Below are 55,890 nucleotides of genomic sequence, written 5' to 3'. Positions count from 1 at the left end.
GGCGCGATGTGACGGACCGCATCTACATCACGCTCGGCATGAGTGCCTTCATCCTGCTGATTCCCATGGCGATCACGTCTTTCAACGGGATGCAGCGCTTGCTGGGGTCGCGGCGCTGGCAGGGTCTGCACCGGCTCGTCTATCCCCTGGCCATCTTGGCGGTGCTGCATCACGGCTTCATGGTGAAAGGCTTCCAGCTCGCCCCGTGGATCCATGGCGGCATTCTCGCCGCCTTGCTCGTCTATCGCCTGGTTGGAATGAAGGCCCGAAAGAGGCCGCAACCGAGCGCCAGCAAATCCTGACGCTTGATCACCAGCAAGCCCAGGCAGGACAGCCAGACCAGGCAAGCGGCCACAAACAATCCTCCACCATCCGAGTTCGGATCAATGCCGAGCGGCGTGAAGAGGTGGAAGCTGATTGCCCCGGTCATGATCGCCAGACCCAGAGCACTACCGGCGACCTGAAGGCGCCGAAAAGCGGGTATAAATCCAATCAATAGGAGTGCAGAAGCAACAAGTTCGGCAGAACCGATCACGTATTGGCTGAACAGGCCGGTATGATCAAACAGGCCCGGCGCGCCAAGGCTCGTCGCCCAGCCATCGAGCCGACCGAAGATTTCCTGCGTCTCCGGTGCGTCGGTGAATTTATAGCGCAGCGAGTCGAGAAAGATCGCCGAGACAAAGAGCGGCAATCCAAAGCGAACGATGCGCGATAGCCAGATCATCATGTTGTGTATCTCCCGAGCCGACGCCCCGGGGCGTCATCCAACAATCCTCGACGCAGGTGCGCCATCGATTGGCCGTGCGATATGGTCTATCAGCTTCACAAGCGAGTCACCCTTTAGCGATCAATCCGGAGCGCCTCATGTCACTTCACATCACCGACGCCTTCGACAGCGGCAATATTGAGGTTCTCGACGCCGCAGATCCGGGCCGGATCCGGCTGGAAATCCGCAAGGACAAGGACTCGGATTTCTATCAATGGTTCCATTTCCGCGTCACCGGCGCGATGGGCGAACAGCTCACCATGGCGATCGAGAATGCCGGCGGTGCAGCCTATCTGGAAGGCTGGCCCGGCTATCAGGCCTGTGCCTCCTATGACCGCGAAACCTGGTTCCGGATCGACACCGACTATGCGGAGGGGGTGCTGACCCTGCACCATGTCCCGGAAGCCGACACGGTCTGGTTTGCCTATTTCGCGCCCTTCTCCATGGAACGTCATCAGGACCTGATCGCCTGGGCTCAATTACACCACGCCGTTGAACTGGAAGTCCTTGGCGAGACGCTGGACGGACAGACCATGGACTTGCTGACGGTTGGCGAGGCCGACAGTGCTACCCGAACGATATGGGTCACGGCGCGCCAGCATCCCGGTGAGACGATGGCAGAATGGTGGATGGAGGGTTTTCTCGGTCGTTTGCTCGATGATGATGATCCGGTCGCCCGCAAGCTGCGCGAGCACGCCGTCTTTCACATTGTCCCGAACATGAATCCCGACGGTTCCAAGCGCGGTCATCTGCGCACCAATGCCAAGGGCGTCAATCTGAACCGCGAATGGGACAAGGCCACGCCGGAGAATTCACCGGAAGTCTTCCATGTCCTCGGCCGCATGCGCGAGACGGGCATTGATCTCGCCCTCGACGTCCATGGCGATGAGGCCCTGCCCTATAATTTCATCGCCGGTGGCGAGGGCGCGCCGAATTTCGATGCGCGCGGCCAAGACTTGCTGGATGGCTACAAGGACGCGCTCTGCCTCGCCAGCCCGGATTTCCAGACCGAGCATGGCTATGATGTGGATGCGCCGGGCACGGCCAATCTCTCGGTCTGCACCAATTATCTGGCCAATGAATTCAAATGCCTGGCGATGACTCTGGAGATGCCGTTCAAGGACAATGCGGACCTGCCCGATCCGGAATTCGGCTGGTCGCCCGAGCGCTGCCGCAAGCTGGGCGCCGCCAATCTGGACGCCATGCTGGCCACGGTCGGCGAGCTCTAGACGATGACCATCTATGTCGATGCCGACGCCTGCCCTGTGAAGGATGAGATCATCCGCGTGGGTGAGCGACATCAGACCGAGATGCTGTTTGTCTGCGATGGCGGTCTGCGGCGCCCCAATTCTCAATGGGCTCGGCTGGTCATTGTTGAAGGCAAGCTGGACGCAGCCGATGACTGGATCGCCGACCATATCGGACCGGGCGATGTCTTCGTGACAGCTGATATCCCGCTGGCCGATCGCTGTATCAAGGCTGGCGCGATCGGGATTGATCCACGCGGGAAACTCTGGACCGAGGACAATATCGGCGCCTCATTGGCGACCCGGAACCTGATGACCGATTTGCGCGAGACCGGGACGGTGACCACGGGCGCAAAACCCTTTGGACCCAAGGACCGGTCCGCCTTTTTGGATGGCATGGAACGCGTCATGCGTGCCGCAGCGGCGCGATAGCCGTGTATCGTCGGTTATGCGCACACTTTTGCGTGGGAACGTCTTGACCTGCACGTCAAGGCCCTCAGGATAGCGTCCGATAGCCAAACCTGCCTTGTGAGGCAGATGGGGAGAAATGATCATGAAACGATTGATGGCGGGCGTCGCATCCGGCGCCCTTCTGGCCGTCTTGGCCGGGTGCAGTGCACCGACCGAAACACCGGCAGGCGGCAGTGAGACCGCAGCCGCGAACTCGTCCAGCGATGCGGCGGTGACGGTCGCCGATGCTGAACGCTTCCTGGCTGATGCCGAAAGCGAGCTGCGTGAATTCAGCGAGTTCGGCGCCCGCACAGCCTGGGTACAGAATAATTTCATCACCTATGACACCAACTGGCTGCTGGAGCGGATGTCGACCCAGGGCACGGAGATGGCGGTCCGCCTGGCAACAGAAACCGCGCGCTACAACGAGCTCGACCTGTCGACCGAGATGGCGCGCAAGATGAATGTCCTGCGAGCCGGCATCACCCTGCCCGCCCCGTCCGACAGTGCTGCGGCCGCGCGCCTGTCGGAACTGACGACGCGCATGGGGTCCGCCTATTCCACCGGTCTCATGGAAATCGACGGCGAAATGGTCGATCACAATGAGCTGGAAAACATCATGCGGACCAGCCGTGATCCGGAATTCCTGTCCCATGTCTGGGCCGGCTGGCGCGACAGCTATGATCCCGAGCAGATGTCGGCCGATTATGCCGAGATGGTCGAAATTGCCAATGCCGGCGCTCGCGATCTGGGTTTCTCCGACCTCGCCGAGATGTGGCTGTCGAATTACGACATGCCGGCGGCCGAGATGGAAGCGGAAGTCGAACGCCTCTGGGGCCAGGTCGAGCCGCTCTACGAACAGCTTCACTGCTATGTGCGTGACGACCTCAACGACCTCTATGGCGATGAGGTCCAGGCGGCTGAAGGGCCGATCCGGGCTGACCTGCTGGGCAATATGTGGGCCCAGTCCTGGGCCTCGCTCAGCGACGTTGCCTCTGTCAGCGATGCCGGCCCGGCCTATGATTTGACCCAGCTCCTGGTCGATGCGGACTATGATCCGATCCGGATGACCGAGACGGCCGAGACCTTCTTCACCTCTCTGGGCATGGAAGAACTGCCCGACACGTTCTGGGATCGCTCCTTGATCGTCCAGCCACGCGATCGCCAGGTGGCGTGCCACGCGTCGGCCTGGAATCTGGATAGTGAGGAAGACCTCCGGATCAAAATGTGTACCCGCGTGAACGCCGATGATTTCGTCACCGTGCACCACGAGCTGGGCCACAACTTCTACCAGCGCGCTTATAATGATCAGGACTTCCTCTTCCAGGGCGGCGCCCATGATGGTTTCCATGAAGCCATCGGGGATTTCATCGCCCTGTCGGTCACGCCGGACTACCTGGTCCAGATCGGCCTGCTCGATCCCGCCGACGTGCCGGACGCCTCGGCGGACCTCGGCCTGTTGATGGATACGGCGCTCGACAAGATTGCCTTCCTGCCTTTCGCCGTGATGATGGATCAGTGGCGCTGGCGCGTGCTGCGCGGTGAGATCCAGCCGGAAAACTATAATGAAGCCTGGTGGGAATTGCGCGAGAGCTATCAGGGCATTGTGCCGCCGGTCGAGCGTGGCGACGGTGCTTTCGACCCGGGCTCGAAATACCACATCGCCAATAATGTCCCCTATCTACGCTATTTCCTGAGCTTCATCATGCAGTTCCAGTTCCACGAAGCGGCCTGTGAAATGGCCGGTTGGGAAGGCCCGCTGCATCGCTGCTCGATCTACGGCAATGAAGAGGTCGGTGCCCGCTTCAACGCGATGATGGAAATGGGTGCAAGCCAGCCCTGGCCGGACGCGCTGGAAGCCTTCACCGGCACGCGTGAGATGGATGGCTCGGCCATCATCGCCTACTTCCAGCCGCTGATGACGCATCTGGAAGAGCAAAACGCCACCCGCGACTGCGGCTGGTAAACGACGTGTCATAACGCAGACAAGGCGGCTCCATACGGGGCCGCCTTTTTTGTGTCCGCGCTAGCCGCCAAGGAAGACCCGTTCGACGGTCCACCACAAGGCCATCAGGGCGATGGCGCCCGAGGCGAACCGGACCAGCCATGGATACCAGGAAGCATCGGCGAAGCGGTGCAGTATCAGCCAGCAGGCTGCGACAATCGTCAGCTGCCCGGCCTCGACGCCGACATTGAAGCTCAGCAGCGAGGGCAGGATCTGATCCTGCGGAATGCCGTAATCGGTCAGCACCCCGGCGAAACCCAGCCCATGAAAAAGGCCGAAAGCGAAGACAATGGCCGGACGCCAGCGCGTCATGTCCTTGAAGACGAGGTTCTCGATCGCCACGAAGGCAATGGACAGGGCGATGATCGGCTCGACGATCGACGCATCCAGGCTGACATAGCCGAGAACCGCCAGGCCCAGCGTGATCGTGTGGGCCAGCGTGAAAGCGGATATTTGCCAGACCAACGGTTTCATCCGGGTCGAGGCAAAGAAAAGCGCCAGCACGAAGAGGATATGATCCAGGCCGCGCGGCAAGATGTGGATATAGCCCTGTTGCAGATAGAGCCCGATCACATCCCAGACTGTCTGTTCGCTCGCGGCTTCCATCGCTATCTCCCCCCTGAAGACCCGCGGCAAGCTAGGCAAGCAGACGACCGGCATCAAGCGTCGCACGCGGTTGCCAGCCCGCTGCCTTAGCCCCTACACCTCTCGCAACGACGACGGTGCCGGCGAGTCGTTCGGGCTCGCGGCCGGAGAACGGGGAGTATCGGTATGAGCGAGACATTTTCGTCCCGGGTGGACGTGTCCGGCGAGGACATTCACTGGGACTTCAAGGACGAGATGTCCTATGGCGGCTATCTCGCCCTCGACACCCTGCTTGCCGCACAAAGGCCGATCACCGACGAACATGATGAAATGCTCTTTGTGGTCATCCATCATGTCGCTGAGTTGTGGATGAAGCTGGTTCTGCACGAGACCGAGGCCGCGCTGGCCGATCTGTGCCGTGATGATGCCGGCCCGGCGCTCAAGAAATTCGCCCGCGTCAGCCGCATCCAGGAGCAATTGATCCAGGCCTGGGACGTGCTCGCCACCATGACCCCGGCCGACTACCTGGCTTTCCGGGACAAGCTGGGCGCCTCCTCCGGATTTCAGTCCTTCCAGTATCGCACGCTGGAATTCCGGCTGGGCAACAAGAATGCGACCCTCGCCCGGGTCCACGCCGACAATCCACCCGCTCGCGCGATGGTGGAAGGCGCACTCAATGCGCCCAGCCTGTGGGATGAGACCCTGCGCTGGCTCAGCCGCAAGGGCTATGACATTCCTGCGGACAAGCTCGAGCGGGACTGGTCGGAACCGTATGAGGCCAGCGAGGCGGTCGAGGCAATCTGGCGCGCAATCTATCGCGACAGCGACACGCATTGGGAGGCGTATGAGCTGGGCGAGAAGCTGGTCGACCTGGAACACAAATTCCAGCAATGGCGCTTCAACCACATGAAAACCGTCGAGCGCATCATCGGCTATCGCCGCGGCACGGGCGGCACAGGTGGCGTGTCCTATCTGATCAAAGCGCTCGATCTGCGCTTCTTCCCGGAAATCTGGACCGTCCGGACCTCGCTCTGATCGCCATGGCCAAGCTCTGGGACATTTCACAAACCCTGCGGTCCGGACTGCCGGTCTGGCCCGGCGACACAGCATTCGCCTGTGACGCGGTCTGGACGATCGGGCCGGATTGCCCGGTCAAGGTTTCCCGTCTGACCCTGTCCACCCACAGCGGCGCCCATGCTGATGCGCCCAGTCATTATGACCCGGACGGGGATGATATGGCCGCCGCCGATATCGACGTCTATGTCGGCCTCTGCCGATTGATCACGGCACAGGGGAGTGGCTCCCACGTGCATCCGGGTGATTTGGACTGGGAAAAGATCGGCGCGTCAGAGCGCGTTCTGATCCGCACCTATTCAAAATTCCCACACGAGACCTGGGACAGTGATTTCCGCGCCCTTCATGCCGACACCATCCATGCGCTCGCCGCCGCCGGGTGCCGGCTGGTCGGGGTGGATTCCGCATCGCTTGATCCGGAGACGTCCAAAACCATGGATGCCCATCATGCCGTGCAAAGGCATGGCCTGCGCATCCTGGAAGGTCTGGTCTTCGACGATGTGCCTGACGGCGCTTATGAATTGATCGCCCTGCCCCTGAAGATTGCGGGCGCCGATGCCGCGCCCGTCCGGGCTGTTCTGAGAGAGCTGACATGAAAACACGTGATGCGATAAAGGCCCTCGATGCGGCCGACCCGCTGGCCGGCTTCAAATCACGCTTCGATCTGCCGGATGGCGTTATCTATCTGGACGGCAATTCGCTCGGCGCGCGGCCTGCCAGCGTGCCGGCCCGCATGGAGGACGTTCTCCGTCAGGAATGGGGTGAGGATCTCATCCGCTCCTGGAACACGCATGACTGGATCAATGCCCCGCGCCGACTGGGTGCCAAGATCGCCCGACTGATTGGCGCAGACGCCGATGAAGTGCTGGCGGGCGAATCCACCTCTGTGAATATTTTCAAAGCCTTGTGCGCGTGCCTTCAACTCAAACCCGGGCGTTCCGTCATTCTGTCGGAGACCGGCAATTTCCCGACCGATGCCTATATGATGGAAGGTCTCGCGACCCTTTCAGGCGGTCGCATCCGCCAGCGTCTGGTCGAAACCTCCGAGATTGCGGAGGCGCTCGACGACGATGTTGCGGCCCTGCTCCTGACCCACACGAATTACAAATCGGGCCGCCTGCACGACATGAAGGCTCTCACCCACCTCGCCCAGGCCCGGGGTATTCCGGTGATCTGGGACCTCAGCCATTCGGCCGGCGCCCTGCCGGTTGAACTCAATGATTGTGGCGCCGACTTCGCCGTGGGCTGCGGCTATAAATATCTCAATGGCGGCCCCGGTGCGCCAGCCTTCCTTTTCGTCGCCAAGCGTCACCAGGAGGTGGTGTCTCCCATCCTGTCCGGATGGCTCGGCCATGCCCGGCCCTTTGCCTTCGAAGACCAGTACGAACCAGCCCCCGGGATTGACCGGTTTCAGTGCGGGACGCCGGCCATTCTCGGCCTGGCCGCGCTGGAATGCGGCCTCGACATCATGCTGGAAGCAGACATGGACGCGATCCGGACCAAGTCCCGGGCGCTGGGCGGTCTCTTCATCGAACAGGTTGAGGAGCGGCTGGACGGGTTCGAGCTGCGAAGCCCGCGCGACGCGCAGCAGCGTGGCTCGCAAGTCTCCTTTGCCCATGAACACGGCTACCCGATCATGCAAGCCCTGATCGCGCGGGGCGTGATCGGGGATTTCCGGGCGCCGGATATCCTGCGCTTCGGCTTCACACCGCTTTATGTCGGTTTCGAAGACGTGGCCCGGGCTGTGGATCATCTGGTCGAGGTGATGACGGCGGAGGAGTGGCGTGAGCCGCGCTTCAACCAACGTGCCGCTGTGACCTGAGCCGCGCGCGATTTCGCACTGGCGAACGCCCGCCGAGCCTGTCACACAGGCGGTTCAACCGGCCAATACTTGCCGATAGTGTCACACCCGCCTGGCCGCCCGGATGGCGGCAGTTTGAGCCCGAGGAGTTTTCCATGCGCCAGTTCTACGTCTTCATCAAATGCGAGCTCGGCCACACCTATGATGTTGCCGCCAAACTGGTCGACAATCTCGACGAGGCGCCCATGGTGCATTCCATCTCCGGCGCTTTTGACCTGCTGGCCCGCTTCACGCTCCAGGACGAAGCCGATATCGGCCGTTTCGTGAACCAGAAGGTTCAGACGATCGAGGGCATCAAGGACACGCAGACCATCATCTGCTTCAATGCTTTCACACGTGACCAGGGCCTCGGCGACGACTAGTCGAACCACGACGCCCCACGGCCACCCTCCATCATCGCAACTCAGCGAGTATCGCCATGCATTTCGGTGTTTTCGACCTCTTCAAGATCGGTGTCGGGCCCTCTAGCTCGCATACTGTCGGGCCGATGAAGGCCGGCAAGGTTTTTGTCGAGCGCGTCATGGCCGAACAGGCAGAGCGTCCGATCGCACGCCTGCAGACAGAGCTGTACGGCTCACTGGCCCTGACCGGCCTGGGTCATGGCACGGATACGGCTGTCCTGCTTGGACTGGAGGGCCAGGATCCGGCAAGGATCAATCCCGACACCATCCCGGATCGCCTCGCCCGCATTCGGTCCGAGCAGACGCTGCGCTTGAGCGATGGCCGGGAAATCCCGTTCGAAGAGCGCAAGGACCTGGATTTCCGCGGTGATATTCGCCTTCCCTTTCACTCCAACGCACTGAAGTTTCGCGCTCTGGACGAAGCCGGCGAGATCATTCGCGAGGAAATCTGGTACTCAATCGGCGGCGGTTTCGTGATCGATGAACACGAGGCGGGGCGCAATTCCGCTGCCGACGTGAAGGAAGGCGAGCCCTATCCTTTCAACTCGGCGGCCGAGCTGCTGGAGATTGGTGAACGCACCGGCCTGTCCATCTATCGCATCATGCTGGCCAATGAGCGCACCTTCCTGCCCGATGATACGATCCGGGCGGGGATTGAAGGTCTGTGGCGGGCGATGGAGGACTGTATTGATCGCGGCCTCAAACAGGACGGCACCCTGCCCGGCGGCCTCAATGTGAAACGCCGCGCGCCCAAGATGAATCGCGACTTGATCGCCGAACCGGTGGATCCCAAGAAGGACCCACTGGCCGCGATGGACTGGATCAATCTGTGGGCGATGGCGGTGAATGAAGAGAATGCCGCCGGTGGCCGCGTCGTCACCGCGCCGACCAATGGCGCGGCTGGCATCATCCCTGCCGTCGCCCGCTATTTCGACAAATACCATCGTGACCAGGATGATGAAGAAGCCCTCCAGCGCTTTTTCCTGACAGCCGCCGCGATCGGTTCGCTTTACAAGAAAAACGCGTCGATCTCCGGTGCGGAGGCCGGCTGTCAGGGCGAGGTTGGCGTCGCCTGTTCCATGGCCGCCGCGGCACTCGCCGCTGCCATGGGCGCCAATAATGCCCAGATCGAGGACGCCGCCGAGATCGGCATGGAGCATAATCTCGGTCTGACATGCGACCCGGTTGGCGGGCTGGTGCAAATCCCCTGTATCGAACGCAATGCCATTGGCGCCATCAAGGCCATCGACGCCGCCCGTCTCGCCCTCAAGGCGACCTCGGCCGACATGAAAGTCTCGCTCGACCAGGTCATCGAGACCATGCGTCAGACCGGTGTCGACATGCAGGAGAAATACAAGGAAACCAGCCAGGGCGGCCTGGCCGTGAACGTGGTCGCCTGCTGATCAGGCGTCCTCGCCCAGCTCGCTGACTGTGCGGCCTTCCGACAGGGTTTCCGCCCCCGAGACGACAACGCGCTGACCGATCTCCACCTCGCCATCAATCGCGATATAGCCATCAGTACGCACGCCGGGCGCGACCGCGACCTGGTGGGCAATGTCCTCGTCATCGACGACAAAGACGAAGTTTCCATTGGCCCGCAAAATGACCGCGTCATAGGGCGCGGCGAGCTGTGTGCGAGGCGTTTCGGTGGGCAGGGCTACCCGGGCAGCCGAGCCGATAATCCAGTCTGACCCCTCCAGGTCTATGCGGACCTCAAAGGTCCGCGAAACAGCATCGCCAACCGGGATGATCGCCCGGATCGGCGCGCGAACGGACGTGCTGTCGGACAAGGACAGCGTGACATCCATTCCGACCCGAAGATAGGGCGCGACGGCAACCGGGACCTGAGCCACGGCTTCCTTGTGCTCGATATCAACCAGGCGGGCGATATCGCGCCCGGGTGCCGACAATTCCCCGACCTGGATCAGGCGTTCGGCCACACGCCCGGAGAACGGCGCGCGGATTTGTGTGCGCTCCAGGACCAGCTCGGCCCGGTCGAGTGCAGAGCGGGACTCGCGGGCATCCTGGACGGCCAGATCCCGCGCTAGCTCAACCTCGCGCAAACGCGTGGCCGGCACGGTGCCATTTTCTGCCAATTGTTGATAACGCGCCGCCTCGGCATTTTGATAGCTGGCATTGGCGGCGGCACGAGCGTGACGCGCGCGGGCCGATTCCAGTTCGATGCGCGCCTGGCGATCATCCATCTGCGCGATCAGCCCGCCTTCCTCCACCTCGTCACCGGGTTCCGCGATAAAGGTGATCCGGCCGGACGCTTCCGCGGCGATCTGGGCATCATTGCGCGACATCACGCTCCCCGGCGTGTTGATGGTCCGCGCCATGTCCAGTGACACGATCTCGGAGGTTCGAACCACGGCAGGTGGCGGCGCCTGTTGGGCCAGCGCGGCGGGGCTGGCGAGCGCCAGGATCAGCAGCGCGAGCGTCAGTTTGAGAGTTTGAGCCAGCATGAGGGGTCTCCGCGGGTCAGCCTATTCGGCCGGTTGGACTTGGGAATCGGCTTGCGTCAGGTGCGCCTTGGCGCCCTCGCCGAGCCTGAGCAGGCAGGGGATCAGGATCAGGGTGAAGACCAGGCTGATACTCATCCCGCCCACAATCGCCGCGGCAAGACCGCGATAGATCGCACTGCCCACCCCGGGGACAAGCAGCAGCGGGAGCATGCCCAGCAAACTGGTCATGGTCGACATGAAGATGGGTCGCAACCGCATGCGCAACGCCGCCTCCACAGCATCGCGTCGGCCCAGCCCCTCACGTTCACCCTGGCGGGTCTGATCGACCAGAAGGATCGCATTATTGATCACAAGGCCGAGCAGGATGACGAAGCCCATCATGGTCAAAAGGTCGAGGGGCTGTGTCACGAAGAGATTCAGGATCTGCAACATAGCCACACCGCCCACACCGGCCAGCGGTATCGAGACCAGCACCAGCACGGCATCCCACAATGAACGGAACATCCCGGCGAGGATCAGGAAGAGGATGACCATCGCCATACCCATATTCATCAGCATGGTGTTGATGGCCCGGTCCAGACTGTCGGCGCTGCCGCCGTAAACAACTGTTCCATCTGCCGGCAGTTCGGCGCGAATGACCGGTTCAACCTCTTCCTGAACGACCGAGAGGATTTCCTCGAGCGAAACGCCATCCGGCTGGTTGATATTGATCGTCACCGTGCGACGCCGGTTGAGGCGTTGAATGCCCCCGACGCCAACCTCTTCTCGCACCTCCACGAGATCGCCCAGCGGCACAATGGCGCCGCTCGGCGTCGCGATCGGCAGACCGGCCAGCTGGTCGGGCGTATCCCACCCTTGCGAACGCAGGATAATGTTCATTCGGCTCTCGCCGTCGAAATACTCGCCAATGAACTGGCCATCCCCGAGCATGGCAATCATGCCGGCCACATTCCGTCGGGCCCAGCCCGCTTCCTGGATACGCCGGTCATTGGGTACCAGTGTCAGCCGAGGCTGTGTCGATTGTGGCGGCGGGTTGGCATTGATGTTAACGCCCGGAAAGCGCTCTCGCAGCATTTGCAAACCCGCCTGTGTTGCGCGGGCGCGCGCCTCCGCATCCGATGACTGGATATTGACCTGGATATTTCCACCCTGGGAGAACCCGCCAAACAGGCTGCCCTGCTGGGCAAAGCCAATCACATCGGGGATGCCGGTGATGATCTCCTCCCGCACAATGCGCTCGAGCTCACCGACCCGGGACTGGTCTTCCACGCGGATACCGGCCGTTGCACCGCCGCCGCCCGGAAAGGTCCCGAAATAGTAATTCCGCAAGGCCGGCTCGCGCTCGCCCGACATATAGGGCGCGAGGCGCTCGATCACGGTCGCAGCGACCTCCTCCTCGACCCAGTCGAGATTGGAGCCGGGTGGAAACATGAAAAAGGCATCGACCGCATCACGGCGAACCGGTGGCAGATAATCCATGTCCGGGCGTTGGAACCAGGTGAAGACCATAGGAAGGACGATGAGCGCGGTGACCATCCCGATCCGACGGCGCGGACTGTCACTGACCATGAGCACAAAATCGGCAACCCGGTTGAGAATGGGCTGTGCGGTGACAGTCTTGCGGTCCCTCACCCAGTGCTTCACCGCAACAGGAAGAACGGTGACGGCGACGATCATCGATATGGCGACGCCGACCGCGATCGTCACGGCGAGATCGGCGAATATCTGCCCTTCCGCACTACGCGTGAAGATGATGGGCAGGAAGATCGCGACGGTCGTCGTCGTCGAAGCAAGCAAAGCACCCCAGACCTGCTGCGCACCCTTGTCGGAGGCGGTATCCGCGTCTTCGCCCGCCTCCCTTCGCCGAATGATGTTCTCCAGCACAATGATCGCCGCATCCATGACCATGCCCGTGGCAAAGGCCAGCCCCGCCAGCGAGATCACATTGAGCGAGCGGCCGAGCAGGAAGAGGACGATCAGGGTTGAAAGCAACGAAACCGGGATGGCGAGCGAGATGATCAACGTCGCCCGGGCCCGGCGCAGGAAGAGCCAGAGACCAAAGATAGCCAGCACGACGCCAAGCAGCAGATTAGTTCGCAAAAGATCGATCGCCCGCATTATAAAGACCGAGGCATCAAAGGACGGCGCCATGACCAGCTGGCGATCGGCCAGCAAAGTCTCGTTGATCTCGGCGACTTCCGCCTTCACTGCATCGAGAGCCGCGAGGACATTGGCGCCCTGCTGGCGTCGCACTTCGATTCCGATGGCCGGATTGCCGTTCTGGTAGGTAAAGTTATTGCGTTCGCCGTAATTGACCTCGACGGTCGCGACATCGCCCAGCCGGACCGGCGTGCCATCGCGCCAGACAATCACCAGTTCGTCGAGCTCCTCCGGCTCGAACTCGCCCTCGAACCGCATCTGGTAGGAGCGGCGGCCGATCTCGGCATTGCCCCCTGAGACATCCGAATTATTGACAATGGCGCCAGAGATTTGCGGCAGCGTGACGCCCAGCGCCGCGGCGCGATAGGGGTCGATCGTGACCTGCAATTCCTCCGGCCGCTGACCCCAGCCGATCTGCACGCTGGCGACCCCCGGGATCGATTCCAGGCGCGGAATGATCGAGTCCTCAACGAAGGCGGAATAGTCGTGAATCTCGTTCGGATTGCCCGGCAAGGCCTGCATGAAGAACCAGATCAGACTCTGCTGCGCATCACCGCCAAAGCCGCCAATATTGGGGCCGACCGCATCACGCGGGAGCGGCGGCAATTGCGACAGGCGATTGGAGATATCAATCGCCGTCTGCGTCATGTCGGTTTCAAGCGCGAAGGTCAGATTGATAAAGGCCGAGCCCTCACCGACAAAGACGCGCATCTCCTCAAGCCCCGGCAGACCGGTGAGCAATTGCTCCTGGGGCTCGATGATTTCGCTTTCCATCTCCAGCGGCGAGGCCGAGCGCCAGAATGTCGCGATATTGACCTGGGGCCGCTCTGTGTCCGGGAAGAGCTGGATCGGCAATTTGGTGAAGGCGACAACGCCCATAAGCGCGATCAGCGCGATCCCGACGAATACGGCGGCCGGGTTATTCAGCGACAAGCGTGTCAATGGCATGTGAGTCTCCCTCGCATGCCGGTCCTAACCGACCCGACCTGTCCAGCACCATGAAACCCGGATTAAACAATGCTAAGGCGGTTCACGCATCGGTGAACCGCCTTAGAAATTCTCAACCAGAAAGCGGAAATCCACCCCTGCCTTCGGACTGTATCAGGCCGCTTCGTGTGCGATCAGATTATCAGCAACCGTGTATTTGGCCTCAGTCTGTTCCGCCACCAGTTCGAGCGTTGCGCCCGGCGCGAGCTCGATCAGATTCAACCCGCCTTCAACCACGTCGAACACACCCAGCGTGGTGATGATCCGGTGGACGCAGGCCTGGCCCGTCAGCGGGAGCGAGCATTCCTTGAGGAGCTTGGGCTCACCCTTCTTGTTGGCGTGGTCCATGATGACCACGACACGCTTGACGCCGGCCACCAGATCCATCGCGCCGCCCATGCCCTTGACCAGCTTGCCGGGGATCATCCAGTTGGCGATATCGCCGGTCTCAGAGATCTCCATCGCGCCCAGGATGGACAGGTCAATATGGCCGCCGCGGATCATCGCGAAACTGTCCGCCGAGGAGAAATAGCTCGTGCGACGCAGTTCGGTGATGGTCTGCTTGCCGGCATTGATGAGATCCGGGTCGACTTCATCGTCATAGGGGAACGGCCCCATGCCCAGCATGCCGTTTTCCGACTGCAGGGTGACGTCGATATCCTCGGCGATGTGATTGGCCACCAGGGTTGGGATGCCGATGCCGAGATTGACGTAGAAACCATCTTCCAGTTCCTGGGCAGCACGGGCCGCCATTTCATCACGTGTCCAGGCCATTATGCGACCTCCCTTTCACGAATGGTGCGTTGCTCGATGCGCTTTTCGAAGCTACCGACAAAGAGGCGCTGGACGAAAATGCCTGGCGTGTGGATTTCGTCCGGATCGAGCGAACCGAGTTCAACGACTTCCTCGACTTCGGCCACAGTGACCTTGCCGGCCGTTGCCATCATCGGGTTGAAATTGCGGGCCGTTTTGCGGAAAACAAGATTCCCTTCGGGATCAGCTTTCCAGGCCTTCACGATGGAGATATCTGCCTTCAGGCCGGTTTCCATGATGTAGGTCTCGCCGTCGAACTCTCGATGTTCCTTGCCTTCGGCGATCAGCGTGCCGACCCCCGTCTTGGTGAAGAAACCGGGAATGCCGGCGCCGCCTGCTCGGATACGCTCGGCGAGCGTGCCTTGCGGATTGAACTCCAGCTCCAGCTCACCGGACAGGAATTGGCGCTCGAACTCCTTGTTTTCACCGACATAGGAGGAGACCATTTTCTTGATCTGCTTGGCATCGAGCAGAACGCCAAGGCCAAAGCCATCGACGCCGCAATTATTGGAAATCACGGTCAGGTCCTTCACGCCGGCCTTGTGCAAGGCGGCGATGGAATTTTCCGGAATGCCGCACAGGCCGAACCCGCCCGCCATCACCGTCATCCCGTCGAAGACCAGGCCATCCAGTGCAGCCTGGGCGTCGGCAAATACCTTTTTCATGCGAACCCCGTCTCGAAGTTGATATTCGGTTCATGTTTATATCGCGCGCGCAGCAAATAGCTAGCCCGCGTCTGAAATCCCTTCGCCATCCTCGCGTGCAGCCCGCACGCGATTATCGATTTCGATGGCAAGCGCGCCGCCAAAGAAGACGGCATAGGCGGACCAATAAATCCACAGAAGGAAGACGACAAGTGCACCGAGGGAGCCATAGACGCCGAAATCGATCACTTCACCGACATAGGTTGAAAAACCTTTCGACAGCCCCAGCCAGAGCGCAGTGGCGACAAGCGCTGCCACGGTTGAGGCCCGCCAGCTCACCGCGCGTTTCCGCTTCCGCATGGTCACACGGTAGAGCAGTTCAAGCGCCACGAACATGAAGGTTGCGGCCACGCTCCACTCATTTATGAGCGAATCCAGATTCAGAGCGTCGAGGCCAAGCGCGTGGAAAAGGCGAGCCAGCAGGACGGGGATCAGCAGGACGGCGAGATTGGCCGCGGTCAACAAGGCGCCGCCGACCAGCACACTCATCATCGCCAGGATGTTGAACTGCAGGATATTGCGGATATCCCGGTCCTCTGCGAGATGGTTGAGACCGGCTATGATCGCCTTGGCCCCGCGCGAGGCGGCAAAAAGGGCAATCACCAAGGCGATGAAACCATTCAATGACAGGGCGGCGATCGGGGCATCCGCAAGCCGGCCCATCTGTCCAAGTACGAAATCCTGCGCGCCTGGCGGCATGATCTCGGCGAAACGGGCAATCTGCTGCTCCGCATCCGAGGCTGAAAAGATCAGGCCGTAGGCCGACATGGCCAGGGCGATGGCGGGAAACAGTGCGAGCATTCCGAAGAAGGAGGCGCCTCCCGCGAACAGCATCACATCCCGCGCCATCGCGCGTGAGATGGCGGCAATGATGACATCGATGATCCGCAAGATCAGATGGCGTTGCGGCGAGGCCGGCTTGAGTGGTTCGTCCATGTCCTGTCGAATGCAAGTCGCGAGCCGTTGAGTCTATCAGATACACGGCTTGTGCGGCGAAGGAATTCAGGGAAGTGCCATGTCCTTTTCGAAAGCGGTCGACCTCCTGCGGCTGGCCCGCCTTGCCAGCAATTATGGTGGCATTTCACTGGCCGAAATCGAATCCGAGTTCGAATGCGTCAGGCGCACCGCGCAGCGCATGACCCAGGCCCTGGAGCAGGTCTTTCCGGATACCGAGGATTATGTCGATGGCGACGGCATCAAGCGCTGGCGGGTGCCGCGGCGGCGGGTCGGCGAGTTCTTCGCCCCCCAGGCCGATGAAGTCGCCGCCCTTGAATTGGCAGTGTCGACGCTCGAGCGCGAAGGCCTCAAGCGCGAAGTCAGCCAGTTGCGCAGCCTGCGTCAGACCATCGACCTCTTGATGCCAGACAAGCGCCGGGCCGGGCTCGAAGCCGATGAGGAGGCCCTCCTCGAGGCGATGGGGCACGCGGCACGACCCGGCCCCCAACCCGCCTCCGACCCGGCTGTCGATGCCGCCATCGCGCAAGCGCTCAAAGGCCCTTTCATTCTGAAAATCCGCTATCGGGGGCGCCGCGATGAAACCGCCCGCGAACGCTGGATCGAGCCCTATGGCCTGTTACTGGGCGCGCGGCGCTATCTCGTCGGGCGCGACCGTGACCGCGAAGACGGGCATATGCGCCATTTTCGGGTCGAGGATATCGAGGTCGCAGAGGCAACCGAGGACTGGTTCGCCCGCGCCCCGGACTTTGATTTCGACGCCTACGCCAATCGCGCCTTTGGCGTGTTCCAGGATGACCGGGAGTTCGGTGAAGTCGTGTGGCGTTTCACGCCGGCGGCCGCGCCGCACGCAGCGCGCTACCGCTTCCATCCCGGGCAGACCAGCGACACCGGCGTCGATGGCAGCCTGACCATTCGCTTTGAGGCCTGTGGCTGGCTGGAAATGTGCTGGCATCTCTATGCCTGGGGCGACCAGGTTGAGGTCCTCGCGCCCGCCGAACTGGCGGAGATGGTCCGGGATTATCGCCGCAGCGACTTTCCCGGCCTGCCCTGAGCTCGGTCAGCGAATGGCGATACGGACACTTTCCGGCTTTTGCCAGGATGGCATGGAATGCCCGTCCGCCGTGCTCATCGCCAGCTGGTAGCCCTTATTGAGATAACGGCAGACCGACCGCAAATCCTCGACATGGAGGCAATCGATCTCATCGCCAGGGCGTTGCATGCGGTAAAATCCGTCCCGAAAACGGTGAGGCACCACATTGCGCAGACCGCTGACACCGTCGACATAAGCATTGATTGCAATCGCCATCCTGATCTCTCCATCGCGTATCGCTTCGTTGAAGATCACAATGACCGGCCTGCAGGACAAAACCTGTCACCCCGGAAGTCTGTCGAGCAAATCGCAAAAAGAAACGCCGGTCATTGGGGGTGACCGGCGTTTCGGGGGCTATCTTTACGATACTGAGTCCAGCGAACGAGCGAGGGACTAAAAAGGTTGTCCGCTGATCTCGATAATGAAGATGCCCTACGCGCCCTGAACCCGACATGAACACTTTCCTGAACCGCTTGTGCTCGGCTATCCTGCGGTGGAAACACCCTGTTTTCAGCTATCCCGAACCGGACGCCGCTTGTCGCAAACCACCTCGTCTCCAATCGATCAGTCTGCGCTGGATCGCATTTGCGAGGGGCACCGTCGTCTCCTGGCAGGCGAGGCCGACGGCTGCCTCGCAGATCTTGCCGATTCTGGGCTGGCAGGGCTGAGCCTGGCGGGCCGCGACCTGCGCGATGCCGATCTGAAAGGCGCATGCTTGGATGATTGCGACCTCACCGACGCCAATCTGACCGGCGCCCGGCTTTCCGGTGCGTCACTGGTCGGCGCGAAACTGGTCCGGTGCCAGCTCGACGGGGCCGATCTTCGGGGCTGCAATTTCACCGATGCCGACATGAGCGCAGCCCACTGCACCGGCGCGGACTTTCGGGAGTTGACGCTGCCAGCGGCAGCGGATGGCACCGGCTTGGCGTCCTTGAAAGCCACGCGTCTGGACAAAGCAAGCCTGTGCGGGTCGGTCCTGGATCAGGCTCGTCTGGCCGGTATCAGCGCTCGCAAGACACGATTTGATGAGGCCAGCCTCGCCGGTGCGCGTTTCAACCGCGCTGATCTGGAGGAGGCTGTTTTCGCTGGCGCTCTGTTTGACGGGACCGGGTTCGGCAGCGCCAATCTCACCAATGCCGACTTCCGCAATTGCGATGAGCAGGCCGCCGATACCGCCATGGCGACGATCAAAGGCCTTTTGACCGGTGCCCTGCCCGATCAACCCGACCTGCCGGAATTACCTGTGGACACGGATTCGCGCACAGCGCAGCAACGCCTCGATGATCATGCCAAACGGGTCAGAACCGGTGGCAAGGACGGGCAAACAGCCCGTCTCGACGGGCTCGACCTGCGGCGCGTAGACGGAATGCAAGGCGCAGCGCTGACCGCGCTCCAGGCCGTGCGCGCCAATTTCTCCGGGCTCGACATGCGCGAAGCCGAACTACAGGGCGCCCGCCTGACCGGTGCCGATCTCCGCCGGTGCGATCTGCGCGGTGCCGATTTACGCGGCGCGGATCTGGCGGGCGCCAACCTTTCCCATGCCGACCTTCGCAACGCCAATCTGTCGCCGCTGGAGTTGGGCGCGACGCGGCAGCTTCCGGTCAATCTGACGGGGGCGCGTCTGCGTTACGCCGATTTACGTGGCTGCGATCTCTCACAAGCGAAAGCCGAGGGTGTTGATGCCGAGCATGCCCGGCGTTGAGACGCGGCATCATCTCTCGCTGAGCCAGTCGGCCAGAACCTCATCCTGATCGGCGCCCGGCACTGCCGCGGGTCCTTGAATCGCGCCAGGTGTCGCCGAAAAGCGGGGCGCTGGCGCGGGTTGCCGCACGCCATCGAGTTCGGCATGCACACCCCGCTCGAGCATGTGAGGATGGCGTGCCGATTCCTCATAGTTCAGCACCGGTGCGAAGCAGGCATCCGTTCCCTCCAGCAGCGTGCACCAGTGATCGCGGGACTGACTCTTGAACATCGCCGCCATCGCAGCTTTGGCCTCAGGCCACCCCTTGCCGCTCCAGTCCGCCGGAAAGGCTTCGCCGTCAAAGCCGGTCTTGTCGCACAACAGGGCGAAAAATTCCGGCTCGAGCGGCCCGACCGAAATGAACCCGCCATCGGCACATTCATAGACGCTGTAGAAGTGCGCCGCACCGTCGAGGAGATTGGTGCCACGTTGCGGGGACCAGAGGCCAAAGGCTGCCAGCTGATACTGGGACGCCATCAATGAAGTCGCGCCATCGACGATGGCGGCATCGACCACCTGCCCCTCACCGCTTGCGCGCGCATGATGGAGCGCTGCCAGAACGCCGAAGCCGAGATACATGGCCCCGCCGCCGAAATCACCGACGAGATTGAGCGGGATGGCCGGTTTCTCGCGATCCCCAATCGCATCGAGGGCGCCGGTCAAGGCTACATAGTTGAGATCATGCCCGGCCGCGTGGGCGAGCGGCCCATACTGTCCCCACCCTGTCATGCGGCCATAGACCAGAGCCGGATTCCGCGTCAGCGCGACGTCCGGCCCGAGGCCGAGACGCTCCATGACGCCCGGTCGATAGCCTTCCAGCAGAATGTCCGCGCTCGCGATCAGGCGGCGCGCGGTTTCCAGGTCCGTTTCATCCTTCAGATTGAGGGCCACCGATCGCCGCCCTCGGGCGAGAATGTCAGCCGCGCCCCCACCGTGGGCGCCGGGCCGGTCGATGCGCACCACATCCGCGCCCATGTCGGACAGCATCATGCCACAGAAGGGCGCCGGTCCCAGACCGACAAACTCCAGCACTTTAACGCCTTTTAGAGGACCTTGAGCTTTCATGGGGGTTCACCTCGCGAATCATTCTTCTTGAAAGCGTGGCACTTGTGGCAAACTCACGGAATACCGGAGGTCCGGCGACGATGACTGGGGGACGAATGGGACGCGAACTCGACGTTCTCGTATTCGGCTTGTCCGAACGCGTGGATGGCCTGGCCGAGCAGCTGGGACGCCTGGCGCTCAAATCCCGACTCGTCCGGGCCGATAGCCCGCCCGCCCGCCGCCATCATGACTGGGCGGTGGCTGTCATTCTGGCTGAATGTGACCGTGATGTCGAAGACGGTATCAAGGCCTTTGAACGATTTGCGCCCGGCGAACGCCCCTTGCTTGTGGTCGGCCCGGAGAGTTTCGGGCCGCCGGAGCAGGTCGATGCCTGGATCCGCGAGCCCGCGCCGGCCGTTCAGATCGCAGCCCGAATTCGCGCCCTCTTCCGTCTCCACACGATGGAGATCATCGCCCGGCGCCGGACCGAGGTCAGCGCGCTCTACGGCCAGAAACCCGGCCTGGTCGAACGGCAGGATCAACCGCCCTGCGTGCTTTATGTTGGCGATGCGTCACCGCGCTTCATGGCCCTGCAGCACACATTGGCATCGGTCGGCGCGGATATTGTTGCGGCCTTCTCGTCCTATTCCGCGTTCGACTATCTGCACGAGCGCCCGTTTGACGCAGTCGTCCTGAATGCAGCCGGCAAGCGCGATATCGCCTTCACGATTTCCTCCGCCATGCGCCGCAATGCCCGGCTCTATCACACGCCAGTCCTGCTTCTGACAGATGATGTTGATACGACGGCTGCCGAGGAAGCCTTCGCTCGCGGTGTCTCTGACCTCTTGCCGCCGCGCACGGATGATGACGAGCTGCGCGAGCGCGTCCTCACCCTGACGGACGAGCGCCGTCGCCGCCGGGAAGCCAAGGCTATACTGGAATCCTGCCGCGACACCCGGTCTCTCGATATCGAGACCGGCCTGTTCCATCCCGCCTATCTGACGGCACATGTCGAGGATCTGCTTCAGGCCAGTGCACGCGACGAGCTGAATTTCTCAATGATTGCGTTGCAAGTCCTGCTGCCCGAGGGCAGCGAGCGGCCTGACGATGTCTCGGCGGAGAAGGCGCGACGTCAGTTCGCCGCCATGCTGCGACATCTTCTGCGTACGGAGGATGCGGCGGCACGGTTCGACAAGGATGTCTTCCTCGCAGTCCTGCCCTTCACCAATGCGGTCGGGATTGATTGTGTTGCCGCCCGTGTCGCCGCCATTGCCGAATGTACAGCGTTCGAGAGCGATGACCCGCTACGCCCCTTCCGGCTGAGCGTGCGCGCTGCACCTGTTCAGACACGCCCAGGTGAAACGGCTGACGCCCTTGTCGAGCGCGCTCGCCGCTCTCTCATCCGACCCTCTGCGGTGATCGCGAGCGCCTAATCGGCCGGACTTCCCGCATCACGCCCCGCGAGACGCCATACACCCGCAGCCAGGCAGAGAAGGCTGACCGCCATCGCGCCGCCAACCAGCTGCCACAATCGTGTGCGGGTGCGTATCTGACGAGCAAGAATGCCAGCCAGCCCAATCCGCTCAACAGCATGAATACGGGTTCGAGAAAATCTTTCATCGCGTCACCTCAAACCCTGAGGCGAGGATAGCGGCTGCGCTAATCGCGTTGATCCCCTGTTTGAGGGAGCGCTTATCAAGCGGTGGGCTGGGCAGCCGCTTTTGCCTTCACGGACAGTTCGGCCAGGGGGCCCATGGCGCGCTCAATGGCTCGCAATCGATCCTCCGGCTCGTCCCATTCAGCGCGCAGCACCAGCTTATGGTCGGGACGCACCTTGAACAGGGCCGGATTGGCGGAAATATGGGCGATCAGCCCCGGAGGATCCGCGAATTTATCATTGCGGAAATGAATGACGGCACCTTTCGGACCCGCATCCACTTTCTCCACCCCGGCACGCTTGCACAGCGACTTCACGGCGACCACACGCAACAGGGTTTCCACTTCGCTGGGTAGCGGTCCGAACCGGTCAATCAATTCCGCCGCATAGGCTTCACGTTCGGTCTTGCCGTCCAGCGAGGACAAGCGGCGATAAAGCTGCAACCGGACATCGAGATCCGGCACGTAGTGATCCGGGATCAAAACAGCGCCGCCGGCATTGATCTGCGGCGACCATTCGCCCTCGTCTTCTTCGCGTCCACCGGAGCGCAGCGAGGCGACTGCCTCCTCCAGCATGGATTGGTAGAGCTCGACCCCGACATCCTTGATGTGGCCGGACTGTTCTTCGCCCAGAAGATTGCCCCCGCCGCGCAGGTCCAGATCGTGAGACGCCAGGGTGAAGCCAGCGCCCAGGGAGTCCAGCGACTGCATGACCTTCAGGCGCTTCTCGGCACTCTCAGTGATCTTCTGGCGCATGGGCGTTGTCAGATAGGCATAGGCACGCGTCTTGGAACGCCCGACACGACCTCGCAGCTGATAGAGCTGGGACAGGCCGAACCGATCCGCGCGGTGCACGATCAGCGTGTTCGCCGTCGGGATATCGATCCCGGACTCCACGATCGTGGTCGAAAGGAGCACATCATAGCGACCCTCATAGAAGGCGGTCATGATGTCCTCGAGCTGTGACGCCGCCATCTGGCCATGGGCCGAGACGAAAGTGACTTCCGGCACGCTCTCGCGCAGGAAGGCAATGGTCTCCTCCAGATCGGTGATCCGCGGCACCACAAAGAAGGCCTGCCCGCCGCGATATTTCTCCCGCAGCAGCGCCTCCCGAATACTCACCGGGTCAAAAGGCGCGACATAGGTGCGCACAGCAAGGCGATCGACGGGCGGTGTTGCGATGATGGAGAGGTCGCGAATGCCCGTCAGGGCGAGTTGCAACGTTCGGGGTATGGGCGTCGCCGTCAGGGTCAGGACGTGCACGTCGGACCGCAACTCCTTGAGGCGTTCCTTGTGCTTGACCCCGAAATGCTGCTCCTCATCGACCACCAGCAGACCGAGATCGGAGAATTTCACGGTCTTGGCCAACAGGGCATGGGTGCCGACGACAATTTCCACTTTGCCATCAGCCAGCTCGTCACGGGTCAGCTTGGCTTCTTTCGCGGAGACGAGGCGTGACAGGAGGCGGACCTTGACCGGCCAGCCCCGGAATCGGTCGGAGAAAGTCTTGTAGTGTTGCCGCGCCAGCAAGGTTGTCGGCGCAACAATGGCGACCTGCTGACCACTCATCGCAACAACAAACGCCGAACGCAGCGCCACTTCCGTCTTGCCGAAGCCCACATCACCACAGATTAGACGGTCCATGGGCCGTCCCTTGGCGAGGTCGGAGAAGACATCATCAATCGCGTTCAGTTGGTCATCGGTTTCCGGATAGGGAAAGGCGGAGCAGAACTCGTCATAAATACCGCTCGACGCCTCGATCGGATCGGCTTTGCGCGCCAGGCGTTCCGCCGCGATCTTGATCAGCTGGTCGGCCATGTCGCGCAGGCGTTTCTTCGCCTTGGCCTTGCGCGCCTGCCAGGCCACACCACCCAGCTTGTCCAGCTGCGCGGTCTCGGACTCCGCCCCATAGCGCGAGAGAAGTTCGATATTCTCGACCGGCAGGTAGAGTTTGGCCTGACCGGCATATTCCAGCTCGATACAGTCGTGCGGCGCGTCCTGCACAGGCAGGGTCTTCAGACCGATGAAACGGCCCAGGCCATGATCGGCATGGATGACCAGATCGCCCGGCGAGAGCGAGCCGGCTTCAACAATGATATCAGCCGATCTACGCTTTTTCCGGGGACGGGCCAGACGGTCGCCCAGAATGTCCTGTTCGGACAGGACGGCGAACGTTTCGGTTTCAAAGCCGCGCTCGAGCGGCAGCACGGCCCGGCACACGCTGCCCTTCCCGCTTGCTGGCAGAGTCGCCCAGCTCTCCATCAAGGGGATGCGGCTCAAACCATGATCGCCCAGCACACTGGCCAGACGGTCCGACGCCCCGCCGGTCCAGGAGGCCAGCATGACGGTCTTGCCGGCGCTGGTCAGCGCCTTGATGTGGCTGGCGACCGCATCGAAGACATTGGTATTCTCGGCCGTGCGTTCCGCGGCGAAGCCACGCCCCTGCTTGCCACCAATATCGATGGTTTGAGGACCAGGGTCGCGGAAAGCGGTGAAGCGACGCACCGGGCGATCGGCCAGGGCGGTATTCCAGTCCGGCTCGGTGAAATAGAGCGCCTCCGCCGGCAGAGCGCGATAGGTCGGCGCAGACAGGGCCGATTCATGCCGTGCCTCACCGGCCGCCATGCGGGCTTCATAATAGTCAGCGACCTGGTTCAGACGTTCGTCCAGCGCTTCTTCGGCGAGGTGATCAATGGCCACCAGGGCACCTTCGGGCAGATAGTCGAAGGGTGTGTCCAGCTGATCGTAGAAGAGCGGCATCCAGTGTTCGACGCCAGCCGGGCGGGCGCCGGCACTGACCGCCTCATAGACCGGGTCACCGCCTTGCACGGCACCGAATGTTTTAACGAAACCAGAGCGGAAGCGCGAAACACTGGCTTCATCGAGGAGGACTTCGCTGACCGGTGTGAATTTGATCCCGGGTAACTGGCGCAGCGAGCGCTGGGTTTCCGGATCGAAGGCGCGGATGGATTCGAGCGTGTCGCCGAAAAAGTCGAGGCGAACAGGCTCTGCAGCACCGGGCGGATAGACATCCACCACTCCGCCGCGAACCGCGAAATCACCCGGCTCCATGACGGTCGCCGTCCGGGCATAACCATTGACGGTGAAGTGCTGGGTGAGCGTGTCGAGATCAACACTCCCGCCGGGCTTCACCGCAATTCCCGCGCCTTCCAGCACCACCCGGGGCGGACAGCGCTGCGCCATGGCGTTCACCGTGGTTACAACAAGCGTCGCCGGACCGAGCTCACCGGATGACAGCCGCGCGAGCGTCGCCGCGCGCCGCGCCGCCACACGCGGGCTGGGCGAAATCCGGTCATAGGGCTGACAATCCCAGGCCGGAAGCCGCAGGAGTTCGATGTCCGGCGCAAAGAATTGCAGCGCCGAAACGAAGGCCGCCGCGCGGGAATCATCACGCGCAATAAAGACATTCACCCCGCCGCGCAGGCGGGCCGTGTCAGCAAAAACCAGGGCATCCAGCCCTTCCGGCGCGCCACACACAGTCGCCTGACCGTGAACAGCGGCGATCATTTCAGTCCCAGACACGCCGGTCGTCGTCGCTTCCACGGGGCCAGTCCTTGCGCTTATTGCTTGGGGCCGTCGCCGTAGGCGGCATCGGTGTCCACCCGGAAGCCCTTCAGGGCCGTCATGACGGAAGTATCGAACTGAGGCGGTGTCGGCTGTTTGCCGATGATCCAAGCATAGATGTCGGCGTCTGGCTCATCCAGCAGAACTTCAAAATCAGTCAGCGCCTGAGGGCTGAGCTCATCCAGATGGGTATCGGCAAAGCGGCCCAGGATAAGGTCGGCTTCCTTGAAGCCGCGGCGCCAGGCACGAATGCGCAGTTTCTTGCGCTGGGTTTCGATATCATCACTCATGACCCGGGCATATAGTCCTCCGGATCGCCGCCGTCGACCGGTGGCAGCCGCACAACTTGCCGATAAGGTGCAGATCATGCGCCCAGAGATTCTTTTTCCGCTCTTTCAGGACGTCACCAAACTGCCCGGCATCGGACCGCGGTTGGCGACGCTTGTCGAGAAAGTCTGCGGCGGCCGCATTCGCGATGTGTTGTTCACGCCGCCGACCGGACTTGTCGACCGAACGCGGCGGGTCCCGATCATGGACGCCCCGACCGGTGAGATCGTCACGCTGACCGTGACTGTGGAAACCCATATCCCGGCCCAGCGCCAGGGCCAGCCCTACAAGGTGCGCTGCCGTGATGAGACCGGCTTTCTCCACCTGATCTTCTTTCACGCCCGCCGCGACTATTTGTCGAAGCTTTTGCCGGAAGGCGAAACGCGGGTGATTTCCGGCAAGGCGGAGCGCTTCGGTTCGGAAATCCAGATCGTCCATCCCGATCTGGTCATCACCGAGGACGAAGCCGGCGACATGGCCCTGATCGAGCCGGTTTACCCGCTGACAGCCGGCCTGACAGCGAAAGTCATGCGGCGAGCAGTCGAAGGCGCACTCACGCTTGTGCCCACACTTCCCGAGTGGATTCCGGGAGACTTGCGCGGCGAACACAGCTGGCCGGCTTTCAAGCCGGCGCTTAAAGCCCTGCATGCGCCGGACTCGGCTCAGGCACTCAATGCCGAAGCGCCGGAGCGGGAGCGTCTCGCCTTTGACGAGATCTTTGCCCGTCAACTGGCGCTGCAAATCGTGCGGGCCAGCCGACGCGCCCAATCCGGTCGCGCCCTCACCGGCTCGACCGAGGCTGTCGAGAAACTCCTCGCTACCGCGCCCTTCAAACCGACCGGCGCCCAAATGCGGGCGTTTGAGGAAATCCGCGCTGACATGGCCTCCCAGGCCCGCATGACCCGCCTGCTTCACGGCGATGTCGGCGCCGGCAAAACCTTCGTGGCAGCCCTTGCCGCAGCCCAGGCGGCCGGAGCCGGGGTGCAAACTGCGATCATGGCGCCGACGGAAATTCTTGCTCGGCAGCATGCAAAGACCCTGGCTGACATGCTTGAACCGGCAGAACTTTCGGTGATTGCCCTGACCGGACGCGACAAGGGCAAGACCCGCGCTGCCCTGCTCGAGCGTATGGCGGCAGGTCGCGTGGATGTCGTGTGCGGCACACATGCGCTGTTCCAGGACGGGATCGAGTTTGCTGATCTCGGCCTTGTCGTGATCGATGAGCAGCATCGTTTCGGGGTCTCCGACCGCATGCGCCTGACCTCCAAGGGCCAGCGTCCCGACACACTGGTCATGACGGCGACGCCGATACCGCGCACGCTTTCGCTCGCCGTCTATGGTGACCTGGACGTCTCGCGGCTGGACGAAAAGCCCGCCGGGCGCATTCCGCCGGAAACCCGCCTCGCCTCGATGGAGCGCCTGGATGAAGTGATCGAGGGCGTGCGCCGGGCCATCGCGCGCGGTGACCGGGTCTATTGGGTCTGCCCGCTGGTCGAGGAAAGCGAGATGTCCGAGCTCTCCGCCGCCGAGGACCGCTGGCGCCATTTGCGTGCCGCTCTGGGTGACGACCGAATAGGTCTCCTGCATGGCCGCATGAAGCCAGCGGAGAAGGAAGCCGTCGCGACGGCCTTCAGGGCGGGCGAGATGGATGTTCTGGTGGCGACGACAGTCATCGAGGTCGGCGTCGATGCGCCCGATGCAACGGTGATGATCATCGAGCATGCCGAGCGCTTCGGCCTCGCCCAACTTCACCAGCTTCGCGGCCGCGTCGGACGGGGCAAGAAGCCGTCATCCTGCCTCCTGCTTTACAAGGGGCCGCTCGGGGACACCGCACGGGCCCGACTGGAGATGATGCGCGAGACCGATGACGGCTTCCGCATCGCCGAGGAGGACTGGCGCCTGCGCGGGGCCGGTGACCCGCTCGGACTGCGCCAGAGCGGATTGCCGGAATTCAGATTGGCCGATATCGAGCAACACGCCGCCCTGATCGAGGTCGCCAATGATCACGCACGCCTCATTGTCCATCAGGACCCCCAACTGAACGGCAAGCAGGGTGAGGCGCTGCGGACCCTGCTCTACCTGTTCGACCACGACCAGGGCGTGCGCTTCCTGCGCTCGGGCTAGTGGGGCTTGGTGACTTCGTCTGGCAGCTTGGCCCGGACCTCATCGGGCAGCTTGTCCGGGGTCACCATGCCGAAAGAGATAATCAGCTTGGCCGCTTCCTCGACGCTCATGTCGACATGGATCGTGTTCGACCGCGACGTGTAAAGCAGAAACCCCGATGTCGGGTTCGGTGTCGTCGGGACGAAGAGCGCGATCACGTCATCGGAAATCTTGCGTTTGAGATCACCCTGCCCATCGGCCGACACGAAGGCGACAACATAAAGGCCTTTCATCGGGTATTCGATCAGCACCACTTCCTTGAAGGAGTTTGCTTTTCCCGAGAATACCGTCTCCATGATCTGCTTCAGCGCGCCATAGACATTTCGCACCAGCGGCACGCCATTGAGGATACGGTCGCCGACACCGATCAGGGTGCGGCCGAAGATATTGGCCGCCAGGGCGCCAAGCGAGGTGAGCAGGATGACCGCGATCAAAACCCCCAGACCCGGAATCGTGAAATCCGCGGGAAGATAGGTTTCCGGGTTGTAGCGCGCAGGGATCAGGGGCTTGACCACATTGTCGACGAAGCCGACGAATGACACGATAAGATAGAAGGTCACGCCCAAGGGTGTGGCAATGACAATGCCAGTGAGGAAACTGTTGCGAAGCCAGCGAAACATGGCGCTCCCGTCCAGATGACGCCGGATTGGCGTTTTTACTACCCCCCGGCAGCGGCCCCAGCATAAGCCAAGCCAAATCAGTCGCCAATCACGGCTGCACGACCTCAGCACACAATACGCGTAACAAGGAATCGACTCGACATGCTCGCCAATCCGACTTCGATCGCGCGCTGGATGATTATTGCCGGCGGGCTTGGCCTGTTGGTCATCTCGACGCTGGCGAGCTGGTTGCTGCGAGATCAGATTTTCCAGACATTCCAGGACCCGGGCGAACCCTTTCAGACTTATACGCCGCCAGCGCCTGCTGACTACGCCACCACCGATGCCTGGTTCGCTCAGGGAAACTTCAGCAACCCCGACGAAGCCGCCGTTTTTTTCGTCCACCCAACAACTTATACCGGTGGGGCGAACTGGAATGGTGAATTGGACAAGGAGAGCGCTGTTCGCGAGGTCGTCGATATCGCCTTGCCCAATTATGCGGCGCCCTTCGCACGCTCGGGGGAATTGTTTGCGCCGCGCTATCGGCAAGCGGCCCTCTACGCCTTCATGAATAATCGCGAGGACAGTGTTCAGGCTCGCATGTTCGCCTATGAGGATGTCGCGCGCGCCTTCGATACCTTCCTTCAACAGATTGGCCCTGATCGCCCGATCATCCTCGCCGGTGTTGGTCAGGGAGGGTTTCACGCGTTGGGCCTTCTGCTCGATCGTTTCTCTTGGGATGAGACCCTCCGCGTCAGGCTGGTCGCCGCCTACATCATCGACGCGCCCGTCCCGCTGGATCTTTTCTCTGACGCACTTGCCCCAATCCCGCCCTGCGAGACGTCCGAAGATGTCCGCTGTGTCTTGGCCTACTCCTACGCCCAGCCAGAGGAATCCAATCGCATCCGCATCCTCACTGAGCGCACGATGAGCTGGACGCCGGATCGGGAACTCGCCTTTGTGGAAGGCCGGGGCCTGCTATGCATCAATCCGGTCCTGGGCGCGCGAACCAGTGAATATGCCTCTGCCCGCCAGCATCGCGGGGGCGTCGCGGCCGAAGGACTGCCGCCGGACACCACCCCGGCCCCGATCCCTGGCCAGACCGGCGCCCAGTGCGCAGACGGAATCCTCTTCGTGGACGAGCCACGTCATCGTGATCTGCAAAGACCCAATCGCTTGGCGGAAGATTTCCGCGAGCCGCCCTTCAATCTTTTCTATGAGGATTTGCGTCTGGACGCGGCCCAGCGCGTCTTCACGCTGACCAGTATCCTGCAAGAAGAGCGTCGTTGGGCTCCGCCGCTCGACGACATCGAGGATGTCGAGGACACGCCGGTTGTCCCGATTCCGGACCGACGCGAATTCTGAACTGGTGGGCTAGAGGCCCTTGGCCAGCGCATCGAATTCCAGCAAGCGTTTCACCAGCGCTTCGAACTCACTGAGTGGCACCATGTTGGGGCCGTCAGACGGGGCATTGTCCGGATCCGGATGGGTTTCCATGAAAACGGCTGCAACACCGATCGACACGGCGGCGCGGGCCAGGGTCGGTACGAATTCGCGCTGGCCGCCGGACGATGCGCCCTGACCGCCGGGCTGCTGGACGGAGTGCGTGGCGTCGAAGACTACCGGCGCGCCGAACTGCGCCATGATGGGCAGGGAGCGCATGTCCGAGACCAAGGTGTTGTAGCCGAAGCTGGCGCCACGTTCGCAGGCCATGACGTTCGGATTGCCGGCGGCCGCGATCTTTTCGATCACATTCTTCATGTCCCAAGGGGCCAGGAACTGCCCCTTCTTCACATTGATCGGCTTGCCGGTTTCGGCCGCCGCGATCAGGAGATCCGTCTGGCGGCACAGGAAAGCCGGGATCTGGATGATATCCACAGCCTGGGCCGCAATGCGGGCCTGTTCTTCCGAATGCACATCCGTGAGCACGGGAAGTCCGCTGGTCTCGCGGATTTCCGCGAAAACCGGGAGTGAGGCTTCCAGGCCAAGGCCTCGCTGAGCCTTGATACTGGTCCGGTTCGCCTTGTCGAAAGACGTCTTGTAAATCAGGCCGACATCCAGCCGGTCCGCAATCTCGCGCAATTGCGCGGAGACCTCCAGGCCATGCTGCCGGCTTTCCAGCTGGCACGGCCCCGCAATCATGGTGAGTTTGCGGTCATTGCCAATCTCTATCGGGTTGCGACCGGGACGCGGGATGGAAATGACGGAATTGACCTGGCTCACGCGGGCTCTCCTTGTGGTCGCGAATGCTGCCGCTCGACTGATCCGATATCGGATCGACGACGTAACGAGACAAGGCCCTTATTGAGCGACAGGACCAGAATGGCAAGTTCCAGCGCCACCGACACCGCCCTCGTCTGGTTTCGGAGAGACCTGCGCCTTCTTGACAATCCGGCGCTTCATGCCGCTGTTCGCAGTGGCCGCAAGCTTGTCTGCGTTTTCATCCGCGAGACGCGTGGTGAAACGCCGTCCGCCCCGGGCGCCGCCTCGCACTGGTGGATGCATCATTCCCTCACGCGTCTGGCGGAAGATCTGGAAGCGCGCGGCGGCCGCCTCACCCTGCGAACCGGTGACCCGGCGGAGCTCCTGCCGGCGCTGGCGCATGAAGCCGGCAGCCGGGAGATTTACTGGAATCGAGCCGATCGTCCGGAGGTGGATGCGCGTGATTGTCGATTGGCCGGCCAGCTCGAAAGAACAGGCATCAAAGCGCGCGGCTTTCGTGCGAGCACGTTGATCGATCCGGCCAGCCATCTCAATGGATCGGACAAGCCCTACCGGGTTTTCACCCCGTTCTGGAAAGCCGCCCTGCGGACACTGGACCCGCGTGATCCCTTGCCAGCACCGACGCGCCTGACCGAAGGCGCGGACCTCGCGAGCGAGGCGCTGGATGACTGGAATTTGCTGCCGAGCCGACCCAATTGGGCGAGTGGATTCGAGGTTGACTGGACGCCCGGTGAAGCGGGAGCCCATGCCCGGCTCGACGATTTTCTCTCCGGCCCGTTGGCCGCCTACCCGACAGATCGGGATCGCCCCGACCGCGAAGGCACATCCCGCCTTTCACCGCATTTCGCTTGGGGCGAGATATCCCCGCGCACCGTTTGGCATCGTGCTCGCGACCATGCCGAACGCGGCGGAGCGTTCCAGCCGGTGGAGAAATTTCTTTCCGAAGTCGGTTGGCGCGACTTCGCCATCTACCTCGCACACCATTTCGGCGATTTGAGAGCCTCCAATTTCAATACCCAGTTCGACCATTTCCCGTGGCGTGACAACGCGGCGGGTCTGGATGCCTGGAAGCAGGGTCAAACGGGTGTTCCAATCGTTGATGCGGCCATGCGTCAGCTCTGGCAAACCGGATGGATGCACAACCGAACACGGATGATCGCGGCCTCCTATCTGATCAAGCACCTCGGTGTTCACTGGCGTGAGGGCATGGCCTGGTTCGAGGACACGCTGGTTGATGCCGACCTCAATGTGAATGCCGCGAGCTGGCAATGGGTCGCCGGCTCCGGCGCTGATGCCGCGCCTTATTTCCGGATATTCAACCCGGTGAGCCAAGGCGAGAAATTCGATCCGGACGGTTGCTATGTGCGGCGCTTTGTGCCGGAGCTCGCCAAGCTGGACAGCAAGGCCATCCACGCGCCCTGGGACCAGCCAGAGAGGATTCTCGCGATGGCGGGCGTTACGCTCGGAAAGACCTATCCCAAACCCATCGTGGCACTGAAGCAGGGGCGCGAAAGCGCTCTGGCCGCCTACCAGCACATGAGGGATCGCGCCTCTGCCGCTGCCGAGACCGCCGACGCCAAAACCTGAGCTCAGGCGTCGCGCAGCCGGTAGACAATGTCTTGATCCCGGATCGAAAAGGCGCATCCGACCCAGCGGCCGCCTGCATCATACCAGAGGTCCACAGTCACGGTGCCGGTCATGCGGAACCGACGCGCGTCAATCATGCCGCTCACCGTCTCGATACGGTCCATGCCCATATCCTCAATCGTGACGGCCATGGGCTCACCCGTCTCGGTATTCAGCACGGCCGGGAGCCCAGCCGCATACCCCGACCAGTGACTGGATGGAACAAGATCACCGACACGCCCGGCGTCGGAGACAAGCCGGCCTTCGTCGTCACGCTCTAGCGCGTAGCGGGTGCGGTCACCGTCCTTCAGGGTCATCGCCGCAAGCGAGACAAGCTCACCGTCCTCCCAGACCTCTTTGGACTCGTGTTCGTATCGGAAAACAGTCACCGGACCGAAGCCGACACGCAGGCCAATCTCGATCTCCACTTCCATGCGGCCATCGGCGCGCTCCGAGAACTCAACCCGGTGTTCGCCAAAGGGCGAGCCATTGCGGAAGACATCAAAAGTGACATCCTCCGGCAATTCCGCCGAGGCGGGCACCGCGGCAATACCGAGCGCGGCAAGGGCAAGAAGCGTCGTCTGAAACATCTGGATATAGCGGGTCATGCTTGACCTACGTGCACCACCGCGATCCGGATTGCAGGCCTTGCCATTTTCTTTTCCATCCGCGACACCAACTGACACCGGTCGGCCCAACCTAGGAGACTTGCCCGTGCAACCTGCCCGCAGCGTTATTGACTTGATTGGACACACACCGCTGGTTCGATTGAACGCCGCCTCAGAAGCCACGGGATGCGAAATCCTTGGCAAAGCGGAATTCCTCAATCCCGGCGGTTCCATCAAGGACCGGGCAGCGCTGGGTATCATTCGCGCAGCAGAAGCCAGCGGTTCACTGAGGCCCGGCGGCACGATTGTCGAGGGCACGGCCGGGAATACCGGCATTGGCCTCGCCCTCGTCGGCGGCGCCCTGGGTTATCGCGTCGTCATCGTCTTTCCACGCACCCAGTCGCAGGAAAAGAAGGACGCTATCCGTCTGCTCGGCGCCGAGCTGATCGAAGTGGACGCCGTGCCCTACGCCAATCCCAATCACTATGCGCGCTATTCCGGAACGCTGGCGGCAGAGCTGAAGGAAAGCGAACCCCATGGCGCGATCTGGGCCAACCAGTTCGACAACACCGCCAATCGCGACTTTCATGCGGCCACGACGGCGCAGGAAATCTGGGAGCAGACCGATGGCAAGCTGGATGGCTTTATCTGCGCGGTCGGATCCGGCGGTACGCTTGGTGGCGTCTCACAGGGCCTCAAGGCCAAACGTGACAATATCCAGATCGGCATTGCCGACCCGGGTGGCGCGGCGCTTTACGGCTTCTTCAAGGATGGCGAGCTGAAAGCCGAAGGCACTTCGATCACCGAGGGCATCGGTCAGAGCCGGGTGACCGCGAATCTCGAAGGCATCCAGGTCGACCGCGCCTATCGCATCAGCGATGACGAAGCCCTGCCGATTATTTTTGAACTGACTCAGAATGAAGGCCTGTGCCTGGGCGGGTCGTCCGGCATCAATATCGCCGGCGCGATGCATATGGCCCGTGATCTGGGGCCTGGTCATACGATCGTGACCATCCTTTGTGACCACGGCGCCCGCTATCAGTCCAAACTCTACAATCCCGATTTTCTGCGCGAAAAAGGCCTGCCCGTGCCGGCCTGGCTGGCTTGATGTCCAAGGGGCTGATCTGCGCCAGCGTGGCAATTTCGCGCCTGTCTGATCCGGGCACCGTCTTTCTGGATGCCAGCTGGACCTTTCCGGCCGGGCCGAAGGGTGGCGCTGAGGGCTTTATCCCGGGCGCACGATGCTTCGATATCGATACCGTCAAGGATACCGCCAATGCGCTGCCGCACATGTTGCCGTCCGCGCCTGAATTCGCCCGGCACGCGCGCGAACTCGGGATCAATGTCGACAGTCACCTGATCGTCTATGACCGTTTCGGCCTGTTCAGCGCTGCGCGGGTCTGGTGGATGTTCAGGGCCATGGGGCTCCATACGGTCGCTGTGCTCGATGGCGGCCTGCCGGCCTGGATTGCGGCTTCCGGTCGGGTTGAAGACCAGCCGGCAACGCATTGGTCAGATGGCGATTTTCAGGCCGTTCTCAATCCGGCCTGGGTCGCCGATCGGGAGACCGTGACCGCGGCAATCCGCACCGGTCAGACCCAGATTCTGGATGCGCGTGGGAAGGCCCGTTTCACCGCCCGCGTCCCCGAGCCCCGCGAGGGCATGCGCGCCGGCCATATGCCGGGAGCTCGCAATCTTCCCTTCACTGCCTTGCTGACATCCGAGGGCAGGCTACGGATCGACGAAACCCTCTTTGCGCAGGCCGGGATCGACCTGGAGCGGCCGGTGATCACCACCTGCGGCTCTGGGGTCACGGCTTGCATTCTGTCGCTGGCACTGGATTGTCTGGGGTATGACTCTGCCGTCTATGACGGATCCTGGAGCGAATGGGGCAGTCGTCCCGATACGGAAATAGAAACAGGACGCGCCGCGCCATGAAAGACGAAACCCGCCTCACCCGTCTGGGTCGACCGCATGATGATCGTGGACAGGTCAATCCATCCGTCGCGCGCGGATCGACCATGCTGGCGCCGTCCGCCGCCGCTCTCTACAATTTTCCGCCAGGACGCAAGCATTATGGCCGGGTCGGCCTGGGAACGCATGACGCCTTGCGGACGGCCCTCAGCGAGCTGCAGGGCGGAGCGGGCTGCGCCCTCACCTCGTCCGGCCTGATGGCCAATACACTGTCCATCCTCGCAGCGACCGAAGCCGGAGGGGAAGTCCTGGCGGCGGATTGCATTTACGGACCGGTCCGCAACTTCCTGCTGACACAATTGGCGCGCTTCGGTGTCTCGACGCGCTTTTTCGCCCCCCGTATGGGGGCGGAAATCGGCGACCTGATCACCGACAAGACCCAGGCCATCCTGCTGGAAAGCCCCGGCTCCCTGACCATGGAAATGCAGGACGTCCCCGCGATTGCAAAGGTCGCGCGCGAAAAGCGGGTCATCACCATCATCGACGACACCTGGAGTGCCGGCCTGACCTTCAAGCCGCTTCAGCTGGGGGTCGACTATGCCGCCCAGGCGCTGACCAAATATGTCGGTGGGCATTCCGATTTGCTCATGGGCGCTGTCGTGGCGCGCGACGAGGCGCTGTTCCAGCGCCTGCAGACGACCGAGCGCGCCTTCGGCTTTCACACTGGACCAGACGACGCCTATCTTGCCCTGCGTGGCTTGCGGTCAATGTCTGTCCGGATGGAACGCAGCGCCGCCAGCAGCCTGGCCATCGCCGACTGGCTCGCCACGCGGTCCGAAGTCGGCGCCATTCGCCACCCGGCCCGGCCGGACCATCCCGACCATGCCCTCTTCCAGCGCGACTTCACCGGCGCCTGCGGCCTCTTCGCCTTTGAAGTGCCCGGCTGGGATATCGCGACCTCGGAGCGTTTCCTCGATGCGCTGAATGTCTTCGGGATGGGCTTTTCCTGGGGTGGCTATGAAAGCCTCGCCATTCATTGTGATCCGCAATTGAAGCGCACGAAGACGGACCACAAGCATGAGGGCGCGCTGATCCGTCTCTCGGTCGGCCTGGAAGCACCGGAAGATTTGATCCGTGATCTCGCGCGGGGATTTGCGGCAGTCGGCACCGAAGGTTGAACGATCCCCCCGGCCCCACAGGGGCGCAAGCGCGACGGCGCGTCGGCGCTCATGCGCCGCCCCTTCGGAGGCGTTCGCGCAGCGAATTGCCGTGAGATCAGAAAGCTGGCGCTTCCGGCAGGACTCGAACCTGCAACCATCCGCTTAGAAGGCGGGCGCTCTATCCGGTTGAGCTACGGAAGCTGAAACTGTGAGGGATCGCGCCTAGTGCGACCAGGGCTGTTTGCGATCAGCCGCAAAATTGTCGGCATAGGATTTCGCATAGCGCTTCGGCTCGTGCGGTTCGACGACCTGGAAGGGAATGCCCTGGCGCTTGGCATAGGCCACCGCGTCTTCCTGGCTGTCAAAGGTGAGCTTGATCTGTCCGCGCATATCGGAGCTGGAGGTCCAGCCCATCAGCGGATCGGGGCGCTTGGCCATTTCAGGCGAAAATTCGAGCACCCATCTCTTGGTCTTGCCGCGACCGGATTGCATCGCATTGCGTGCGGGACGATAGATCTTTGCGAACATGCGCCTCTCCCAATCAAATCACGACACTGCCGGGCGGGACCCTGCGAAGGCCCGGCAAATGGTCGGGGCGGCAAGATTCGAACTTGCGACCCTTCGCTCCCAAAGCGAATGCGCTACCAGACTGCGCCACGCCCCGACTGAGTGTCCTTATGTAAGCGAGTCCGGCTTAAGGCAAGCCTACTGCGCCTCGGTCGGGCTTTCCTCTGCAGCGACGCCCGCGTCGGCCGGCATGTCCGGCTCGCTATCATTGCCGAAAATGGCGTGATGGACGCTATCACCGGGGCGTAGTCCCAACTCGATCGCCTGTCCGGCGCCGAGTTCAAGCACGCCGGCCACAAGGGCCTCGGCCGGCAGGCTGCGTAGCGACTCGGCCTGGGCGAAGGCAATGATTTTGACGATCTCGCCGTCAGGCGCGACGAAGATGATATCGAGGTCCACGAGCGTGTTGCGCATCCACATGGCGGCCGATTCAGGCGGCGCGTACTGGAACAGCATGCCAGTGCCGGGCGCGACCGCCCCACGCCACATCATACCGCGTTGCTTCTGCTCAAGCGTCGTGGCGAGCTCGGCCATGATGACATGGGTGTCACCACTCGCCGTCTCGATCCGGACCGGATCCGGCCCACCGAACGAAATCGGCGCCTCTTGTGCTGTCGGATCAAGAGCAGGTTCAGGGGTCGCGGTCTGGGCCGAGACGGCCCCGGCCAGACCAAGAGCCAGAAGGCTGGAAAGGAGTAGGTTTCGCATGAGCGCAAGCTAGCGGCGCACCCGTGCCCGTGCAACGGGCAAACGCAAGCCGCCTCACCGGCCAGGCGGCCGCCGCCTCATCCTGTCGGACAGGACGCGCCGTCCGCCTTGATTTCTGCTGCAAGGGCGCCCTTTGGGCCCTCTACGCACCGAATTTCCAACCGATCGCCCGGCTGGATGTCATCCAGTCCGGCGCGCCGCAAGGTTGCCGCGTGCAGAAAAACGTCACCTTCAACTTCATCGCAGGTCACAAAGCCGTATCCGCGCAGAGCATCAAACCACTTCACAACCGCATCACAAAATGGCGCATTCGAGACCGTATAGGGATGGAAACGACGTGGCCGCGTCTCAGCGCCGCTGTCACCGCCGGTCATCTCGACCAGCTCGACCGCCTGGCGGCCCTTGTCGCCCTGGACGGCTTTGCACAGCACTTTCGCGTTGGGAAGCGCAGGCCCCTGACCGAAACGCCTCAGGCAACTCGCATGCAGGAGGATATCCCCCTGACCGTCACTCGCATCGATAAACCCGTAGCCCCGAGCCGGATCGTACCACTTTACCCGGCCTTCGAGCTCAAGCATCTCCGTATCTTCAAAGACTTCGTGAGCCAAAACCATAACATCACTCGCTTAAACAACCCTTGAGCGAAAGATTGTTACACAAATTGATATATGAAGAGAAGATGAATTCGCGAAGAATATAAGAAACGCGCCGCCTAAATATTGACAGTGAGAGCTATTCGCACCCCAGAAACCACCACATGTAGTAGTTTCGCCGATTTTGCGACGCAACTTGATGCGGTTCGAATGACAGATCGGTAATGTGCATTTTTCTCGTTTCAGGCGAATTCCCGATGCGTCTGTTTCCGTGAAATCACGGGCAGATGCATCAAAGACACACCCCGAAAGGAGTCGCTGCGTATGAGCCGACCCCGAATCAGGCCGACATCAATCATTCAACAAGGAGGCTGCAAGCCGCTCGGAACTCGCGAGTCGGTCCACGGCGGCGGCCGACCGATAAATCGCGGAATTGGACGCATGTTCGGAGCATTCCACCGACTCGACCCAACAACGCCCACCCGTCGCCGCAGCGACGATTTCCGACGCCTTGTGAAACGCCATCTCGGCCATCCGCTCGCAGCTCGTCCCTTCGACAATCCGGACCTTGGCCAATCCACGCTCGCCGAGCGCCTCCAGCGTCGGCCGCTCCGGATCGTCGACCGCGACCAGTAGCGAGTGGTCAAACATGTCGTGCAGCCAGTCCTTTATGGGACCGAAGCCCCCCTTGCCGAAATCGAGAACCCAGCCGCGCTTGTCGAGCTGTTCCGCCGCAAAAACGAAGTTGAAGCCGAACGAATAGCCGTGCAGGAGCGCGCAATGACTGTCGGCGGCCCATTGCCGCGAGCAACAGGAAAGGCCGCGCTCATTGCCATAGGATTTGGTCGACAGATGGGCCATGCCCGCTTTCTCCACTCGATAACCGGAGTGGGCCTATAGCCCGCGCCCCGCGCAGAGGCAAACCCGTCCACCCCAAGCCGGACCTGATAAGGGCCGACACTGATGGAAAATCATCTGTGTGGGGAAGACATCGTGGCAGTCCCTAGGGGAATCGAACCCCTCTTTCCAGGTTGAAAACCTGGCGTCCTAACCGATAGACGAAGGGACCGCAGCGATGTGAGGGCCGTCGTATAGAAAAGCCTGAGCATCCTTGCAAGCGGGATTTCTGCAAAAAATCATTCCGCTGCAGTTGCGAGGTCTTCCAGGTGGAGCTGCACCCGTTCCCGCCCCTGCCAGCTGTCCAGTTTAAGCCGTCCGAAAGCGTGGAGCAAGTCCGGGCCCGCCGCCAGCAGGGCCTCACCAATCGAGGTTTCCGCGCAGCGAAAGCAGATGCCGTCAACCCGACGGCTGTCGATATCGGTGAGCGTGAAACGCACATGATCTGTGCCCACCCGCTTGGCGAAGCTGACCCGCATCCGCGGCAGCACGAAGCGCGGCTCTGCATTCCCCTGACCATAGGGACCGGCCCTTTCCAGCATGCGCGCCAAGTCGAGCGTGAGTCCAGAGGCTGACAACACGCCATCGGCGCGCAGGGCCATGGCATCGGCTGCAGCGGCCAGTTCCGGCGCGAGGCGCGCGTCGAGATCGGCCACCAGCTCGGTGATGCGGTCCGGATCGACGCTCAGACCACCGGCCATCGCGTGGCCGCCGCCGGAGATCAGCAGCCCGGCTTCGCGGGCGGCCGCAATGGCGCCGCCCAGATTGACGCCCGGAACAGACCGTCCCGACCCCTTACCAATCGGCGGGGTGGCCTCGCGGTCAATCCCGATCACGATGACCGGCTTGTCAAAGCGTTCCTTGAGGCGGCCGGCCACAACACCAATCACGCCGGGATGCCAGCCCTCGCCGGCCGCGATGAGAATGGCGCGATCCGACGCTTGGCGCTCCAGCTGGGCCGACGCGGCGTCCAATACCTCCGCCTCGATAGCGCGACGTTCGGCATTGAGGCGGTCGAGCTGATCGGCAATGCGGATCGCCACGGCCTGGTCTTCCGTGGTCAGAAGCGTCGCCCCGAGATCGGACTTGCCGACCCGGCCACCGGCATTGATGCGCGGCCCGATCAGGAAGCCGGCATGATAGGTTGTCGCCTCACCTTCCACGCCCGATTTCTCGGCCAGGCTACGCAGACCGAGATTGCGCCAGCTGGTCATCGCCTTGAGACCCTGGGCGGTGATCGCGCGATTGATGCCGGTCAGCGGCACGACGTCGCAAATCGTTCCAAGGGCCGCCAGATCGATCCAGTCGAGCAGGTTGGGCTCATTTTCCGGCGTGATCGCGCCTCGTCGGCGGCCCTCGCGATTGAGCGCAGCCAGGAAGATAAAAGTCACGCCAGCGGCGGCGAGATGGCCGCAACCCGAATTGTCGTCCGCACGATTGGGATTGACCAGAGCGGCAGCGGGCGGCATCGCCGCATCCATCAAATGGTGATCAATGACGATGACATCGAGATCGATGGTCGCGGCGTGCTCCAGCGCCGCATGGGCCGCCGCGCCGCAATCGACGGTAATGACCAGTTCCGCACCCCGGGCCTTCAGCGTGTCGAAGGCCGCACCCGATGGACCATACCCCTCCTCCACCCGATCCGGGACATAGATGTCGGCGACACGGTCGAAATGCCGGAAATAGCGGATGAGCTGCGCCGCCGAGGTAGCGCCGTCGACATCATAATCGGCAAAGACCGCCATGGGGCGCTCGGCCTCGATCGCGTCCCAGACCAGACGGGCCGCCTTGTCCATGTCGGCAAAATCCGCCGGATCCGGGAAACTGTCGCGCAGGCGCGGCGTGAGATAGCTGGCCGCGGTATCAGCGGTGACCCCCCGGGCCACCATGACGCGAGCCAGCGCGTCAGGCACGCCCTGCTGGCGGGCAATGGTGACAATCTCGGCCTCATCTGCCTCACGCAGGCGCCAGCGCTTGCCGGACAGCGAACGGCTCACCCCCAGGAGTGGAGATGAGCCGCCTGTTTGTGTCGGATTGTCGTCGAGCATCACACCGTCGATCAGGCCGCCGGTCGGGCTGACCGGATACGGCGGACCGAATGATCGGCTGAGTCGAGCAAAAGCGTATGCGTGTGAACGAGATTGCCGTCCTTTCGGACACCATCGACCAGATCACCATCGGTGACGCCGGCGGCAACGAAGAGGCAATGGCTGGCGGCCAGCTCGGCGACGTCATATTTGCGATCCAGGTCGGTCACCCCCGTGCGGGCGGCGCGCGCACGCTCATCATCATTACGGAAGACCAGGCGAGCCTGCATCTGGCCACCGATACAGCGCAGGGCCGAGGCGAGCAGAACACCTTCAGGCGCACCACCCTGGCCGATATACATATCAACACCGGCGCCAAGACCCGCCGTACCCATGCCGCCCGCGACATCGCCATCGGGAATGAGACGAATGCGGCCACCCACTGACTTCACACCATCCATGATCGGCTTGTGACGCTCCCGGTCGAGTATGCAGACCGTGATCTGCGAGGGATCGACCCCCTTGGCTTTGGCCAGATTGAGGACATTGTCTGCCGGCGTCGCGTCGAGATCGATGACGCCGGTCGGCAGGCCAGGGCCCACCGCGATCTTGTCCATATAGGTGTCAGGCGCATGCAGCAGGCCACCGCGCAGCGCGAAGGAAACCAGAACCAGTGCATTGGGTTGGCCCTTGGCGGTCAGCGTCGTGCCTTCAAGCGGATCGAGCGCAATGTCGATTTCGGGCCCTTCGCCGGTGCCGACTTCCTCGCCGATGAAAAGCATCGGCGCTTCGTCGCGCTCACCTTCGCCAATCACGATCCGGCCCTTCATCGGCATGGCATTGAGGCCAGTCCGCAAAGCGTCCACCGCCGCCTGGTCCGCCAATTCCTTTTCACCGCGACCAATCCAGTCATAGGCGGCCACCGCTGCGTGCTCAGCCGCACGGACGGCCTGAAAGGCCAGATTGGTCAGGGCTTGCGTGTCGCTCATTTCGTCTTCCTCATCAGCCCGTCCGATCTCGGAACGGGCGGCATTTTGCCAATACTATTGTTGGGGAGGCTGGGTTCTGGCCTGCCCGTCATCCACAAACTCACCGGCGTCGGCGCGCCGGTTCCTTTCCTCGCGCCGTTCCGCCTCGGCCTGCATCTCGGCGCGTTCAGCGAGCAGACGTTGCGTCGCAGCATCCATGGCCCTGGCTTCCCTCGCCGGAAGCGATGTTACCGGTACCACCGCGGGAGCCTCCCGTCTATCCCCGGCTCGGGCAAGGCGCTCCTCAACCCAGGCCGGATTGGCATCATCCGACCCTGGCATGTCGACCACGGCACAGCCGCCGATACCAAGTGTCACCGACAAGGCGAACAGGACATGTTTCATGAGCTCTCCCCGCGCTGGACGCGCGTCGCGCTTTCTATACGCTGATAAGGGTCTGAGTCACCCGTTGATCACAAGGGATTGCCATGAGCGACACGTCAGGAACAGGCAAAAGCCACGGCCCCGCCACAACGGACGACCAGCCAGGCAAGTCCAGCTGGGCCGCGTTCACCGAGAAGGAGCTCGAGACGCTCGATAATGTGTCGCGCAACTTGATGCAGGCCTCATTGAAGTCGCAGCATCTGATGTCCGATGTCATGCGCAAGGCAATTGAAGGCGATCCGGTCCTGCCGAATGCCGATCCGTTCCATTCAGCCCCGGAATTCCAGGAAGTTTGGGCGAAGATCGTCGAACAGCCCGACCTCATGATGCGGGCCCAGGCCGATCTCATGAAGGGCTATATCGACCTTTGGTCGAACACGACCAAACGGATGATGGCCAGTGACACACCCACCACGCCGGCAATCAGCCCGGAACCCGGTGACAAGCGGTGGCGCTCGACCGACTGGTCGGAAAACCCGGTCTTTGATGCCATCAAACAGTCCTACCTGCTCAATCAGCATTTCCTGATGGGGCTGGTCGGCAGTGTCGACGGGATTGATGAACGCACCAAGCGCAAGGTCGAATTCCTGACCAAACAAATGACCGATGCACTGTCGCCGACCAATTTTGCCCTGACCAATCCGGACGTGCTGCGCGAAACCATGCAAAGTCAGGGCGAGAACCTGACCAAGGGCCTGCAAAACCTCCTCGATGATCTCGCCTCCGGCGATGGCCGCCTGGCGCTCAAGCAGACCGACATGGAAGGTTTTAAGGTCGGCCGGGACATGGCCACGACGCCGGGTGAGGTCATCTTCGAGAACGAGTTGATGGAGTTGATCCAGTACGCCCCGACCACGGAGACCGTGAAGGCGCGCCCGCTCCTGATTGCACCGCCCTGGATCAACAAGTTCTACATCATGGACCTGCGCGAAAAGAATTCCATGATCCGATGGCTGGTCGACCAGGGCTTCACCGTATTTCTCATCTCTTGGGTCAATCCGGGCACAGAACTCAAGAACAAGACCTTTGAGGATTACATGCATGAAGGGCTTTTCGCGGCCCTGCATGCGATCGAAGCCGCAACGGGTGAGACGTCGGTCAATGCGGTCGGCTATTGCGTGGCCGGTACCCTGCTTTCCTCCTCCATGGCCTGGCTGGAAGCCGAAGGTCAGTCCGACCGCATCGCCTCGGCAACCTTCTTCGCCGCCCAGTCCGACTTCGAAAAGGCCGGCGACCTGCTCATCTTCATCGATGATATCTGGCTGAAGGAAATCGAGCGCATCATGGACAGCCAGGGCGGTGTCCTGGACGGGCGCTCCATGGCCGACACGTTCAATCTGCTGCGCTCGAACGATCTGGTCTGGTCCTTCGTGGTCAATAACTACCTGCTCGGGCGCCAGCCCCAAGCCTTTGACCTTCTGTACTGGAATGCCGACCAGACCCGCATGCCCAAGGCATTGCACCTCTGGTATCTCGACAATTTCTACAAGAATAATCGGCTGGCGAAGGGCGAGCTTGAGCTCGGGGGCCACAAGCTGGATCTCGGCGCCGTGAAAACACCTGTCTATATTCAGGCCTCACGCGAGGACCATATCGCGCCCTACCCGTCGGTCTATCGCGCCGCCCGTCTGTTTGGCGGCCCGGCCCGCTTCATGATGGCCGGGTCCGGCCATATTGCCGGCGTTATCAATCACCCGGACGCGAAAAAATACCAGCACTGGACCAATGACGCCCTGCCCGAGACTGTTGAAGCGTGGATCGAGGGTGCGACGGAGCATCCCGGCTCCTGGTGGGGCGATTGGCGCGACTGGCTGCTCGAGCGATCCGGTGAGGACGTCCCGGCCCGCACACCCGGCGACGGCAAGCTCAAGCCGATCCGCAAGGCTCCGGGGCGCAATGTACTGGTTCGAAGCGACGCTACGAAGGCAAAATCGGAGAAGCCGGAACCTGCCGGTTAGGAGTCGGACTGGCCGAATTGCAGCTCGACATAGCGGGCATAAAGGCCGCCGCGCCGCAGCAGGGCGTCATGGCGCCCCGTGTCGACCACTTGCCCGTTCTCCAGCACAATGATCCGGTCCGCCGAGCGGACGGTCGCGAGCCGGTGGGCGATCACCAGCGTCGTGCGCCCCTCGGACAGGGTCTCCACGGCCGACTGGATCAATTGCTCACTCTCGGAATCCAACGCACTTGTCGCCTCATCCAACAGGAGAACCGGCGCATCGCGCAGGATGGCACGCGCAATCGCGAGACGCTGGCGCTGACCGCCGGACAGGCTGGCCGCCCGTTCCCCCAGTGCGGTGTCATAGCCGTCGGGCAAGACCTGGATGAAGGCGTCAGCATTGGCCGCGCGGGCCGCGGCCTCGACGTCCGCAACGCTCGCATCGGGTCGCCCGAAGCGGATATTGTCAGCCACGCTCCCGGAGAAGAGCGGCGCATTTTGCTGCACGATGGCCAGTTTCGCGCGCAAGGCCTGCGGATCGAGCTGGCGGATATCGATGCCATCCAGGCTGATCCGACCGCTGAGCGGGTCATGCAGGCGCAGGAGGAGCTGGAACAGGGTTGTCTTGCCGGCCCCGGACGGACCGACAATCGCGACCGTTTCACCCGGCTGGGCGTCGAAACTGACGCCGCGAAGCGCCGGCTCTGCCTCGCGGCCGGGATAAGCGAAACTCACCGCTTCAAAGCCGATCGCCCCCTGTACAGGTTCCGCCAGCACCGCGACGGGCGCGGCGATCGGCAGTGATGCTTGCGCGCCCAGCAATTCCATCAGGCGCTCCGTGGCTCCGGCGGCCCGCATCATTTCGGTATAGGTCTCGGTGAGCATCCCCACGCCGCTGACGGCGACAAAGGCATACATGACGAATTGCGTCATCGCGCCGGGCGTGATCGCGCCGGCCTGGACCTGGACGGCGCCAAACCACAGGACCGCGATCAGGCCGGTCAGGATCACCGAGAAGATGAGCGCGGTCATGACTGACCGCACGCTGATCCGCCGCATGGCGGAGACGAAAGTCATCTCCACCGCCTTGGAGAAGCGGCTGGCTTCCTCGCGCTCACGGGTGAAGGCCTGGACCGTCTCGATCGCCTGCAGGGTCTCCCCGGCCCGCGCCGAGGCATCGGCCAGATTATCCTGACTGACCCGCGAGAGGCGCTGGATCCGGCGCCCGAACAGCATGATCGGTCCCACCATCAGCGGGCCGAGCGCCAGAACGAGCAGGGCCAACTGCCAGCTCACCACCACCATCAGGATCAACGCGCCGGTCGTCGTTGCCACAGTCCGCAAGGCCACCGAAATCGACGAACCGACCACGGTCTGGATCAGGGTCGTATCCGTGGTCAGGCGCGAAAGCACCTCGCCCGTCCGGGTTCCCGCGTAAAAGCGGGCATCCAGCGAGAGCAGATGCGCAAACACATCCTGGCGCAGATCGGCGACCACACGCTCACCGAGCCGGCTGATGAAGTAGAATCGAAAGGCACTGGCCAGCCCCAGTAGAACCGCCACGCCCATTCCGGCGAGGAAATAAATCCCCAGTCCCGATGTGTCCCCCAGGCTGGCGCAGGCCGCGGACTGGCTCGCCCCCGCGAAGCCGCAATCGACCACCAACCGGAAGGCCGCTGGCAGGAGCAGTGTCAGGCCGGAGGCCAGGAAGAGAAACACCGAGAAGGCCGCCAACAGCCCCGGATAGCGCAGGATATAGGGCATTAAACGACGCAGTGGCTGCACCGATTTGGCCTTCTCGCGATGCGCCTGATCCCGCTCAAGCTCGGCGGCAAAGCCGGAGCCGCGCGCTTCGTCCGCGGCCGCATCGCGCGCGGTCTGGGTGTCAGTCATGCAATCACTTTCAGTTCGACGGTGGCTCAGCCCGGTTTGCGGGCGATGACGAACAGCGCCGCGCCGGGTTTGGGCCGCCAGTCATAGGTGATTTCGAACCCGGCTTCGACCATCTCTTGCTTGAGCCGCTTGGCACCAAAGGCCTTGACCGGCGGGAAAGCACCGAAGATTTGTCCGATCGGCAGGATCGGCACCATGAACCAATAGCCGTTCAGCAGACAGGCCGTGCTAGTGATGAAGAGCCCGCCGGGGCGAAGCAGCGTCATCGCCTTGTCCATCGCGGCATGCCGATCATCCAGCAAATGCAGGATGCTCATGCCGAGCACGACATCGAAACTGCCCTCCGGCGCCTCGAGATCGGCGAAGTCGACCCGCTCATAGGTGATGTTTTCGATCCCGGCCTCGGCACCGCGTGCCGCGGCAATCATCAGCATCTCGCCGGAGATATCCGTCGCAAGAATGGTACCGCCCGCGTCTGCAAGCCGACGCGCCGTACCGCCTGTGCCACAACCGAATTCCAGCAGGCGTGTTTCCGGGCCCAGATGCTCACGGATCTTCGACAGCTTGAACTCCCACGACTCGACATCCGCAATCGGGTCGTTCGAGTATTTCTCGGCGATCTTGTCCCACCAGCGTTGTGCGTGCGTCATGACATTCATCTCCACTGTGCAATCGCCTCGTGCGAACACCCTGATCACCGGTTTTGACATACGCTGAGCGAATATAAATTGCCGCCATACGGACATCTGATATACGCATTTGCATGAATTGGAACGCCGTCTCCTTCGACTGGAACCAGATCCGCGCCCTCCTCGCGACGATCGAGGAAGGGTCTTTCTCAGCCGCCGCACGCGCGCTGGGCCAGACCCAGCCAACCCTCAGCCGCCAAATTGCCGCGCTTGAGGCCGATCTCGGCATCACCCTGTTCGAACGCAACCGCCGCGCCACGGTTCCGACAGGCGCCGCGCTGGAACTGGTCGAGCATGTCCGGTCGATGGGCGAGGCCGCGCAACGAATTTCGCTGACCGCCTCGGGTCAGTCCAGCGCCGTCGAAGGGCGGGTGACCGTGACAGCGACCAATATCATGGCGTCTTTCTATCTCCCGCCCATCATCAAGCGGATCCGCGAGGAGGCGCCGGGCATCCGCCTCGAGATCATCGCCTCCAACGAGCTGCAGGATCTGCAAAAGCGTGAGGCTGACATTGCCATCCGGCATGCCCGCCCGGAGCAGCCCGACCTCATCGCCCGTCTGGTCGGCGAGACAACCGGGCACCTCTACGCCCACCCGGACTATCTCGACCGGGTCGGACGCCCGACCTGCCTGGACGAGGTCAACCGTCTCGATTTCATCGGTTTTGAACAGAATGAACGCGTGATCGAGCACCTCAATGCGATTGGACTCAGCCTGACGCCGGAGAATTTCAAGATCAGCAGCGGCAGTTCCACGGTCCATCACGCCCTGGCCATGCAGGGCCTCGGGGTCACCCCGATGACGCGCGACTGGATCGACCAGCACTCCATTCTCGAAGAGGTGTGGCCTGAGCTGGCCCCGATTCCGATCCAGACCTGGCTGGTCACCCACCGCGAACTGAACACCAGCCGCCGCATCCGCGTGGTCTTTGACCATATTGCCAACGGCCTGGCCGAGCAGGCGCGGGATCGGCCACGCGCACGCAACTGACCCGAAACAAAAAAACGGGCGGTGCCAGTGGCACCGCCCGTCTTGTTTCTCGCGTGTTCTGTAAAGCTTAGCGCTTGGAGAACTGGAAGGAGCGGCGGGCCTTGGCCTTGCCGTACTTCTTACGCTCGACGACGCGGCTGTCGCGGGTCAGGAAGCCACCGGCTTTCAGGACCGGGCGCAGGCCCGGTTCGAACAGCTGGAGAGCCTTGGAGATGCCGTGACGCACAGCACCGGCCTGGCCGGACAGGCCACCACCGACGACGGTGGCGACAATGTCGAACTCGTCGACACGCTCGGCCGCCTGCAGCGGCTGCTGAAGCAGCATGCGCAGGACCGGGCGGGCAAAATACTGTTCCTGGTCACGACCATTGACCGTGATCTTGCCGTTGCCGCGCTTGATCCAGACGCGGGCGACCGCGTTCTTGCGCTTGCCAGTGGCATAGGAACGGCCGTGCTCATCGATTTTGGGCTCAGCCGGAACGGACTCGTCAGCCACCACGGCGCCGGCATCGGCTTCCTTGATGACGTCTTTGAGGTCTTCGAGCGAGCGGGCTTCTTCTGACATATCAGCCTCGCGTATTCTTGGAGTTCATGGACTTGAAATCGACCACTTCCGGCTGTTGGGCCTCGTGCTTGTGATCGGGACCGGCATAGACGCGCAGGTTCGAAAATTGCTGACGGGCCAGCGGGCTGTCTTTCGGCAGCATGCGCTGAACAGCTTTCTCGACCACACGTTCCGGGAAGCGACCATCCAGCAGTTTCGCCGGGCTGGTTTCCTTGATGCCACCAGGGTGGCCGGTGTGGTGATAGTAGCGCTTGTCATCACGTTTGGTGCCGGTGAAGACGACCTTCTCGGCATTCACGATGATGATGTTGTCGCCCATGTCGACATGGGGGGTGTAGTCCGGACGGTGCTTGCCGCGGAGGCGGGTGGCGACGTAGGCAGCGAGACGACCGACAACGGCGCCCTCTGCATCGATCACGATCCACTTCTTTTCGACATCCGCCGGTTTAACGGAGATGGTTTTCATATTGATATTGCCTCAGGCCTAGCGTGGCTCGGGTTGAATTCGAGCGCGCCGTTTAGAGGGCATTTTCACCTTGGTCAAGCAGGTGACGGATTTCAGCTGTAATTTTATGCACCTAGGAATACGGTTACATTTTACCACACACTGCAGAAGCGTCATGTCTCCGTCGTGAATCTCGCGTAATTACAAGGTGTTCCCGCCGCCCCGGAGTTACCGATGTCCCTGTCCCGCCGTCATTTCCTGCGCAACAGCGCTGCAACCACACTCGCCTTTTCCGGTCTGGCCGCCCTCGCGGGCTGCCAGCGCCCCTATCCGGCTGAACAGGGCTATTTCAACGAGGTCGAGGGATTCGGTCCGTTGCAAGTCGATCCGGACGCGCTCGTCGATCTGCCGCGGGGCTTTTCCTATGATGTGATCTCCTCGGCTGGACAGCCCATGAGTGACGGGCTGGTCGTACCGGGCGATCTTGACGGCATGGCCTGTTTCCAGAAGGCCGATGGCCGCCTGGTTCTTGTCCGTAATCACGAGCTCCGCTTGGGCGATGCCGAGAAATCGCCTTTCGTGCCGGACAATTCGGGGCTGGAGCGGATTGATCGCACCCGGGTCCATGACTGGGATGAGAACGGCAATCCGCATATCGGCGGCACCAGCCATATCATCCTCGACCCGGAAACCCTGGCGGTCGAGGACGAGTATCTGTCGCTGGTCGGTACGGTCAATAACTGCGCCGGCGGCCCAACGCCCTGGGGCAGCTGGCTGACCTGCGAGGAAACCGACCTCAATCCCGGGCCCCAGGCCGGCGTCGAGCACGGCTATATCTTCGAAGTGCCCGCCGAGGCCGACGGGCTGGTCGAGCCCGTCCCGCTCAAGGCCATGGGACGCTTCCGGCATGAAGCTGTCGCCGTCGATCCGCGCACAAGCATCGTCTACGAGACCGAGGACGAGTATGACCGTGCCCTCTTCTACCGCTTCCTGCCGAACGTCCCGGGTCAGCTGATCGAAGGCGGCCGCCTGCAGGGCCTCGCCGTTCGCGGACGTCCCGGCTTCGACACCCGCAACTGGGAAAGCGAGACGGTCCAGCCGGGCGAATGGCTCGAGGTTGACTGGGTCGACCTGGACGATGTCGAGGCGCCCAACGCCGATCTCGCCATTCGGGGTATCGCCAGCGGTGCCGCCCAGTTCACCCGCGGCGAAGGCATCTGGTGGGGCGAGAATGAATGCTATTTCGCCTGCACCGATGGCGGTCCGGACCGGCTCGGCCAGATCTGGCGCTACCAGCCCAGCCCGAATGAAGGCGAAAGCGGCGAAACGGCCTCGCCCGGTCGCCTCCAGCTTTTCTACCAGAGCCATGATGCCGCCATTATGGAGCGCTGCGACAATCTCTGCGTCGCGCCCTGGGGCGATCTCATCGTTGTCGAGGACGGACCTGAAGACCAGTACATCCGCGGCGTGACGCCCCAAGGAGAGGTGTATACGATTGCCCGCAACGCGGCCTCCGGGCCGGATGGTCAAAAAAGCGAGATTTGCGGTCCATGTTTCAGTCCCGACGGTTCGACTCTGTTTTTCAACGTGCAGCGCTATCCCGGCCGCACCTTCGCGGTCCGCGGTCCCTGGCCCGGGCCTTCGCTCTAGGCGCGTCCCTGCTGGCGCTGAGCGCCTGTGGTCCCGACGCCGAGAACACGACCGAGAACAGCAGCACCAACCCGCTTGAGGAAGGCGGCCCGGTCGAGATGACCGTGACGGCTGCCTTCACCGCGGTCGAGGGCGGCAATAGCGTGGTCGGTTTCCTGCCCGACCCGCAAGCACCCTCGCTTGGCTTTGTGCTCTCGGCGCCGCGCAATGGCGGCATCGACATCTTCGACCTCGACGGCCTCCTCAAGACCCGCCATGCGGGCGAGCGCCTGACCGGTCTTGCCACTGCGCCGAATTTCGAGCTGCGCGGCGAGAGCCTGCCGCTGATCTTTGGAGCCGCAACCGATTCCAGCGCCGTGCGCGGCTATGCGGTCATTCGTGATGGCGCCCAGGTGCTAGACCTGCCGCTGGGCGAGATCGAGCCGATTGACGGTGTCTCGGGCCTTTGCCTCCTGCGCGAAGGCGCCGGCTTTGTCGAGCTGGTCATTCTGGGAACAGGCGCGCGGGCGGAAATCTGGCGCATCCGCGATGCCGGCGATGATCTGCTGGACGTGGAGCGGATCCGCGATTTCCCCCTGCCAGACCCGGCTCGCCAGTGCGCGACCTTTGACGGCGACATCTACACGGCCAGCCCGGCCGGTGGCCTCGCGCGCCTGAGCCATGAAGGCACACTCCTGGCCGACGCGGCCTATCCGGCGGCCAATCTGACGGTCGGCGAGTTCAACGGGACTCGTCTCGTGCTGGCCACCAATGGCAGCGGCGATACCGTTGAGACCTTTGATGCAGCATCGCTGGAGGCTGGCATCTCGATTGACATTGTCGATGGCCTGTCCACGCCCGGGGTCGGCACTCCGGCCGGACTTGCGGTTACCGACGCCAATTACGGCTACACCGCCTATGTCAACGGCCTGCTGGCTGTCTTTGACGCCGAGACCGGTCGCCTCAAAGTCGTCTCGCGGGACGTGCTGACACGGGCTGTCTTCGCGAACGAATAGCCGGGTAGATCACGGCTTTTTCTGATCGAGACTTGATGAGCCGCGAAAGCGGCTCATTTTGCGTCGCCTTCGCCCAATTCGCGGGCCCGCTCGATCAAGGGCCGCGCCTTGAGCGCCGCCACGGCCTCGACCGCCTTGCCGGCCAGGTCACAACCGATCTCGTCGAAGAGAGCATCCATCATCGCCCGAATTTTCTCCAGAATCACCATCATCGATTGATACTGTTCCCGCCCCCGTGCGGTCAGGATTAAAACCTTGCTTCGGCTATCCGTTGGATGCGGGCGCTTGGTGATAAGGCCGAGTTTGATAAGGGCCGCAATCCGCTGGGTCGCAACCTGGTGAGGTTGATCAAGGGATGTCGCGATATCCGCCGCCGTTACATCGGGAATTTCACCGATCATCAGGACCGTTGAAATCGCCCGTGGCGGGATCTCAATCGCCGCCGATTCCAGCAGGACCTGACCCTGATCGGCCAGTGTTTCCACCAGTCTGAGCAATTTGTTCGACACAAATGCCCGGCTCAGCACGTGGGTATCCATGATGTTGCTTTCGCGCACGGCTTGCCCTTTATACAATCAGTTGTACAATTTGATGTATAAAGTACACCTGACACCCCTGCCCGTAAAGGAAGGTCACGTATCATGACGGCAGCACAAGACGACAAACGCAAAACGACCATCACCCTGCTGGCTTTCCTCGGCATTCTCGGCATCTTCAGCGCCATTGCCCATTACGCCATCGTCGCCCTGGTACCGACCTCCCTCTATGTCGGAACGCTCATGGTGATGCCGACGATGGCGGCCTTCCTGACGCTGAAGCTGCGCGGACGGAAAATCGCGGACCTGCCGTGGCGATGGGGAGGCCATGGCGCCAATTGGGCCGGATACCTCATTCCCCTTCTTTATGTCTCAATTGCCTATGGCATCATCTGGCTGAGCGGACTCGGTGGCGTCGGCAATCCCGAAACGATCAGCGAATGGGGCCAGTCACTTGGCCTGCCCGAAGCCCCGACCTTTGCCGTGATCTGCCTGATGGTCGTCTTGATGGCCGTCGTGCAGTTCATCAAGTCGCTGGGCACGATTGCCGGCGAGGAAATCGGCTGGCGCGGCTTCTTTGTGTGGGAGTTGCGCAAGCTCTTCTCGTTCAATGCCACATGCCTGATCAGCGGCAGCGTTTGGGCCGTCTGGCACTACCCGGTCATCATCGCCTATGGCGGCGGGGACACTTTGTTTCAGCTGGGGTGCTTCACCGTGATGATCATCGCGATGAGCGTCATCATGACCTATTACACTTTCAAGAGCCGGTCCGTTTGGCCCGCGATCATGTTCCACGGCGCCCACAACATCTTTATCCAGAAAATCTACACGCCTTTGACGATCGAAACCCCCTCGACACCCCTGTGGGCGGATGAGTATGGCCTCATGATCCCGGCTGTGGTCAGCCTGATAGCCGCCGTTTACTGGCAACGGGCACGCAAGGCCGGTCTCTAGGACGAAACAGTCCTGATCAGACCGCCCGGCGTGCCGTCCAGGCCGCACAGACCACTGCAATGAAGAGCAGGATCGCGCCGCCCTGGTGCGCCAGAGACAATGAGAGGGGGACGACCGCCAGCAGCGCGGCAATGCCGAGCGCGATCTGGCCGATCACGAGCGCCGGCAGGATCACCATGAAGGGTTTGAGCGAGACCCGTGGCTCGCGCCAGATCAGCGCGGCATGGGCAAAGACACACACCGCCACGATATAGCCCATCCAGCGATGATGCATCTGAACGGCGGCATGGCTCTCGAAGATCGCCGGGAAGAAACTCATCCCGCCAAGATAACCCTCGGGGATCAGATCACCATTCATCAGCGGCCAGGTGTTGTAGATACGACCGGCATCCAGACCGGCCACGAAAGCCCCGAGGATGATCTGCAGGAAGACCAGACCGAGAAGCCCGGCCGTCACACCGGCCAGACGCCCGCGGCGCAGCGGTGGCGGCCCGTAGCGCGCTTCCAGCGACAGCCAGATCGACGCTCCAAGGATCACGAACGCCATGCCCAGATGCGTGGCCAGGCGATACTGGCTGACATCCAGCCGGTCCGACAGCCCACTCGCGACCATCCACCAGCCGATTGCGCCTTGCGCGCCACCGAGCAGGAAAAGCCCGAAAAGGCGCGGCTTGAGTCGGGCGCTGAGATGACCGCGCAGCCAGAAGAAGACGAAGGGCACGAAGAAGACCAGTCCGATCAGTCGGCCCAGCTGACGATGCCCCCATTCCCACCAGAAGATGAACTCGAATTCCTCGAGCGTCATGGATGAGTTCTGAACCTGGAATTCGGTCGTCTGCTGATACAGCGAGAACTCGCGCTGCCAGTCCTCCTGGGACAGTGGCGGGATGGCTCCGGAGATCGGTTTCCATTCAGTGATGGACAATCCGCTGTCGGTCAGCCGCGTCGTGCCGCCGATGATGATCATCAGGCAGACAAGGGCGGCGACAACGAGTAGCCAGGTGGAAACGGCGCGGCTGATAGTACTGGAATGATACGACATGCAATCTCCCGGTCGCGCTAGGTAGCCCATCCACAGCCACAGGCAAGCCTCCGGCTTCATCCGGGCGGGGCGTCATGCTGATAATGCGCTCGCAGGACAGGACCGGACGCGCCATCATGTCGCAACCGGCGAAGGTGTCAGGGAGAGACAGGCGTGGCCAAGACCAGTGAAACAGTCATCATTCTCGGCGCTGGCCAGGCCGGCGGCCAATGCGCGGCCTCGCTGCGGCGCAGCGGGTTTGAAGGGCGTATCATCCTGGTTGGCGAGGAACCGCATCCACCCTATCAGCGCCCGCCCCTGTCCAAGACCTATCTGTCCGGTGAGATCGATGGGAGCCGCCTCTGGCTGCAACCGCCGGAAACCTGGACTGAACAAGGTGTCGAACTGCGCCTGTCGAGCCGGGCCAAACGGATCGATCCGGACCGCAAGCTCGTCGTCTTCTCCAATGGGCGTGAGGACACCTATACCCATCTCGTAATCGCCACCGGATCCCGCGTCCGCCCCCTGCCCGTTCCCGGCGCCGAGCTCGACGGCGTGCGATATCTGCGCTCCATCGCCGACGTCGACAAGCTGAAAGCGGACGTCCAGCCCGGCAAGCGGATCGCCATTATCGGCGGCGGCTATATCGGACTGGAAGCGGCCTCGGTGGCGTCAAAGCTCGGCGCGACACCCATCGTTATCGAGGCCATGGACCGCCTGCTGGCCCGCGTCGCCGTGCCTGAAGTCTCGGATTTCTACCGCCAGGCCCATGAGGCGCGCGGTATATCCATCCGGCTTGACGCGCAGGTCGCAGCGCTGAAGCCCAAGGCGGGCCTGTTGTCCAGGGGCAAGACTGTCACCCGCGTCGAGTTGAACACGGGCGAGAAGATTGCCTGCGACAGCGTCCTCGTTGGAATTGGCGTCATGCCCAACCAGGAACTCGCGGCTGCCTGCGGACTGGACACTGGAAATGGTATCCTGGTCGACGACCAGTGCCGGACCCGTGATCCGAGCATCTTTGCCATCGGCGATTGTGCCGAACAGCACAACTGGCTGACCGACACGCGACTACGCCTGGAGAGCGTGCCCAATGCGCTGGACCAGGCCAAGCGCGCCGCCGCTGCGATTTGTGCTGCTCCTGCGCCGAAGCCGGAAGTGCCGTGGTTCTGGTCCGACCAGTTCGACCTCAAGCTCCAGACCGCCGGCCTGATCGGCGCCCAGGACACCACCATTACCCGCGCCGGCGATGCGGAGACACCGCGCAGCTTCTTCCATCTCGCCGACGGCGTTCTCATCGCCGCAGACTGCATCAACGACCCGCAAAGCTTCATGGCCGCCAAGCTGATGATCGAAAAACGCGCCAAACCAGATCCTGCGGCGCTGGCCGACCCGGACGTGACGATGAAGGATGTGATGAAAGCGGCTCTGGCGGGAGCGCCGGCGTAAGTCGCTTCGCAAGCAAATGGTCGGAGCGGCGAGATTCGAACTCGCGACCCCCGGTCCCCCAGACCGGTGCGCTAACCGGGCTGCGCCACGCTCCGACACTCACTTGCTGGACAGGCAGGCCCGTCCGATGGGGAAGTCGCTTATAGGGTGAGCTTTCCGGCTCCGCAACAGGCGTGTCAGCGCGTTGTGCGGTCGATCCGGAACCGGTCTGTCGATCACGGTTCCAGTGCGGCTTTCAGCTTGGCCCGGGCATTCTCCAGATCCGCGAGAATATCATCGAGCTGACGCTGGGAACCGTCGGCCGGCCGCGGACGCGCCGGCGCGGTCGCGGCCGGTGTCTCACGGTC

At 62.4% G+C, this 55,890-nt stretch carries 52 protein-coding genes and 4 tRNA genes (2 of these 56 running past the window's edge); 24 read left to right on the top strand and 32 right to left on the bottom strand.

Translation table 11 applies throughout. From position 1 onward, the window contains the following. A protein-coding gene (locus Q0X62_RS09195; RefSeq protein WP_297734464.1) for a sulfite oxidase heme-binding subunit YedZ crosses the window boundary here: on the top strand, positions 1-302 show its 3' portion. 373 nt of this gene lie to the left of the window's left edge; the window shows 302 of its 675 coding nt (coding positions 374-675); the start codon falls outside the window, past its left edge; it ends in the stop codon at positions 300-302. Here the strand turns inward: Q0X62_RS09195 and Q0X62_RS09190 are convergent. After that, positions 242-727 (bottom strand): hypothetical protein, encoded by a 486-nt coding sequence (locus Q0X62_RS09190; RefSeq protein ID WP_297734461.1) that lies wholly within the window; start codon positions 725-727, stop codon positions 242-244. The two genes, Q0X62_RS09195 and Q0X62_RS09190, sit on opposite strands and share 61 nt — an antisense overlap. Positions 728-864: 137 nt before the next feature. Here Q0X62_RS09190 and Q0X62_RS09185 point away from each other — a divergent pair, with 137 nt between their 5' ends. The 3 genes from Q0X62_RS09185 (at position 865) to Q0X62_RS09175 (ending at position 4,429) form a co-directional block, all read left to right on the top strand. Next, positions 865-1,995 carry a M14-type cytosolic carboxypeptidase gene (locus Q0X62_RS09185; RefSeq protein WP_297734459.1) on the top strand — a complete coding sequence of 377 codons (1,131 nt, stop codon included), beginning with the start codon at positions 865-867 and terminating at the stop codon, positions 1,993-1,995. A 3-nt stretch (positions 1,996-1,998) separates the two neighbouring features. Beyond that, the gene (locus tag Q0X62_RS09180; RefSeq protein WP_297734456.1) at positions 1,999-2,445 is read left to right on the top strand and encodes a YaiI/YqxD family protein; all 447 of its coding nucleotides are present in this window, start codon (positions 1,999-2,001) and stop codon (positions 2,443-2,445) included. 121 nt (positions 2,446-2,566) lie between these two features. Beyond that, entirely contained in the window at positions 2,567-4,429 is a 1,863-nt protein-coding gene (locus Q0X62_RS09175) for a M2 family metallopeptidase (protein ID WP_297734454.1), read from the top strand. Between the two features lie 60 nt (positions 4,430-4,489). Here Q0X62_RS09175 and Q0X62_RS09170 read toward each other — a convergent pair whose 3' ends face one another. Beyond that, complete coding sequence (locus Q0X62_RS09170; protein WP_297734452.1) at positions 4,490-5,074, bottom strand: HupE/UreJ family protein; 585 nt, start codon at positions 5,072-5,074, stop codon at positions 4,490-4,492. Between the two features lie 165 nt (positions 5,075-5,239). On the opposite strand from Q0X62_RS09170, the gene kynA reads away from it, so the two are divergent. The 5 genes from kynA (at position 5,240) to Q0X62_RS09145 (ending at position 9,792) form a co-directional block, all read left to right on the top strand. Beyond that, positions 5,240-6,088, top strand: coding sequence for a tryptophan 2,3-dioxygenase (gene kynA / locus Q0X62_RS09165; RefSeq protein WP_297734450.1), 849 nt, complete (start codon positions 5,240-5,242; stop codon positions 6,086-6,088). Between the two features lie 5 nt (positions 6,089-6,093). After that, on the top strand, positions 6,094-6,723 hold the full coding sequence (kynB, locus tag Q0X62_RS09160) for an arylformamidase (RefSeq protein ID WP_297734447.1): 630 nt from the start codon (positions 6,094-6,096) through the stop codon (positions 6,721-6,723). Continuing rightward, positions 6,720-7,949, top strand: coding sequence for a kynureninase (gene kynU / locus Q0X62_RS09155; protein WP_297734445.1), 1,230 nt, complete (start codon positions 6,720-6,722; stop codon positions 7,947-7,949). Before kynB ends, kynU begins: the two co-directional genes overlap by 4 nt. 134 nt (positions 7,950-8,083) lie before the next feature. Further along, entirely contained in the window at positions 8,084-8,350 is a 267-nt protein-coding gene (locus Q0X62_RS09150; RefSeq protein WP_297734443.1) for an Lrp/AsnC ligand binding domain-containing protein, read from the top strand. 56 nt (positions 8,351-8,406) lie between these two features. Then, complete coding sequence (locus tag Q0X62_RS09145; protein WP_297734441.1) at positions 8,407-9,792, top strand: L-serine ammonia-lyase; 1,386 nt, start codon at positions 8,407-8,409, stop codon at positions 9,790-9,792. Here the strand turns inward: Q0X62_RS09145 and Q0X62_RS09140 are convergent, their stop codons facing one another. From Q0X62_RS09140 to Q0X62_RS09120, 5 genes are all read right to left on the bottom strand, one after another. Continuing rightward, complete coding sequence (locus Q0X62_RS09140; RefSeq protein ID WP_297734439.1) at positions 9,793-10,854, bottom strand: efflux RND transporter periplasmic adaptor subunit; 1,062 nt, start codon at positions 10,852-10,854, stop codon at positions 9,793-9,795. It abuts the gene before it with no gap. 21 nt (positions 10,855-10,875) lie between these two features. Then, positions 10,876-13,962: an efflux RND transporter permease subunit gene (locus tag Q0X62_RS09135; RefSeq protein WP_297734437.1), complete on the bottom strand. Its 3,087-nt coding sequence runs from the start codon at positions 13,960-13,962 to the stop codon at positions 10,876-10,878. 153 nt (positions 13,963-14,115) lie between these two features. Continuing rightward, positions 14,116-14,775, bottom strand: a complete 660-nt coding sequence (locus Q0X62_RS09130) for a CoA transferase subunit B (protein ID WP_297734434.1) — start codon at positions 14,773-14,775, stop codon at positions 14,116-14,118. Next, positions 14,775-15,479: a CoA transferase subunit A gene (locus tag Q0X62_RS09125; RefSeq protein WP_297734413.1), complete on the bottom strand. Its 705-nt coding sequence runs from the start codon at positions 15,477-15,479 to the stop codon at positions 14,775-14,777. Before Q0X62_RS09125 ends, Q0X62_RS09130 begins: the two co-directional genes overlap by 1 nt. Positions 15,480-15,539: 60 nt before the next feature. Continuing rightward, positions 15,540-16,454 (bottom strand): YihY/virulence factor BrkB family protein, encoded by a 915-nt coding sequence (locus tag Q0X62_RS09120; RefSeq protein WP_297734410.1) that lies wholly within the window; start codon positions 16,452-16,454, stop codon positions 15,540-15,542. Between the two features lie 79 nt (positions 16,455-16,533). On the opposite strand from Q0X62_RS09120, the gene Q0X62_RS09115 reads away from it, so the two are divergent. Then, positions 16,534-17,526: a WYL domain-containing protein gene (locus tag Q0X62_RS09115; protein ID WP_297734408.1), complete on the top strand. Its 993-nt coding sequence runs from the start codon at positions 16,534-16,536 to the stop codon at positions 17,524-17,526. Positions 17,527-17,532: 6 nt separating this feature from the next. On the opposite strand, the gene Q0X62_RS09110 is transcribed toward Q0X62_RS09115, so the two are convergent. Continuing rightward, positions 17,533-17,781 (bottom strand): hypothetical protein, encoded by a 249-nt coding sequence (locus tag Q0X62_RS09110; RefSeq protein WP_295690856.1) that lies wholly within the window; start codon positions 17,779-17,781, stop codon positions 17,533-17,535. Positions 17,782-18,100: 319 nt separating this feature from the next. Here Q0X62_RS09110 and Q0X62_RS09105 point away from each other — a divergent pair, with 319 nt between their 5' ends. Beyond that, positions 18,101-19,267 (top strand): pentapeptide repeat-containing protein, encoded by a 1,167-nt coding sequence (locus Q0X62_RS09105; RefSeq protein ID WP_297734406.1) that lies wholly within the window; start codon positions 18,101-18,103, stop codon positions 19,265-19,267. 9 nt (positions 19,268-19,276) lie between these two features. On the opposite strand, the gene Q0X62_RS09100 is transcribed toward Q0X62_RS09105, so the two are convergent. Then, on the bottom strand, positions 19,277-20,371 hold the full coding sequence (locus Q0X62_RS09100) for a CaiB/BaiF CoA-transferase family protein (protein ID WP_297734403.1): 1,095 nt from the start codon (positions 20,369-20,371) through the stop codon (positions 19,277-19,279). A gap of 95 nt (positions 20,372-20,466) precedes the next feature. Between Q0X62_RS09100 and Q0X62_RS09095 the strand changes: the two genes are divergently transcribed. After that, positions 20,467-21,783 carry a hypothetical protein gene (locus Q0X62_RS09095; protein WP_297734401.1) on the top strand — a complete coding sequence of 439 codons (1,317 nt, stop codon included), beginning with the start codon at positions 20,467-20,469 and terminating at the stop codon, positions 21,781-21,783. 262 nt (positions 21,784-22,045) lie between these two features. Here the strand turns inward: Q0X62_RS09095 and mfd are convergent, their stop codons facing one another. Next, on the bottom strand, positions 22,046-25,534 hold the full coding sequence (gene mfd, locus Q0X62_RS09090; RefSeq protein WP_366946135.1) for a transcription-repair coupling factor: 3,489 nt from the start codon (positions 25,532-25,534) through the stop codon (positions 22,046-22,048). Positions 25,535-25,587: 53 nt separating this feature from the next. Then, positions 25,588-25,881, bottom strand: coding sequence for a succinate dehydrogenase assembly factor 2 (locus tag Q0X62_RS09085; RefSeq protein WP_297734397.1), 294 nt, complete (start codon positions 25,879-25,881; stop codon positions 25,588-25,590). A 76-nt stretch (positions 25,882-25,957) separates the two neighbouring features. Here Q0X62_RS09085 and recG point away from each other — a divergent pair, with 76 nt between their 5' ends. Further along, a complete protein-coding gene (gene recG, locus Q0X62_RS09080) occupies positions 25,958-28,042 on the top strand; it encodes an ATP-dependent DNA helicase RecG (RefSeq protein WP_297734395.1) in 2,085 nt (694 codons plus the stop codon). Here the strand turns inward: recG and Q0X62_RS09075 are convergent. Next, positions 28,039-28,701, bottom strand: a complete 663-nt coding sequence (locus Q0X62_RS09075) for a DUF502 domain-containing protein (RefSeq protein ID WP_297734393.1) — start codon at positions 28,699-28,701, stop codon at positions 28,039-28,041. The genes recG and Q0X62_RS09075 overlap by 4 nt on opposite strands. Before the next feature lie 141 nt (positions 28,702-28,842). Here Q0X62_RS09075 and Q0X62_RS09070 point away from each other — a divergent pair, with 141 nt between their 5' ends. Continuing rightward, positions 28,843-30,045 carry a DUF3089 domain-containing protein gene (locus Q0X62_RS09070; RefSeq protein ID WP_297734390.1) on the top strand — a complete coding sequence of 401 codons (1,203 nt, stop codon included), beginning with the start codon at positions 28,843-28,845 and terminating at the stop codon, positions 30,043-30,045. A 9-nt stretch (positions 30,046-30,054) separates the two neighbouring features. Here Q0X62_RS09070 and kdsA read toward each other — a convergent pair whose 3' ends face one another. Then, a complete protein-coding gene (gene kdsA / locus Q0X62_RS09065; RefSeq protein ID WP_297734387.1) occupies positions 30,055-30,903 on the bottom strand; it encodes a 3-deoxy-8-phosphooctulonate synthase in 849 nt (282 codons plus the stop codon). A gap of 99 nt (positions 30,904-31,002) precedes the next feature. On the opposite strand from kdsA, the gene Q0X62_RS09060 reads away from it, so the two are divergent. Beyond that, a complete protein-coding gene (locus tag Q0X62_RS09060; RefSeq protein WP_297734384.1) occupies positions 31,003-32,490 on the top strand; it encodes a deoxyribodipyrimidine photo-lyase in 1,488 nt (495 codons plus the stop codon). Between the two features lie 2 nt (positions 32,491-32,492). Here the strand turns inward: Q0X62_RS09060 and Q0X62_RS09055 are convergent, their stop codons facing one another. Next, the gene (locus Q0X62_RS09055; RefSeq protein WP_297734382.1) at positions 32,493-33,137 is read right to left on the bottom strand and encodes a DUF6134 family protein; all 645 of its coding nucleotides are present in this window, start codon (positions 33,135-33,137) and stop codon (positions 32,493-32,495) included. 106 nt (positions 33,138-33,243) lie between these two features. Here Q0X62_RS09055 and Q0X62_RS09050 point away from each other — a divergent pair, with 106 nt between their 5' ends. Genes Q0X62_RS09050 through metC form a run of 3 tightly spaced genes read left to right on the top strand, consistent with a single transcriptional unit; the run spans position 33,244 to position 36,229 of the window. Next, the gene (locus Q0X62_RS09050) at positions 33,244-34,245 is read left to right on the top strand and encodes a cysteine synthase A (RefSeq protein ID WP_297734379.1); all 1,002 of its coding nucleotides are present in this window, start codon (positions 33,244-33,246) and stop codon (positions 34,243-34,245) included. Beyond that, on the top strand, positions 34,245-35,075 hold the full coding sequence (locus tag Q0X62_RS09045; protein WP_297734376.1) for a sulfurtransferase: 831 nt from the start codon (positions 34,245-34,247) through the stop codon (positions 35,073-35,075). Before Q0X62_RS09050 ends, Q0X62_RS09045 begins: the two co-directional genes overlap by 1 nt. After that, complete coding sequence (gene metC, locus Q0X62_RS09040) at positions 35,072-36,229, top strand: cystathionine beta-lyase (RefSeq protein WP_297734373.1); 1,158 nt, start codon at positions 35,072-35,074, stop codon at positions 36,227-36,229. Before Q0X62_RS09045 ends, metC begins: the two co-directional genes overlap by 4 nt. A gap of 106 nt (positions 36,230-36,335) precedes the next feature. Here metC and Q0X62_RS09035 read toward each other — a convergent pair. From Q0X62_RS09035 to Q0X62_RS08990, 10 genes are all read right to left on the bottom strand, one after another. Beyond that, positions 36,336-36,412, bottom strand: a tRNA-Arg gene (locus Q0X62_RS09035). A 21-nt stretch (positions 36,413-36,433) separates the two neighbouring features. Then, positions 36,434-36,739, bottom strand: a complete 306-nt coding sequence (locus Q0X62_RS09030; RefSeq protein WP_297734371.1) for an ETC complex I subunit — start codon at positions 36,737-36,739, stop codon at positions 36,434-36,436. A gap of 59 nt (positions 36,740-36,798) precedes the next feature. After that, positions 36,799-36,875, bottom strand: a tRNA-Pro gene (locus Q0X62_RS09025). Positions 36,876-36,916: 41 nt separating this feature from the next. Next, complete coding sequence (locus tag Q0X62_RS09020) at positions 36,917-37,486, bottom strand: DUF192 domain-containing protein (protein ID WP_297734368.1); 570 nt, start codon at positions 37,484-37,486, stop codon at positions 36,917-36,919. A 77-nt stretch (positions 37,487-37,563) separates the two neighbouring features. Continuing rightward, a complete protein-coding gene (locus Q0X62_RS15660; RefSeq protein ID WP_366946131.1) occupies positions 37,564-38,064 on the bottom strand; it encodes a cold shock domain-containing protein in 501 nt (166 codons plus the stop codon). Positions 38,065-38,430: 366 nt separating this feature from the next. Next, positions 38,431-38,940 carry a 6-carboxytetrahydropterin synthase gene (locus Q0X62_RS09010; protein WP_297734362.1) on the bottom strand — a complete coding sequence of 170 codons (510 nt, stop codon included), beginning with the start codon at positions 38,938-38,940 and terminating at the stop codon, positions 38,431-38,433. A 133-nt stretch (positions 38,941-39,073) separates the two neighbouring features. Continuing rightward, positions 39,074-39,148 (bottom strand) — tRNA-Glu (locus Q0X62_RS09005). A 67-nt stretch (positions 39,149-39,215) separates the two neighbouring features. Then, a complete protein-coding gene (recJ, locus tag Q0X62_RS09000; protein ID WP_297734359.1) occupies positions 39,216-41,027 on the bottom strand; it encodes a single-stranded-DNA-specific exonuclease RecJ in 1,812 nt (603 codons plus the stop codon). An 11-nt stretch (positions 41,028-41,038) separates the two neighbouring features. After that, positions 41,039-41,995 carry a class II fructose-bisphosphatase gene (gene glpX / locus Q0X62_RS08995; RefSeq protein ID WP_297734356.1) on the bottom strand — a complete coding sequence of 319 codons (957 nt, stop codon included), beginning with the start codon at positions 41,993-41,995 and terminating at the stop codon, positions 41,039-41,041. A 54-nt stretch (positions 41,996-42,049) separates the two neighbouring features. Beyond that, positions 42,050-42,379, bottom strand: coding sequence for a hypothetical protein (locus Q0X62_RS08990; RefSeq protein WP_297734353.1), 330 nt, complete (start codon positions 42,377-42,379; stop codon positions 42,050-42,052). A gap of 83 nt (positions 42,380-42,462) precedes the next feature. Between Q0X62_RS08990 and phaC the strand changes: the two genes are divergently transcribed. Then, positions 42,463-44,376 (top strand): class I poly(R)-hydroxyalkanoic acid synthase, encoded by a 1,914-nt coding sequence (gene phaC, locus Q0X62_RS08985; protein WP_297734350.1) that lies wholly within the window; start codon positions 42,463-42,465, stop codon positions 44,374-44,376. Here the strand turns inward: phaC and Q0X62_RS08980 are convergent. Both Q0X62_RS08980 and Q0X62_RS08975 read right to left on the bottom strand, forming a co-directional pair. Then, the gene (locus Q0X62_RS08980) at positions 44,373-46,250 is read right to left on the bottom strand and encodes an ABC transporter transmembrane domain-containing protein (RefSeq protein ID WP_297734347.1); all 1,878 of its coding nucleotides are present in this window, start codon (positions 46,248-46,250) and stop codon (positions 44,373-44,375) included. The two genes, phaC and Q0X62_RS08980, sit on opposite strands and share 4 nt — an antisense overlap. 26 nt (positions 46,251-46,276) lie before the next feature. Beyond that, complete coding sequence (locus Q0X62_RS08975) at positions 46,277-46,900, bottom strand: class I SAM-dependent methyltransferase (protein WP_297734345.1); 624 nt, start codon at positions 46,898-46,900, stop codon at positions 46,277-46,279. Positions 46,901-47,013: 113 nt separating this feature from the next. Between Q0X62_RS08975 and Q0X62_RS08970 the strand changes: the two genes are divergently transcribed. After that, positions 47,014-47,931, top strand: a complete 918-nt coding sequence (locus Q0X62_RS08970) for a LysR family transcriptional regulator (protein WP_297734342.1) — start codon at positions 47,014-47,016, stop codon at positions 47,929-47,931. Positions 47,932-47,998: 67 nt separating this feature from the next. Here Q0X62_RS08970 and rpsI read toward each other — a convergent pair whose 3' ends face one another. Both rpsI and rplM read right to left on the bottom strand, forming a co-directional pair. Then, entirely contained in the window at positions 47,999-48,496 is a 498-nt protein-coding gene (gene rpsI / locus Q0X62_RS08965; protein ID WP_366946130.1) for a 30S ribosomal protein S9, read from the bottom strand. 1 nt (position 48,497) lies between these two features. Further along, entirely contained in the window at positions 48,498-48,962 is a 465-nt protein-coding gene (gene rplM, locus Q0X62_RS08960) for a 50S ribosomal protein L13 (RefSeq protein ID WP_297734339.1), read from the bottom strand. Between the two features lie 213 nt (positions 48,963-49,175). On the opposite strand from rplM, the gene Q0X62_RS08955 reads away from it, so the two are divergent. Next, entirely contained in the window at positions 49,176-50,591 is a 1,416-nt protein-coding gene (locus Q0X62_RS08955; RefSeq protein WP_297734336.1) for an alkaline phosphatase PhoX, read from the top strand. After that, the gene (locus Q0X62_RS08950; protein ID WP_297734564.1) at positions 50,492-51,586 is read left to right on the top strand and encodes a hypothetical protein; all 1,095 of its coding nucleotides are present in this window, start codon (positions 50,492-50,494) and stop codon (positions 51,584-51,586) included. The genes Q0X62_RS08955 and Q0X62_RS08950 overlap by 100 nt, the downstream gene beginning before the upstream one ends. A 53-nt stretch (positions 51,587-51,639) precedes the next feature. Here Q0X62_RS08950 and Q0X62_RS08945 read toward each other — a convergent pair whose 3' ends face one another. Further along, the gene (locus tag Q0X62_RS08945) at positions 51,640-52,143 is read right to left on the bottom strand and encodes a MarR family transcriptional regulator (protein WP_297734332.1); all 504 of its coding nucleotides are present in this window, start codon (positions 52,141-52,143) and stop codon (positions 51,640-51,642) included. Between the two features lie 84 nt (positions 52,144-52,227). Here Q0X62_RS08945 and Q0X62_RS08940 point away from each other — a divergent pair, with 84 nt between their 5' ends. Next, on the top strand, positions 52,228-53,076 hold the full coding sequence (locus Q0X62_RS08940) for a type II CAAX endopeptidase family protein (RefSeq protein WP_297734330.1): 849 nt from the start codon (positions 52,228-52,230) through the stop codon (positions 53,074-53,076). 16 nt (positions 53,077-53,092) lie between these two features. Here Q0X62_RS08940 and Q0X62_RS08935 read toward each other — a convergent pair whose 3' ends face one another. Then, positions 53,093-54,118: a COX15/CtaA family protein gene (locus tag Q0X62_RS08935; RefSeq protein ID WP_297734327.1), complete on the bottom strand. Its 1,026-nt coding sequence runs from the start codon at positions 54,116-54,118 to the stop codon at positions 53,093-53,095. Between the two features lie 153 nt (positions 54,119-54,271). Between Q0X62_RS08935 and Q0X62_RS08930 the strand changes: the two genes are divergently transcribed. After that, the gene (locus Q0X62_RS08930) at positions 54,272-55,543 is read left to right on the top strand and encodes an FAD-dependent oxidoreductase (protein ID WP_297734324.1); all 1,272 of its coding nucleotides are present in this window, start codon (positions 54,272-54,274) and stop codon (positions 55,541-55,543) included. 17 nt (positions 55,544-55,560) lie between these two features. Here Q0X62_RS08930 and Q0X62_RS08925 read toward each other — a convergent pair. After that, positions 55,561-55,638, bottom strand: a tRNA-Pro gene (locus Q0X62_RS08925). Between the two features lie 120 nt (positions 55,639-55,758). Next, positions 55,759-55,890, bottom strand: the end of a protein-coding gene (locus Q0X62_RS08920; protein WP_297734321.1) for a MerR family transcriptional regulator. It continues 321 nt past the right edge of the window; 132 of the gene's 453 nt are visible here — the last part of the coding sequence; its start codon lies beyond the right edge, outside the window — the gene reads right to left on this strand; the stop codon is at positions 55,759-55,761.

Origin of the sequence: uncultured Maricaulis sp., assembly GCF_947259345.1 — a bacterium.
GTDB lineage: Bacteria > Pseudomonadota > Alphaproteobacteria > Caulobacterales > Maricaulaceae > Maricaulis.
The sequence above is the reverse complement of the archived record's forward strand: the minus strand, read 5'-3'. Positions and strand labels throughout refer to the sequence as shown.

Bases quoted from the DNA above. Each gene is read 5' to 3' on its own strand.
- Q0X62_RS09190 (WP_297734461.1), bottom strand. From the start codon at position 727: ATGATGATCTGGCTATCGCGCATCGTTCGCTTTGGATTGCCGCTCTTT.
- Q0X62_RS09185 (WP_297734459.1), top strand. From the start codon at position 865: ATGTCACTTCACATCACCGACGCCTTCGACAGCGGCAATATTGAGGTT.
- Q0X62_RS09180 (WP_297734456.1), top strand. From the start codon at position 1,999: ATGACCATCTATGTCGATGCCGACGCCTGCCCTGTGAAGGATGAGATC.
- Q0X62_RS09175 (WP_297734454.1), top strand. From the start codon at position 2,567: ATGAAACGATTGATGGCGGGCGTCGCATCCGGCGCCCTTCTGGCCGTC.
- Q0X62_RS09170 (WP_297734452.1), bottom strand. From the start codon at position 5,074: ATGGAAGCCGCGAGCGAACAGACAGTCTGGGATGTGATCGGGCTCTAT.
- kynA (WP_297734450.1), top strand. From the start codon at position 5,240: ATGAGCGAGACATTTTCGTCCCGGGTGGACGTGTCCGGCGAGGACATT.
- kynB (WP_297734447.1), top strand. From the start codon at position 6,094: ATGGCCAAGCTCTGGGACATTTCACAAACCCTGCGGTCCGGACTGCCG.
- kynU (WP_297734445.1), top strand. From the start codon at position 6,720: ATGAAAACACGTGATGCGATAAAGGCCCTCGATGCGGCCGACCCGCTG.
- Q0X62_RS09150 (WP_297734443.1), top strand. From the start codon at position 8,084: ATGCGCCAGTTCTACGTCTTCATCAAATGCGAGCTCGGCCACACCTAT.
- Q0X62_RS09145 (WP_297734441.1), top strand. From the start codon at position 8,407: ATGCATTTCGGTGTTTTCGACCTCTTCAAGATCGGTGTCGGGCCCTCT.
- Q0X62_RS09140 (WP_297734439.1), bottom strand. From the start codon at position 10,854: ATGCTGGCTCAAACTCTCAAACTGACGCTCGCGCTGCTGATCCTGGCG.
- Q0X62_RS09135 (WP_297734437.1), bottom strand. From the start codon at position 13,962: ATGCCATTGACACGCTTGTCGCTGAATAACCCGGCCGCCGTATTCGTC.
- Q0X62_RS09130 (WP_297734434.1), bottom strand. From the start codon at position 14,775: ATGGCCTGGACACGTGATGAAATGGCGGCCCGTGCTGCCCAGGAACTG.
- Q0X62_RS09125 (WP_297734413.1), bottom strand. From the start codon at position 15,479: ATGAAAAAGGTATTTGCCGACGCCCAGGCTGCACTGGATGGCCTGGTC.
- Q0X62_RS09120 (WP_297734410.1), bottom strand. From the start codon at position 16,454: ATGGACGAACCACTCAAGCCGGCCTCGCCGCAACGCCATCTGATCTTG.
- Q0X62_RS09115 (WP_297734408.1), top strand. From the start codon at position 16,534: ATGTCCTTTTCGAAAGCGGTCGACCTCCTGCGGCTGGCCCGCCTTGCC.
- Q0X62_RS09110 (WP_295690856.1), bottom strand. From the start codon at position 17,781: ATGGCGATTGCAATCAATGCTTATGTCGACGGTGTCAGCGGTCTGCGC.
- Q0X62_RS09100 (WP_297734403.1), bottom strand. From the start codon at position 20,371: ATGAAAGCTCAAGGTCCTCTAAAAGGCGTTAAAGTGCTGGAGTTTGTC.
- Q0X62_RS09095 (WP_297734401.1), top strand. From the start codon at position 20,467: ATGGGACGCGAACTCGACGTTCTCGTATTCGGCTTGTCCGAACGCGTG.
- mfd (WP_366946135.1), bottom strand. From the start codon at position 25,534: ATGATCGCCGCTGTTCACGGTCAGGCGACTGTGTGTGGCGCGCCGGAA.
- Q0X62_RS09085 (WP_297734397.1), bottom strand. From the start codon at position 25,881: ATGAGTGATGATATCGAAACCCAGCGCAAGAAACTGCGCATTCGTGCC.
- recG (WP_297734395.1), top strand. From the start codon at position 25,958: ATGCGCCCAGAGATTCTTTTTCCGCTCTTTCAGGACGTCACCAAACTG.
- Q0X62_RS09075 (WP_297734393.1), bottom strand. From the start codon at position 28,701: ATGTTTCGCTGGCTTCGCAACAGTTTCCTCACTGGCATTGTCATTGCC.
- Q0X62_RS09070 (WP_297734390.1), top strand. From the start codon at position 28,843: ATGCTCGCCAATCCGACTTCGATCGCGCGCTGGATGATTATTGCCGGC.
- Q0X62_RS09060 (WP_297734384.1), top strand. From the start codon at position 31,003: ATGGCAAGTTCCAGCGCCACCGACACCGCCCTCGTCTGGTTTCGGAGA.
- Q0X62_RS09055 (WP_297734382.1), bottom strand. From the start codon at position 33,137: ATGACCCGCTATATCCAGATGTTTCAGACGACGCTTCTTGCCCTTGCC.
- Q0X62_RS09045 (WP_297734376.1), top strand. From the start codon at position 34,245: ATGTCCAAGGGGCTGATCTGCGCCAGCGTGGCAATTTCGCGCCTGTCT.
- metC (WP_297734373.1), top strand. From the start codon at position 35,072: ATGAAAGACGAAACCCGCCTCACCCGTCTGGGTCGACCGCATGATGAT.
- Q0X62_RS09030 (WP_297734371.1), bottom strand. From the start codon at position 36,739: ATGTTCGCAAAGATCTATCGTCCCGCACGCAATGCGATGCAATCCGGT.
- Q0X62_RS09020 (WP_297734368.1), bottom strand. From the start codon at position 37,486: ATGCGAAACCTACTCCTTTCCAGCCTTCTGGCTCTTGGTCTGGCCGGG.
- Q0X62_RS15660 (WP_366946131.1), bottom strand. From the start codon at position 38,064: ATGCTTGAGCTCGAAGGCCGGGTAAAGTGGTACGATCCGGCTCGGGGC.
- Q0X62_RS09010 (WP_297734362.1), bottom strand. From the start codon at position 38,940: ATGGCCCATCTGTCGACCAAATCCTATGGCAATGAGCGCGGCCTTTCC.
- recJ (WP_297734359.1), bottom strand. From the start codon at position 41,027: ATGCTCGACGACAATCCGACACAAACAGGCGGCTCATCTCCACTCCTG.
- glpX (WP_297734356.1), bottom strand. From the start codon at position 41,995: ATGAGCGACACGCAAGCCCTGACCAATCTGGCCTTTCAGGCCGTCCGT.
- Q0X62_RS08990 (WP_297734353.1), bottom strand. From the start codon at position 42,379: ATGAAACATGTCCTGTTCGCCTTGTCGGTGACACTTGGTATCGGCGGC.
- phaC (WP_297734350.1), top strand. From the start codon at position 42,463: ATGAGCGACACGTCAGGAACAGGCAAAAGCCACGGCCCCGCCACAACG.
- Q0X62_RS08980 (WP_297734347.1), bottom strand. From the start codon at position 46,250: ATGACTGACACCCAGACCGCGCGCGATGCGGCCGCGGACGAAGCGCGC.
- Q0X62_RS08975 (WP_297734345.1), bottom strand. From the start codon at position 46,900: ATGACGCACGCACAACGCTGGTGGGACAAGATCGCCGAGAAATACTCG.
- Q0X62_RS08970 (WP_297734342.1), top strand. From the start codon at position 47,014: ATGAATTGGAACGCCGTCTCCTTCGACTGGAACCAGATCCGCGCCCTC.
- rpsI (WP_366946130.1), bottom strand. From the start codon at position 48,496: ATGTCAGAAGAAGCCCGCTCGCTCGAAGACCTCAAAGACGTCATCAAG.
- rplM (WP_297734339.1), bottom strand. From the start codon at position 48,962: ATGAAAACCATCTCCGTTAAACCGGCGGATGTCGAAAAGAAGTGGATC.
- Q0X62_RS08955 (WP_297734336.1), top strand. From the start codon at position 49,176: ATGTCCCTGTCCCGCCGTCATTTCCTGCGCAACAGCGCTGCAACCACA.
- Q0X62_RS08950 (WP_297734564.1), top strand. From the start codon at position 50,492: ATGTTTCAGTCCCGACGGTTCGACTCTGTTTTTCAACGTGCAGCGCTA.
- Q0X62_RS08940 (WP_297734330.1), top strand. From the start codon at position 52,228: ATGACGGCAGCACAAGACGACAAACGCAAAACGACCATCACCCTGCTG.
- Q0X62_RS08935 (WP_297734327.1), bottom strand. From the start codon at position 54,118: ATGTCGTATCATTCCAGTACTATCAGCCGCGCCGTTTCCACCTGGCTA.